Source organism: Phenylobacterium sp. (assembly GCF_030698145.1).
Taxonomy (GTDB): Bacteria; Pseudomonadota; Alphaproteobacteria; order Caulobacterales; family Caulobacteraceae; genus Phenylobacterium.
On record NZ_JAUYNW010000011.1, the window covers coordinates 1 to 54,237 of the forward strand.

59 protein-coding genes and 1 pseudogene (1 of these 60 only partly in view) are annotated in these 54,237 nt (G+C 68.0%); 13 read left to right on the forward strand and 47 right to left on the reverse strand.

The window, feature by feature from the left end; translation table 11 throughout:
- Positions 1–823 (forward strand): methylenetetrahydrofolate--tRNA-(uracil(54)-C(5))-methyltransferase (FADH(2)-oxidizing) TrmFO (trmFO, locus tag Q8Q77_RS00725; protein ID WP_305580155.1); only part of this gene is annotated, 823 nt, incomplete at its 5' end.
- A 4-nt stretch (positions 824–827) separates the two neighbouring features.
- Here trmFO and Q8Q77_RS00730 read toward each other — a convergent pair.
- Positions 828–1,391: a TetR/AcrR family transcriptional regulator C-terminal domain-containing protein gene (locus tag Q8Q77_RS00730; protein ID WP_305580157.1), complete on the reverse strand. Its 564-nt coding sequence runs from the start codon at positions 1,389–1,391 to the stop codon at positions 828–830.
- Positions 1,392–1,492: 101 nt separating this feature from the next.
- Here Q8Q77_RS00730 and Q8Q77_RS00735 point away from each other — a divergent pair, with 101 nt between their 5' ends.
- The gene (locus tag Q8Q77_RS00735) at positions 1,493–2,479 is read left to right on the forward strand and encodes an alpha/beta hydrolase (RefSeq protein ID WP_305580159.1); all 987 of its coding nucleotides are present in this window, start codon (positions 1,493–1,495) and stop codon (positions 2,477–2,479) included.
- 1 nt (position 2,480) lies between these two features.
- Here the strand turns inward: Q8Q77_RS00735 and Q8Q77_RS00740 are convergent, their stop codons facing one another.
- The 6 genes from Q8Q77_RS00740 to yajC all read right to left on the reverse strand — a co-directional run bounded on the left by Q8Q77_RS00740 (position 2,481) and on the right by yajC (position 7,217).
- Entirely contained in the window at positions 2,481–3,170 is a 690-nt protein-coding gene (locus Q8Q77_RS00740; protein ID WP_305580161.1) for a squalene/phytoene synthase family protein, read from the reverse strand.
- Between the two features lie 61 nt (positions 3,171–3,231).
- Positions 3,232–3,831 (reverse strand): urate hydroxylase PuuD, encoded by a 600-nt coding sequence (locus Q8Q77_RS00745; protein WP_305580163.1) that lies wholly within the window; start codon positions 3,829–3,831, stop codon positions 3,232–3,234.
- Between the two features lie 74 nt (positions 3,832–3,905).
- Positions 3,906–4,265 (reverse strand): Mth938-like domain-containing protein, encoded by a 360-nt coding sequence (locus Q8Q77_RS00750; RefSeq protein WP_305580165.1) that lies wholly within the window; start codon positions 4,263–4,265, stop codon positions 3,906–3,908.
- 1 nt (position 4,266) lies between these two features.
- Positions 4,267–5,247 (reverse strand): protein translocase subunit SecF, encoded by a 981-nt coding sequence (secF, locus tag Q8Q77_RS00755; protein WP_305580167.1) that lies wholly within the window; start codon positions 5,245–5,247, stop codon positions 4,267–4,269.
- Between the two features lie 5 nt (positions 5,248–5,252).
- Positions 5,253–6,854, reverse strand: coding sequence for a protein translocase subunit SecD (gene secD / locus Q8Q77_RS00760; protein WP_305580169.1), 1,602 nt, complete (start codon positions 6,852–6,854; stop codon positions 5,253–5,255).
- A 15-nt stretch (positions 6,855–6,869) separates the two neighbouring features.
- Positions 6,870–7,217 (reverse strand): preprotein translocase subunit YajC, encoded by a 348-nt coding sequence (yajC, locus tag Q8Q77_RS00765; RefSeq protein WP_305580171.1) that lies wholly within the window; start codon positions 7,215–7,217, stop codon positions 6,870–6,872.
- Between the two features lie 117 nt (positions 7,218–7,334).
- Here yajC and Q8Q77_RS00770 point away from each other — a divergent pair, with 117 nt between their 5' ends.
- Positions 7,335–8,174: an ATP-binding protein gene (locus Q8Q77_RS00770; RefSeq protein WP_305580173.1), complete on the forward strand. Its 840-nt coding sequence runs from the start codon at positions 7,335–7,337 to the stop codon at positions 8,172–8,174.
- Position 8,175: 1 nt separating this feature from the next.
- Here Q8Q77_RS00770 and Q8Q77_RS00775 read toward each other — a convergent pair whose 3' ends face one another.
- The 12 genes from Q8Q77_RS00775 to Q8Q77_RS00830 all read right to left on the reverse strand — a co-directional run bounded on the left by Q8Q77_RS00775 (position 8,176) and on the right by Q8Q77_RS00830 (position 19,354).
- Positions 8,176–9,825: a LysM peptidoglycan-binding domain-containing protein gene (locus Q8Q77_RS00775; protein ID WP_305580175.1), complete on the reverse strand. Its 1,650-nt coding sequence runs from the start codon at positions 9,823–9,825 to the stop codon at positions 8,176–8,178.
- Positions 9,826–10,029: 204 nt separating this feature from the next.
- On the reverse strand, positions 10,030–10,701 hold the full coding sequence (locus tag Q8Q77_RS00780; protein WP_305580177.1) for a protein-L-isoaspartate(D-aspartate) O-methyltransferase: 672 nt from the start codon (positions 10,699–10,701) through the stop codon (positions 10,030–10,032).
- A gap of 8 nt (positions 10,702–10,709) precedes the next feature.
- Positions 10,710–11,486: a 5'/3'-nucleotidase SurE gene (surE, locus tag Q8Q77_RS00785; protein ID WP_305580179.1), complete on the reverse strand. Its 777-nt coding sequence runs from the start codon at positions 11,484–11,486 to the stop codon at positions 10,710–10,712.
- Positions 11,486–12,763, reverse strand: a complete 1,278-nt coding sequence (gene serS, locus Q8Q77_RS00790) for a serine--tRNA ligase (RefSeq protein ID WP_305580181.1) — start codon at positions 12,761–12,763, stop codon at positions 11,486–11,488. Before serS ends, surE begins: the two co-directional genes overlap by 1 nt.
- A gap of 226 nt (positions 12,764–12,989) precedes the next feature.
- Positions 12,990–13,916: a twin-arginine translocase subunit TatC gene (gene tatC / locus Q8Q77_RS00795; protein WP_305580183.1), complete on the reverse strand. Its 927-nt coding sequence runs from the start codon at positions 13,914–13,916 to the stop codon at positions 12,990–12,992.
- Positions 13,913–14,422, reverse strand: coding sequence for a Sec-independent protein translocase protein TatB (tatB, locus tag Q8Q77_RS20670; RefSeq protein WP_371130383.1), 510 nt, complete (start codon positions 14,420–14,422; stop codon positions 13,913–13,915). The genes tatC and tatB overlap by 4 nt, the downstream gene beginning before the upstream one ends.
- Before the next feature lie 72 nt (positions 14,423–14,494).
- Complete coding sequence (gene tatA, locus Q8Q77_RS00805) at positions 14,495–14,698, reverse strand: twin-arginine translocase TatA/TatE family subunit (protein WP_305580185.1); 204 nt, start codon at positions 14,696–14,698, stop codon at positions 14,495–14,497.
- A gap of 92 nt (positions 14,699–14,790) precedes the next feature.
- On the reverse strand, positions 14,791–15,435 hold the full coding sequence (gene scpB / locus Q8Q77_RS00810) for an SMC-Scp complex subunit ScpB (protein ID WP_305580187.1): 645 nt from the start codon (positions 15,433–15,435) through the stop codon (positions 14,791–14,793).
- Positions 15,432–16,238, reverse strand: a complete 807-nt coding sequence (locus Q8Q77_RS00815; protein ID WP_305580189.1) for a ScpA family protein — start codon at positions 16,236–16,238, stop codon at positions 15,432–15,434. The genes scpB and Q8Q77_RS00815 overlap by 4 nt, the downstream gene beginning before the upstream one ends.
- Positions 16,235–17,260 carry a beta-N-acetylhexosaminidase gene (gene nagZ, locus Q8Q77_RS00820; RefSeq protein WP_305580355.1) on the reverse strand — a complete coding sequence of 342 codons (1,026 nt, stop codon included), beginning with the start codon at positions 17,258–17,260 and terminating at the stop codon, positions 16,235–16,237. Before nagZ ends, Q8Q77_RS00815 begins: the two co-directional genes overlap by 4 nt.
- A complete protein-coding gene (locus Q8Q77_RS00825) occupies positions 17,257–18,093 on the reverse strand; it encodes an SPOR domain-containing protein (RefSeq protein ID WP_305580191.1) in 837 nt (278 codons plus the stop codon). Before Q8Q77_RS00825 ends, nagZ begins: the two co-directional genes overlap by 4 nt.
- Before the next feature lie 94 nt (positions 18,094–18,187).
- Positions 18,188–19,354 carry a deoxyguanosinetriphosphate triphosphohydrolase gene (locus tag Q8Q77_RS00830; RefSeq protein WP_305580193.1) on the reverse strand — a complete coding sequence of 389 codons (1,167 nt, stop codon included), beginning with the start codon at positions 19,352–19,354 and terminating at the stop codon, positions 18,188–18,190.
- 78 nt (positions 19,355–19,432) lie between these two features.
- Here Q8Q77_RS00830 and erpA point away from each other — a divergent pair, with 78 nt between their 5' ends.
- A complete protein-coding gene (gene erpA, locus Q8Q77_RS00835) occupies positions 19,433–19,765 on the forward strand; it encodes an iron-sulfur cluster insertion protein ErpA (RefSeq protein ID WP_305580195.1) in 333 nt (110 codons plus the stop codon).
- Here the strand turns inward: erpA and Q8Q77_RS00840 are convergent, their stop codons facing one another.
- Positions 19,766–20,419 carry a hypothetical protein gene (locus Q8Q77_RS00840; RefSeq protein WP_305580197.1) on the reverse strand — a complete coding sequence of 218 codons (654 nt, stop codon included), beginning with the start codon at positions 20,417–20,419 and terminating at the stop codon, positions 19,766–19,768.
- Between the two features lie 665 nt (positions 20,420–21,084).
- On the opposite strand from Q8Q77_RS00840, the gene Q8Q77_RS00845 reads away from it, so the two are divergent.
- Together Q8Q77_RS00845 and Q8Q77_RS00850 are read left to right on the forward strand one after the other, a co-directional pair.
- Complete coding sequence (locus tag Q8Q77_RS00845) at positions 21,085–21,468, forward strand: helix-turn-helix domain-containing protein (RefSeq protein ID WP_305580199.1); 384 nt, start codon at positions 21,085–21,087, stop codon at positions 21,466–21,468.
- 92 nt (positions 21,469–21,560) lie between these two features.
- Positions 21,561–22,436, forward strand: a complete 876-nt coding sequence (locus tag Q8Q77_RS00850) for a CPBP family intramembrane glutamic endopeptidase (protein ID WP_305580201.1) — start codon at positions 21,561–21,563, stop codon at positions 22,434–22,436.
- A gap of 7 nt (positions 22,437–22,443) precedes the next feature.
- Here the strand turns inward: Q8Q77_RS00850 and Q8Q77_RS00855 are convergent, their stop codons facing one another.
- From Q8Q77_RS00855 to Q8Q77_RS00915, 13 genes are all read right to left on the reverse strand, one after another.
- Positions 22,444–22,947: a prepilin peptidase gene (locus Q8Q77_RS00855; protein ID WP_305580203.1), complete on the reverse strand. Its 504-nt coding sequence runs from the start codon at positions 22,945–22,947 to the stop codon at positions 22,444–22,446.
- The gene (locus Q8Q77_RS00860) at positions 22,934–23,812 is read right to left on the reverse strand and encodes a tetratricopeptide repeat protein (protein WP_305580205.1); all 879 of its coding nucleotides are present in this window, start codon (positions 23,810–23,812) and stop codon (positions 22,934–22,936) included. Before Q8Q77_RS00860 ends, Q8Q77_RS00855 begins: the two co-directional genes overlap by 14 nt.
- Before the next feature lie 2 nt (positions 23,813–23,814).
- Complete coding sequence (locus tag Q8Q77_RS00865; RefSeq protein WP_305580207.1) at positions 23,815–24,657, reverse strand: LytR C-terminal domain-containing protein; 843 nt, start codon at positions 24,655–24,657, stop codon at positions 23,815–23,817.
- Complete coding sequence (locus Q8Q77_RS00870; RefSeq protein ID WP_305580209.1) at positions 24,654–25,631, reverse strand: type II secretion system F family protein; 978 nt, start codon at positions 25,629–25,631, stop codon at positions 24,654–24,656. Before Q8Q77_RS00870 ends, Q8Q77_RS00865 begins: the two co-directional genes overlap by 4 nt.
- A gap of 10 nt (positions 25,632–25,641) precedes the next feature.
- Positions 25,642–26,637, reverse strand: a complete 996-nt coding sequence (locus Q8Q77_RS00875; RefSeq protein ID WP_305580211.1) for a type II secretion system F family protein — start codon at positions 26,635–26,637, stop codon at positions 25,642–25,644.
- A 3-nt stretch (positions 26,638–26,640) separates the two neighbouring features.
- A complete protein-coding gene (locus tag Q8Q77_RS00880; protein WP_305580213.1) occupies positions 26,641–27,987 on the reverse strand; it encodes a CpaF family protein in 1,347 nt (448 codons plus the stop codon).
- Positions 27,988–27,992: 5 nt separating this feature from the next.
- On the reverse strand, positions 27,993–29,144 hold the full coding sequence (locus Q8Q77_RS00885; protein ID WP_305580215.1) for a hypothetical protein: 1,152 nt from the start codon (positions 29,142–29,144) through the stop codon (positions 27,993–27,995).
- Between the two features lie 201 nt (positions 29,145–29,345).
- A complete protein-coding gene (locus tag Q8Q77_RS00890) occupies positions 29,346–29,636 on the reverse strand; it encodes a hypothetical protein (RefSeq protein ID WP_305580217.1) in 291 nt (96 codons plus the stop codon).
- Between the two features lie 10 nt (positions 29,637–29,646).
- Positions 29,647–31,116, reverse strand: coding sequence for a type II and III secretion system protein family protein (locus Q8Q77_RS00895; protein ID WP_305580219.1), 1,470 nt, complete (start codon positions 31,114–31,116; stop codon positions 29,647–29,649).
- Between the two features lie 69 nt (positions 31,117–31,185).
- Entirely contained in the window at positions 31,186–32,043 is an 858-nt protein-coding gene (gene cpaB / locus Q8Q77_RS00900) for a Flp pilus assembly protein CpaB (RefSeq protein ID WP_305580221.1), read from the reverse strand.
- Between the two features lie 147 nt (positions 32,044–32,190).
- Positions 32,191–32,361: a Flp family type IVb pilin gene (locus Q8Q77_RS00905; protein ID WP_305580223.1), complete on the reverse strand. Its 171-nt coding sequence runs from the start codon at positions 32,359–32,361 to the stop codon at positions 32,191–32,193.
- A gap of 419 nt (positions 32,362–32,780) precedes the next feature.
- Entirely contained in the window at positions 32,781–33,779 is a 999-nt protein-coding gene (locus Q8Q77_RS00910) for an ABC transporter permease (RefSeq protein WP_305580225.1), read from the reverse strand.
- Positions 33,776–34,738 (reverse strand): ABC transporter ATP-binding protein, encoded by a 963-nt coding sequence (locus tag Q8Q77_RS00915; protein ID WP_305580227.1) that lies wholly within the window; start codon positions 34,736–34,738, stop codon positions 33,776–33,778. Before Q8Q77_RS00915 ends, Q8Q77_RS00910 begins: the two co-directional genes overlap by 4 nt.
- A gap of 164 nt (positions 34,739–34,902) precedes the next feature.
- Between Q8Q77_RS00915 and Q8Q77_RS00920 the strand changes: the two genes are divergently transcribed.
- Positions 34,903–35,091, forward strand: coding sequence for a hypothetical protein (locus tag Q8Q77_RS00920; RefSeq protein WP_305580229.1), 189 nt, complete (start codon positions 34,903–34,905; stop codon positions 35,089–35,091).
- Between the two features lie 112 nt (positions 35,092–35,203).
- Here Q8Q77_RS00920 and Q8Q77_RS00925 read toward each other — a convergent pair whose 3' ends face one another.
- From Q8Q77_RS00925 to Q8Q77_RS20675, 6 genes and pseudogenes are all read right to left on the reverse strand, one after another.
- Positions 35,204–35,590 carry a TadE/TadG family type IV pilus assembly protein gene (locus Q8Q77_RS00925; RefSeq protein ID WP_305580231.1) on the reverse strand — a complete coding sequence of 129 codons (387 nt, stop codon included), beginning with the start codon at positions 35,588–35,590 and terminating at the stop codon, positions 35,204–35,206.
- Between the two features lie 2 nt (positions 35,591–35,592).
- Complete coding sequence (locus tag Q8Q77_RS00930) at positions 35,593–36,153, reverse strand: TadE/TadG family type IV pilus assembly protein (RefSeq protein ID WP_305580234.1); 561 nt, start codon at positions 36,151–36,153, stop codon at positions 35,593–35,595.
- Positions 36,150–37,496: a TadE/TadG family type IV pilus assembly protein gene (locus Q8Q77_RS00935; protein WP_305580236.1), complete on the reverse strand. Its 1,347-nt coding sequence runs from the start codon at positions 37,494–37,496 to the stop codon at positions 36,150–36,152. Before Q8Q77_RS00935 ends, Q8Q77_RS00930 begins: the two co-directional genes overlap by 4 nt.
- Before the next feature lie 305 nt (positions 37,497–37,801).
- On the reverse strand, positions 37,802–38,488 hold the full coding sequence (locus tag Q8Q77_RS00940) for a response regulator transcription factor (protein WP_305580238.1): 687 nt from the start codon (positions 38,486–38,488) through the stop codon (positions 37,802–37,804).
- Positions 38,485–40,389 carry an ATP-binding protein gene (locus tag Q8Q77_RS00945; protein WP_305580240.1) on the reverse strand — a complete coding sequence of 635 codons (1,905 nt, stop codon included), beginning with the start codon at positions 40,387–40,389 and terminating at the stop codon, positions 38,485–38,487. The genes Q8Q77_RS00940 and Q8Q77_RS00945 overlap by 4 nt, the downstream gene beginning before the upstream one ends.
- Positions 40,390–40,993: 604 nt before the next feature.
- Positions 40,994–41,095 (reverse strand): annotated as a pseudogene (locus Q8Q77_RS20675) (PEPxxWA-CTERM sorting domain-containing protein); the annotation flags it as partial.
- 865 nt (positions 41,096–41,960) lie between these two features.
- On the opposite strand from Q8Q77_RS20675, the gene xth reads away from it, so the two are divergent.
- The 4 genes from xth to Q8Q77_RS00970 are packed head-to-tail and all read left to right on the forward strand — an operon-like array spanning position 41,961 to position 44,832.
- Entirely contained in the window at positions 41,961–42,740 is a 780-nt protein-coding gene (xth, locus tag Q8Q77_RS00955) for an exodeoxyribonuclease III (protein WP_305580244.1), read from the forward strand.
- 7 nt (positions 42,741–42,747) lie between these two features.
- Entirely contained in the window at positions 42,748–43,344 is a 597-nt protein-coding gene (locus Q8Q77_RS00960) for a DUF4126 domain-containing protein (protein ID WP_305580246.1), read from the forward strand.
- A 53-nt stretch (positions 43,345–43,397) separates the two neighbouring features.
- Positions 43,398–44,090 (forward strand): hypothetical protein, encoded by a 693-nt coding sequence (locus tag Q8Q77_RS00965; protein WP_305580248.1) that lies wholly within the window; start codon positions 43,398–43,400, stop codon positions 44,088–44,090.
- Positions 44,091–44,139: 49 nt separating this feature from the next.
- Complete coding sequence (locus tag Q8Q77_RS00970) at positions 44,140–44,832, forward strand: NnrU family protein (RefSeq protein WP_305580250.1); 693 nt, start codon at positions 44,140–44,142, stop codon at positions 44,830–44,832.
- 140 nt (positions 44,833–44,972) lie between these two features.
- Here the strand turns inward: Q8Q77_RS00970 and Q8Q77_RS00975 are convergent, their stop codons facing one another.
- The 4 genes from Q8Q77_RS00975 to Q8Q77_RS00990 form a co-directional block, all read right to left on the reverse strand.
- Positions 44,973–45,656 carry an aspartate/glutamate racemase family protein gene (locus Q8Q77_RS00975; protein WP_305580252.1) on the reverse strand — a complete coding sequence of 228 codons (684 nt, stop codon included), beginning with the start codon at positions 45,654–45,656 and terminating at the stop codon, positions 44,973–44,975.
- 4 nt (positions 45,657–45,660) lie between these two features.
- Positions 45,661–47,397, reverse strand: a complete 1,737-nt coding sequence (ilvD, locus tag Q8Q77_RS00980; protein ID WP_305580254.1) for a dihydroxy-acid dehydratase — start codon at positions 47,395–47,397, stop codon at positions 45,661–45,663.
- Positions 47,398–47,555: 158 nt separating this feature from the next.
- On the reverse strand, positions 47,556–48,035 hold the full coding sequence (locus Q8Q77_RS00985) for a glutathione peroxidase (RefSeq protein WP_305580256.1): 480 nt from the start codon (positions 48,033–48,035) through the stop codon (positions 47,556–47,558).
- Between the two features lie 40 nt (positions 48,036–48,075).
- Positions 48,076–49,002 (reverse strand): Gfo/Idh/MocA family protein, encoded by a 927-nt coding sequence (locus tag Q8Q77_RS00990; RefSeq protein WP_305580258.1) that lies wholly within the window; start codon positions 49,000–49,002, stop codon positions 48,076–48,078.
- Positions 49,003–49,122: 120 nt separating this feature from the next.
- On the opposite strand from Q8Q77_RS00990, the gene Q8Q77_RS00995 reads away from it, so the two are divergent.
- Positions 49,123–50,124 (forward strand): NADP-dependent oxidoreductase, encoded by a 1,002-nt coding sequence (locus Q8Q77_RS00995; protein ID WP_305580260.1) that lies wholly within the window; start codon positions 49,123–49,125, stop codon positions 50,122–50,124.
- An 85-nt stretch (positions 50,125–50,209) separates the two neighbouring features.
- Positions 50,210–51,112 (forward strand): cobalamin biosynthesis protein CbiG, encoded by a 903-nt coding sequence (locus tag Q8Q77_RS01000; RefSeq protein ID WP_305580262.1) that lies wholly within the window; start codon positions 50,210–50,212, stop codon positions 51,110–51,112.
- Here Q8Q77_RS01000 and Q8Q77_RS01005 read toward each other — a convergent pair.
- The 4 genes from Q8Q77_RS01005 to Q8Q77_RS01020 all read right to left on the reverse strand — a co-directional run.
- A complete protein-coding gene (locus Q8Q77_RS01005; RefSeq protein ID WP_305580264.1) occupies positions 51,109–51,504 on the reverse strand; it encodes a VanZ family protein in 396 nt (131 codons plus the stop codon). The two genes, Q8Q77_RS01000 and Q8Q77_RS01005, sit on opposite strands and share 4 nt — an antisense overlap.
- A gap of 34 nt (positions 51,505–51,538) precedes the next feature.
- Positions 51,539–52,912, reverse strand: coding sequence for an MATE family efflux transporter (locus tag Q8Q77_RS01010; protein WP_371130384.1), 1,374 nt, complete (start codon positions 52,910–52,912; stop codon positions 51,539–51,541).
- A 115-nt stretch (positions 52,913–53,027) separates the two neighbouring features.
- Complete coding sequence (locus Q8Q77_RS01015) at positions 53,028–53,828, reverse strand: methyltransferase domain-containing protein (protein ID WP_305580266.1); 801 nt, start codon at positions 53,826–53,828, stop codon at positions 53,028–53,030.
- Positions 53,829–53,835: 7 nt separating this feature from the next.
- Positions 53,836–54,237, reverse strand: the final stretch of a protein-coding gene (locus Q8Q77_RS01020) for a class II 3-deoxy-7-phosphoheptulonate synthase (RefSeq protein ID WP_305580268.1). It continues 978 nt past the right edge of the window; 402 of the gene's 1,380 nt are visible here — the last part of the coding sequence; its start codon lies beyond the right edge, outside the window; the stop codon is at positions 53,836–53,838.

Genomic DNA, 54,237 nt, shown 5'->3' on the forward strand with positions numbered 1-54,237 from the left:
GGCGGCCTATATCAACTGCCCGATGGACAAGGCCCAGTACGAGGCCTTCATCGACGCCCTGCTGGCCGGCGAGAAGTCCGAGTTCAAGGACTGGGAGCACGTCCCCTATTTCGACGGCTGCCTGCCCATCGAGGTGATGGCCGAGCGCGGGCGCGAGACCCTGCGCCACGGGCCGATGAAGCCCGTGGGCCTGACCAACGACCACGACCCGCAGACCAAGGCCTACGCCATCGTCCAGCTCCGCCAGGACAATGCACTCGGCACCCTGTGGAACATGGTCGGCTTCCAGACCAAGCTGAAGCATGGCGCCCAGACCGACATCTTCCGCATGATCCCGGGCCTGGAGAAGGCGGTGTTCGCGCGGCTGGGCGGCCTACACCGCAACACCTTCCTGAACAGCCCCAAGCTGCTGGACGCTCAACTGCGCATGAGGTCCCAGCCGCGCCTGCGGTTCGCGGGCCAAGTGACCGGGGTCGAGGGCTATGTGGAGAGCGCCGCCGTCGGCCTGCTGGCCGGGCGTTTCGCCGCGGCCGAGCGCCTGGGCCGGCCCATCGAGGCGCCGCCGGCCACCACGGCCCTTGGCGCCTTGATCGGCCATATCACCGGCGGCCATATCGACGGCGGCAAGGGCAGCTTCCAGCCGATGAACATCAATTATGGCCTGCTGCCGCCCTTGGACGACGTCGTGGTCAAGCGGCGCGAGGACGGCAGCCGCATCGGCTCGAAAGAACGCGGCCGGGCCAAGAAGCTGGGTATGGGCGAACGGGCCCTGGCCGACCTGGACCGCTGGGTCGAGGGCGCTCCAGCCCTGGCGGCGGAGTAGGGAGTTAGGCGCGGGCGGCGTTCGCGGCCTGGGCCGCCAGCCGCGCGCGCAGGCCCTCCAGGATCATCGCCAGACCGAACTCGAACCCGGCCTCGCTGTCGGCGCCCCCGCCGCCCGTCTGCTCGTCCAGGGCCCAGCCCAGGGTGAAGCGCGACAGGGTGCGGAAGGCGAAGTGCGCCTCGGTGGTGGTGAAGCCGGCCCGCTCCAGGCGCTCCACCATGCCGGGGACCACGGCGATCGCCTGGGCGCCGGTGGGATGGCGGCCGGTCAGCAGCCGCGCCCCGTCGCGATGGGACAGGGCGGCCTTGCGGATCACCCGAGCGCCGGCGGCCAGCCATTCGTCCCAGTCCCGCGCCCGCAGCACGGCGGCGTCGGTCTGCAGCACCTCCCCGAACATGGCGTCCGACATATGGTCGAACAGGGCGTCCTTGTTCTTGACGTGCCAGTAGAGCGAAGGCCCGGCCACCCCCAGCTCCTGCGCCAGACGCCGCGTGGTGACGCCCTCCAAGCCCAGCTCATCCAGCAGCCGCAGCGCCGCCGCGACGATGGTCTTGCGATCCAGGCTCATGCTCTTCCTCGGCCGTTGACTCGCCCCTAGCAGCGCTAGAGTATGCCTAGCAATGCTAGAGAGCTCCGGTTTAGCGGAGACCAAACCGTGGGGAAACGGGAATGAACGCCAAGACCTTGACCGCCGTGGCCGCCCTGCTGGCCGCGACCGCCTTTGGAACCGCAGCAGCCGCCCAGGACGGAGAGCTTCGCTGTCCGGACAAGGACTGTCCCGGCGCGACGGTGATCGCCACCGGCTCGGTCGTGGATCCCAAGACCGGCCGCAAGTTCTTCCTGGACTATCCCAAGGACCTGAAGCCCGGCGAGAAGGTGGTGTTCGTGCTCAACCTGCACGGCGGCGGCAGCTACGGGAACTGGCAGCGGCACTACTTCCCGATCGTCGACCAGGTGGACAAGTACCGACTGGTGGTCGCCACCCCCAACGCCCCGCCACGGGTCTGGCAGCCTAGCGACGACGCACACCTGCAGAACGTGGTCGACATGGCCTACGACCGCTTCGGCGCGGCCAACATCAAGGCCTTCTGGCTGGCGGGCCACTCCCAGGGCGGCATGACCTCGCGCCGCATCGTCTGCTCCGACTATTTCGCGCCCAAGGTCACCGGCTTCGTCAGCCTGTCGGGCGGTCGGGTCGGCGGCCAGCCGGAACGCACTGGACGGGGCCCCGCCCCGCAGCGTGGCGCCACAGCGGCCGACGGCCCTTCGCCGGAGATGATGGCCGCCATGGCTCGGTCCATGGCCGCGCCGCTCGCCTGCGATTTCTCGCACATCTACACGACCGGCGAGCACGAGGTCGTCGCCCTGCCCCAGACCTCGGAATGGGCGACCAAGTACAGCTGCGCCGCTCGCGTGAAGCGGGCCGACATCGTCGACACCAAGGCGGGCTACGTCTACGACACCAGCCGCCAGGACCCGCCGACCAAGTCATGGGGCCGCCCGGCCGGCCCGGGCCGCACCGAGGCCTTCGTCTACCCCAACTGCAAGGATGGCCGCGTGGTCGCCGACCTGGTGCGCATCGACAAGGGCCACACCGAGGGACTGGAGCCCCATGTGGTCGAAGAGATCGTCAAGCTGATGGTCTCGGCCCGGTAGCTCAGACCCGTCCAGTCAGCACCGCCCAGAGGAGCCGCCCCCGCGCGGCCAGCTCCGAAGGGCGCTCGCCCTTGGCCCTGACACGGGCCAGGGTCGCATGGGCCACCGCCGGGAAGGCTGCGGGCGATAGGCCGCGCGCGCCGGCTAGGGCCTGATCCAGGGCGCCGCGTGCGCCCTCCCCGGTCATGCCCGCCGTGCCCATCAATCGGCCGATGGACCAGGCCCGACCGCCGCTGGCCGCCTTGGCCGGATCGGCGGCCGGATCGAGGATGCGCGCGGCCAGCACCGCGGCCGCGCCGCCGGTGTCGCCCGCCCATTCCAGGGCGTCGGCGAGGTTCATCGGCTCAGGCGACAGCTCGCGATAGCGGGCGTCGATCATCGCTTCTAGCGGCGCGCGCGGCAGGCCGTGGCGTCTGACGGCTTCGGCCAGGGCTTGGGCGGCGGGATGATGGCGCACCGGACGCCTCTCGAACACTTCGTCCAGCACCTCGCGCCACCAGGTCAGGCGGATCTCGCCCATCAGGGCGTTGGAGGCGACCTTGGGCGCGCGCGCCAGCTCATAATCGTAGGCGTAGAGGGCCACGACATCGGCCCGCGCCGCGGCATCGGTGATGAGCCGGCTGGAGAGCCAGCGGTCCGGGTCCATCCGCTGCACCAGGGCGTCGAGGTCTGAGGGGTCTTGATCCGGCATGGTTCAAAGCAAAAGGCCCGCCGGTCCGGCGGGCCTTCCGATCAATAGGTCTTAAGGCCCGTTAGTTGAAGATGGTCTGGCTCATGGTCATGGTGACCAGCATCGGCACCGACAGCAGGGTGTTCGTGCGGGAGAACAGCATGGCCGTGCGGCCAGCCTTGGCCTTGGCGTCCGCGTCGCCCTCGACGAGACCCAGCGCGATCTTCTGATTCGGCCAGATGAAGACCCAGACGTTGAAGAACATGATCGTGGCCAGCCACATGCCGGTCCCGATCAGGGTATGCTGCGCATTGCCACTCGTCGCGCCGAGCGCGAAGGCGTCGATGAGATAGCCCCGGTTGAAGGCGAGGATCACGCCCATCACCCACGTGGCTACCGCCGCCCAGCGAAACCAGAACAGCGCCTCGGGTGCGATGTATTTGGAGACGCCTGGCTTCAGCTCGGCTGGAATGGCCGGCATGACCCGAATCTGAACGAAGTTGAAATAGTACAGCAGCCCGATCCAGAGGATGCCGAAGAACGTATGCAGCCAGCGGAACACGGCCTGCAGGAAGACCGACGTATCGTACTGATTGTGCGAGAAATACCCGCCAATCATGACCAGGGCGAGCAGGAAGCTCACGATCATGGTGTTGCGGAAGTTTGAAAGCAGTCCGGCCATCGATGAGCCCCTCACGATTCCTACCCAGGGAGTCCGATATAGGGTGTTTCCACTGATGCGGGAAGGCGCGAGCCTCAGATCGCGATGAGGGCGGCGGCGAGCCTGCGGCCCTCGGCGGTGAGGACGTTGTAGAGCCGCGCGGCGGCGGGCGTATCCATGAATTCCAGCCCGATTCCGGCCTTCTGCAGGGTGTCTCGCACCGCCCTGGGAGGCAGGGCGTTGACCGCGCCGACCCCCAGCAGGACGAACTCCACCTCGGCCCGGCCCGCGGCCAGGACGTCAGCCAGGCTCTCGGGGGTGAGTTCGGCCAGCGAGCGCACCGGCCAGGCCGTGGGCTCGTCGCGCAGGATCAGCAGCGAGCCCTGGTGGCGGCCGCTGGAGAGACGGAACCCGCCGTCGCCGTAAGCGTCGATCTGGGGCGCGTCGCGGGCCATGTCAGGGCCGTTGGGGCGCGCCCGCCGCGGCGGGACGGACCTCGTCCTCCTCGCCACGCTTGACCCCCAGCAGCAGCAGCACGGGGGCGGCGATGTAGAAGGACGAATAGGTGCCCACCACGATGCCGAAGATCAGCGAGATCGAGAAGCCCAGCAGGGCGTCGCCGCCGAACACCGCCAGGCCGGTCAGGGCCATGATCCCGGTCACCCCGGTGATGGCGGTTCGCGACAGGGTCTCGTTGATCGACAGGTCGATCACGTCGCCCAGCGGCATCTTCTTGAACTTGCGCAGGTTCTCGCGGATGCGGTCGAGGATGACGACGGTGTCGTTCACCGAATAGCCGATGATGGTCAGGATCGAGGCCACCGCGGTCAGGGTGAACTCCATCTGGGTGAAGGCGAACAGGCCGAAGGTCAGCAGCACGTCGTGGATCAGGGCCGCGGCGGCGCCGATCCCGAAGGTCAGGCCGAACCGGAACCAGATGTAGGTCATCATCATCCCGATCCCGAGGACCAGGGCGAGCACGCCGTTGCGGAACAGTTCGCCGGAGACCTTGGGACCCACGACCTCGGTGCGCGGGAACTTGAGGGGGCCGAGCGCCTTGACCAGTTCGGCCTTGGCGCTGTCGACCGCCCTGGTGGCGTTGGCGGCCTCCTTGACTTCGAAACGGACCAGCACGTCGCTGGCCTTGCCGAACGCCTGGACCTGGATGTCGCCCAGTCCCTGGCCGGCGAGGGCGTCGCGGATCTTGCCCAGGTCGGCGGGCCGGCCGTCCGCCGTCGACAGCTCCAGCACGGTCCCGCCGCGGAAATCGACGCCGCAGTTCAGGCCGCCGCAGGGCGGTGTGCCCGGCCAGATCGTGAAGAACAGCGAGGCCGCCGCGGCGAGCGCCGTCAGGCCGCCGATGATCGGCGAGTATTTGACGAACTTGAAGTTCGTCTTGACCGGCAGGAGCTTGATGAGGGGCCAGTATTTCGACATGGGGCTCACGCGATCGGAAGAGCTTTGGGCCGCGCGACGCGGAACCAGACGCCAAGCAGGACCTGGGTCACCAGCACGGCGGAGAAGACCGAGGTGATCACCCCGATGGCGAGCGTCCAGGCGAAGCCCTTCACGGGTCCCGCGCCCAGCGAGAACATGATCATCGCCGCGCCCAGGTGGGTGATGTTTGCGTCAAACACGGTGACGATGGCGCGGCTGAAGCCGGCGTCGGCGGCCGAGACGGGCGAACGGCCGGCGCGGACCTCGTCACGCATGCGCTCATAGATCAGCACGTTGGCGTCGACGGCGACGGCGAGCGTCAGGATCAGGCCGGCGATGCCCGGCAGGGTCAGGGTGGCCTGGGTCATCGACATGGCCGCGACCAGCAGGAATCCGTTGACCACCAGGGCGATGATCGAGATGCCTCCGAACAGGAAGCCGTAGGCCAGCAGCATGAAGATCAGCACGGAGCCGAAGGCGATATAGGCCGAGATCTGGCCCGACCGGATGGCGTCGGCGCCGAGTTCGGCTCCGACCGTGCGCTGTTCTTCGACCTTCAGGGGGGCGGGAAGCGCGCCGGCGCGTAGCAGAACGGCCAGGTCATTGGCCGATTCCGGCGTGAAGCTGCCGCTGATCACGCCCTGACCGCCGGGGATGGGCTCGTTGATGTTCGGCGCGGAGATCACCTTGCCGTCGAGGATGATGGCGAAGCGCTTGCCGACGTTCTGGGCCGTGGCGTCGCCGAAACGGCGCGCACCCTGGCTGTTGAAGCGGAAGGAGACCACCGGCTGGCCCGACTGCTGGTCGAACTGCTGCTGGGCGTCGGTGAGCATCTCGCCGGTCACCAGGGCCCGTTTGCGCACCAGCAGGATGGTCGAATAGCCATCCTCGCTGGGCAGTAGCTCCGACCCCGGCGGAATTCGGCCAGCGGCGGCTTCCTCCAGGGTGACGCTGTCGTCGACCATCTGGAAGCTGAGCTTGGCTGTCTGGCCGATGATGGACTTCAGCCGCTCGGGATCGCTCTCGCCCGGCGCCTGGACGACGATGCGGTTGATCCCCTGACGGGAGATCGAGGGTTCGCGGGTGCCGAGTTCATCGATTCGCCGGCGGATGATCTCGATGGATTGCTCGACCGCCTTGGAGGCCTCGGCGTTGATCGCCTCCTGCACGAAGGCGATGCGGAGCAGGCCGTTGTCGGTGCGGACATTGACGTCACGCCCGCCGGGCGCGCCGGCCAGCGCCGCGCCCACCTTGGTCCGCAGGGCGTTCTGGGCGGGATTGAGCTGGGCCGGATCGATGATCCGCGCCGTGACCTCGCCGCCGACCACACCCAGGTCGGAGAACTGGATCTTCTCGTCGCGCAGGGTGGTGCGGACATCCTCGACCAGGTTGGTCAGCCGCTCGGCGCGCAGAGCGTCGGTGTCCACCTCGAGCATGAGATAGGACCCTCCCTGCAGGTCGAGACCGAGGTTCAGACGCGCCTTCGGCATGAAGGCCGGCAGGGCGTCCACGGTCTTCTGCGGCAGGGCGTTGGGCAGGGAGAAGAGGACGCCGAAAATCACCGCCAGGACGACGGCGATGATCTTCCAGCGCGAGAGAGCGATCATGTGCGGATAGAGCCTCTAGGCCTTGGAATCGTTGGCCGGGGCGGGTTCGCCGCGCACCCGCACCTCGGAGATCATGCCCTTGACCACCTTGATGGTGACGCCTTGGGCGATCTCGAGGCCGATTTCCTTGTCCTCGACGCGTACGACCTTGCCGATGACGCCGGAGTTCAGCACGACCGTGTCGTTACGCTTCAGGTTGGAGATCATCTGCTGATGTAGCTTCATCCGCTTTTGCTGCGGGCGGATCATCAGGAAATAGAACAGCAGGACCAGGCCGACCAGCGGCAGGAATTGGATCAGCATGTCCTGCGGGCCGCCTGCGGCGGCTCCGGCGGTCTGGGCAAAGGCGGGGGTGGCGAACATGGCGCTCCGAAGTCCGTATCCGGGCCCGCGTCGCGCGCCCTGTTTTCAAGTCGGCGGAAGCTATGCGCTGCGCCTACCTTTTGCAATGGAACGGCTTGGCGGCTAAGCAGCCAAGTCATGGATGACGCACTGAAACCGGTTCTCGAACGCATCGCAGACGCCCTGGAGCGCATCGCTCCCCCGGTCCGCGTACCGCCGGTCTTCGACCAGGCCCTGCTCTACCGCCACGATCCGGCGACCGGCGCCTTCCATCCGGCCCCCGATTACCCCCTCCCCCTGGAGGCGCTGGTGGGCGTCGAGCGGCAGAAGGAGCGGTTCTGCGAGAACCTGATCCGCTTCGCCGCGGGCCTGCCCAGCAACCACGCCCTGCTGTGGGGCGTGCGCGGCACCGGCAAGAGCTCGCTGGCCAAGGCGGCCTTCATGGACGTGGCGGGCAAGACCCCCGGCCTGAAGCTGGTCGAGGTCGACCGCGACCAGGTCACCGAGCTGCCGGCCCTGTTCGACACCCTACGCGACCGGCCCGAGCGGTTCGTGGTGCTGTGCGACGACCTTTCGTTCGAGGAGGGCGCGGCCGCGGCCAAGGCGCTCAAGTCGGCGCTGGAGGGCGGGGTCTCGGGGCCGCCGAAGAACGTGCTGTTCGTCGCCACCTCCAACCGCCGCCATCTGATGCCGCGGGGCCATGGCGAGGATCGCGGCCTGATCGCCACGGCCGAGGACGCCGAGGAGGAGGTCAGCGTCTCCGACCGCTTCGGCCTCTGGGTCGGGTTCCCGCCCATGGACCAGCCGACCTATCTTGCGGCGGTGACGACCTATGCGCAGCGCTTCGACCTGAAGGTCGCCGACCTGGATCGGCGCGCCCTGCAGTGGGCCCAGCTGCGCGGCGCGCGGTCGGGCCGTGTCGCCTGGCAGTTCATCCGCGACCTGGCGGGCGAACTGGGCAAGGACCTGCCGCTCTAGGCTATTTCGGCAGGACCAGCTTGGGATCGATCGGCCGGGCGCGGTCCTGCGGGGTGGGCGCGTAGCGGACCTCGAAGTGAAGCTGAGTCTCGGAGACCCCGCCGGTCGAGCCGATCATGCCGATCTGCTGACCCTGGATGATGTCCTGGGTCATCTTCACGTCGACCCGCGCCAGGTGGCCGTAGGCCGTGACCCAGCCGTCCGCATGCTTGATCAGCACCAGGTTGCCGAAGCCCGGCACCTGGTCGCCCGCATAGACCACGTCGCCGCCGGCCGCGGCGCGGACAGGCTCGCCCGACGAGGCGCGGATATTGACGCCGTCATTGCGCTGGCCCGTGCCCTTCGGCCCGAAGTCGGAGATCACCTCCCCGCGCACCGGCCAGTTGAAGCGGCCCTTGCCCAGGCTGGCGATCGTGCTGTCGGGGACCGGGCCGGAGCTGGGCACCAGGGGCGCCGGGGCCGGACGGCTCGCCGGCGGCGGCGGAGTCGGACGGCTGACCGGCGGAGCGGTCGTCACCGGCGGGGCGTAGGCGGGCGGCGGGGCCGGGCGGGCCGCTGGCGGCGGTGGCTGGGGCTGGGGCGTCACGACCTGGGGCGGCGGCGTGTAGGCGGGCGGCGGCGGCGCGGCCGGGCGTGGGGCCGGCGCCTCGGGCCGCGGAGGCGCGGCGACCTGTTCGCGGATCGGTCCGCGATCCTTGTAGCCGCTGGGCAGGGTGAGCTTGCGGCCCTCCCGCAGGGTCGCCCCGACCTTCATGTCGTTGGCGGCGGCGAGCGCCTTGGCGGTGACGCCGAAGCGTTTGGCCACCAGGGCCATGGTGTCGTCATCGCCCACCACATAGGCCTTGGCCGTGGTCTTGGGGCCCTTCAGCTTCTGGCCGGGCTGCAAGGCGTATGGCGATTTCAGCTTGTTGTCGTCGGCGAGCTGCTTGCGATCGGTCTCGAGCTGGCGGGCGATGGCGTCGAGATTGTCGCCCTTCTTGACCGTGTAGCTGACGGACGGGCCGGCGACCTCGACCACCTTGCCGGTGACGCGGCGCACGGTGACGGTCTCGCGCGTGGGTTGGGCCTCGGCGCGCTCCGACGGCGGACGGCGGGTCGGGGTCGCGGGCGTCGGGGCCCTGTCGACATAGGCTTGAGGAAGGACGATCCGGCGGCCGACGTTCAGGCGCGCATTCGGCCCGATGTCGTTGGCCTCGGCCAAGGCCTGGTTGGTCACGCCGAACCGACGGGCGATGGCGTAGAGGGTGTCCCCGGGGGCCACCACATAGGCCGTGGCGGTTGAGCCGGTCAGCGGCGTCTTCAGCACCTGACCCGGCCGGAGCGCATAGGGCGGGCCCATGCCGTTCGCGTCGGCCAGTTGCTGCAGTCTGACGCCAAGGGTTCGGGCGATCGAGGCGAGATTGTCGCCGCGCTTGACGGTGTAGGTCTGGTCACCCGAGGGCGTTTCCACCAGCCGCCCGTTGTCGGTCGGTCGCGACGGCGCCTGCGGCGGCGGAGCGGGCGGCGGCGGCAGTTCCCGGGCCGGGGCGACATAGGGCAGGTTCTGGCTCTGGACCGGCGCGGTCGGGCGCGCGGACGGCGTGTCGTCCTGGACGATCGGAGGCGATGGCGGGGGCGTCGCCGGCGACATGGCGGGCGGCGCGGTGCGCACGGGATAACTCGGCTGCGCGGCCTGAGGCAGGCTCTCGCACGCGCTGAGCGCGCTGCCCGCCAATAGAATCAAAGCCGTTCGCGAAAGGGAAAGCGTCATCGCCGCTCCGGGAGACAAGGGTCGGAATCAGTCGAGGCGTCTAGGGTTAATGATGGGTTACGACCGACGCCCAGGCCACCCCACAAAGTCGTCCGTTCGGGTCGCCTAGGGTTCCTTGGCCACGCCGTCGAGCAGCGGAACGAAGCGGACATCGGTCATGGTCTCGACCGTGAACCCGCCCTTCCCGTCGCCCGTGTAGCGATTCAAGCTTTGAACCGGCCCCCGGCCGATGGGCGCGACCAGCACGCCCGTGGGCTTCAACTGCGAGAGCAACGCCTTGGGCTCGCCCGGCGCCGCGGCTGTGACCAAAATACGGTCAAAAGGCGCCTGCTCGGGCCAACCCTGCCCGCCGTCGCCGAACCGGGTGATGACGTTGGTCAGCCCCAGGTGTTTGAACCGCGCCTCGGCCTCACCCATCAGGGTGCGGTACCGCTCCACGGTGTAGACCAGCCGCGCCAGCTTGGAGAGGATGGTGGTCTGGTAGCCGGAGCCGGTGCCGATCTCCAGCACCCGCGAGCGCGGCTCCAGCGCCAGGGCCTGGGTCATCAGGCCGACGATGAACGGCTGACTGATGGTCTGGCCGCAGGCGATCGGCAGGGCCGAGTCCTCGAAGGCGCGCTCCTTGAACAGGTCGGGCGTGAAGAGTTCGCGCGGGGTGGTCTCGATGGCGTTGAGCACGGCGGGGTCGCTGACCCCCTGCGAGCGCAGGGACATGACGAGGCGCGCGAGGGCCGCCTTCGCCCCATCCCCATCCTTGTCCGCGTCGTGCTTGGCCATGGGTCGCCTCAAGCCTTCGGCGGCGCGCCGCCCAGGACGCCCTTCAGGCGATGCACCGTTTCGGCGTGAGTCAGGTCGATGTGCAAGGGGGTCACGGAAATTCGACCTTCATAGATGGCCGCCAGGTCGGTGCCGGGAGCCGGCTTGGAGCGTTCCTGGCGGAAGCCCATCCAGTAATAGTCCCGATCGCGCAGGTCGGTTCGCTTCTCGGCGTGACGAACCGCCACATCCCGGAAGGTCTGACGCGTCACCTCAACCTCCACGATCTCCGCGATCGGCCGGGCCGGGAAATTGACGTTCATGATCACGCCGGCGGGCCAGCCGGTCTCGAACAGCTTGCGCACTATGCCGGGACCGAAGTGCTCGGCCGGGGCGAACAGGTCCTGGTCGTCCACCGGCCAGTTGGTGGCCGACAGCGCGATGGAGGGCACGCCCAGGGCCATGCCCTCGATGGCGCCGGCGACGGTGCCCGACAGGGTGACATCCTCGGCGAGGTTGGCGCCGCGATTGACCCCAGACAGCACCAGGTCAGGCTTCAAGCCGCCCATCAGCTCGTGGATCGCCAGCATGACGCAGTCGGTGGGCGTGCCGGTGGTGGCGAAGCGGCGCGGGTCCAGAGTGCGCACCCGGATCGGGTCGGAGAGGGTGAGCGCGCGGCTGGCGCCCGACTGCTCGTATTCCGGCGCGCAGATCCAGATGTCGTCGGTGAGCACGCGAGCAATCTTCTCCAACGCGACCAGGCCCTCGGCGTGGATCCCGTCGTCATTGGTGAGGAGGATGCGCATCAGGCCCCGCCGATGTGGGTCAGACCGGGCAGATAGGGATGCAGCGCCTGGGGAATGGCGATGCGGCCCTTCTCGTCCTGATAGTTCTCCATCACCGCGACCAAGGTGCGGCCGACGGCCAGGCCCGAACCGTTGAGGGTGTGGACGTAACGGGTGCCCTTCTCGCCGGCCTTCTTCGTCCGCGCGTCCATGCGCCGGGCTTGGAAGTCGCCGGTGTTGGAGCAGGAGCTGATCTCGCGGTAGCGGCCCTCCGAGGGGATCCAGACCTCCAGGTCGTAGGTCTTGCGCGCGCCGAAGCCCATGTCGCCGGTGCAGAGCATCATGGTCCGGTGCGGCAGCTCCAGCGCCTTCAGCACGGCCTCGGCGCAGCCCACCATCCGCTCGTGCTCGGCCTCGGACTCCTCGGGCGCGGTGATCGAGACCAGCTCGACCTTGTAGAACTGGTGCTGGCGGATCATCCCGCGGGTGTCGCGGCCCGAGGCCCCGGCCTCCGACCGAAAGCAGGCCGTCAGCGCCGTCAGGCGAAGCGGCAGCTCTTCCTCGGCGATGATCTGGCCCATGACCATACTGGTCAGCGGGACCTCGGCCGTCGGGATCAGCCAGCGGCCGTCGGTGGTCCGGAACAGATCGTCGGCGAACTTCGGCAGCTTGTCGGTGCCATAGGCCGCCGCGTCGTTCACAAGCAGCGGTGGCGAGACCTCCAGGTAGCCGTGCTCCTGGGTCTGCATGTCCAGCATGAACTGGCCAAGCGCGCGCTCTAGACGGGCGATCTGGCCCTTCAGCACCACGAAGCGCGCGCCGCTCATGCGGGCGGCCGCCTCGAAGTCGATCATCCCCAGGTTCTCGCCGAGATCGACGTGGTCCTTGGGGTTGGCGATGGCGAAGGGCTCGCCCCAGCGGCGCACCTCCACATTGTCGTGTTCGCTCTCGCCGGCGGGCACGTCGGGGAACGGTATGTTGGGGAGCTGGGCCAGCAGGTCCTGCAGGGCCTCCGAGGTGGCCTTCTCGACCTCGGCCTGCTCGACCAGCACGCCCTTCACCGCCTCGACCTCGCCCATCAGGCGCTGAGCCTCGGCCTCGTCCTTCTGGGCCTTGGCCTGGCCGATCAACTTCGAGGCGTTGTTGCGGACGGCCTGGGCCTCCTGCAGCGCCATCTGCGCGGCGCGCACCCTGGCGTCGAGCGCCACGGCCTCAGCGGCGGCCCCGGAACGGCCCTTCGCAGCCCAGGCTTTCTCGTAAAGCTCAGGGTTTTCGCGAATGGCTCGAATGTCGTGCATGGCTCTGCCGCTGGTGGGGGTTAGGCGGCTTTCTCTAGAGCGCGTTGGCTATGGGGCCAACCCCTAGCCGTCGTACCGTGACCAGATGCTCCCTCACTGGGGGAGCTGTCAGCAAAGCTGACTGAGGGGGACTTTGACTCGCTCTTGCGCGCTTCAACCACCTCCACCGCTTCGCGGTCCCCCTCCCCCAAATCGCGCTGCGCGCTGGGGGAGGAACTGGGCGGTGCTAGACCGGAACGATGTCGGTCCCCGTCTCGTCCTCGCGGCGGCGCGAGCGCTCGATCAGGCGCACGCACCAGATCGAGATTTCGTAGAGCAGGATGATCGGCAGGGCGAGCATGGTTTGGCTGATCGGGTCAGGCGGGGTGACCACCGCGGCGACCACGAAGACCGCGACGATGGCGTAGCGGCGGCCGGCCTTGAGCATGTCGGACGAGACGATGCCGGCCATGCCCAGCAGAGTCAGCACCACCGGGAGCTGGAAGCAGAGTCCGAAAGCCAGCAACAGGGTGGTGACCAGGCTGAGATAGTCCGAGACCTTGGGCAGGAGTTGCACCGAGACCTGGGCGTCGACGATCTGCTGGCTCAAGGAAAACCACAGAACGAACGGCAGGATGATGTAATAGACCAGCCCCGCCCCCATCAGGAACAGGGTGGGCGAGGCCAGCAGGAACGGCACGAAGGCCTTGCGCTCGCGCTTGTAGAGGCCCGGCGCCACGAAGCCGTAGACCTGCCAGGCCAGCACCGGGAAGGTCAGGACCACCGCCCCGAACCCGGCCAGCTTCAGCTTGGTGAAGAAGAACTCCAGCGGCGCCGTGAAGATCAGGTTGAGCTTGTCGCCCTCGGCGCTGGCCGGGACCTCGCGGGCGCCGATCAGGGCCAGGAACAGGTCCCGCGTGCCGGCGAAGAACTGGACGATGTCGAAGCCGCCGGCCTGCTGGGCATGGGCCACCTTCTCGGCGGCCAGCAGTTGCGAGGCGATGGCGAAGGGGTGCAGCAGGAACCGGTAGATCGGCTCGGAGAAGCCGAAACAGACCGCGAACCCGACGAGCAAGGCGCCGACGCAGATGATGAGGCGCGAGCGAAGCTCGACCAGATGATCGAGCAGCGGCGCCCGGGAGGCCTCGATGTCGTCGTCGTGGTCGTCGCTCACGCCTTGGCTCCGGCCTTGGCGGGCTTGCGGGGCGCGGCGTCCTTGGGCTTGGCCGCCTTGGGCTGAGCGGGGGCGGCCTTGGTCGTCTTAGGCTTGTCCGGCGTCTTGCGCGCCCTCGGCTTGGCTTCCTCGACGATCTGGGTTATCTCGACGCCGCCGGACGCGGGGCTCGAGGCCATGGCCGGCGAGAAGCTCACGTCGCCCCCCTGCAGGCTGTTGCCGATCTCATGGAAGACCTGGTCGACGTGGGCGTTGGACGCCTCGAAGGCGGCGGTCTCGGCGGTCTGGCCCTTGCGCATGGCCTCGACCTCCTTGCGCAGCTCGTCCAGCTCGGACTGGCGGGCCATCTCGTCGAAACTGGCGCGGAACTCGTTGGCCATGCCCCGCAGCTTGGCGGTGAACTGGCCCAGTTTGCGCAGCATGAGGGGCAGGTCCTTGGGCCCGACCACGATCAGGGCGACCGCGGCGATGACCAGGAGTTCCAAACCGCCGACTTCGGGAAGCATCAGACGTCGCCTAAACAAGTAAGCCCGCGCCGATCAAGACCGGCGCGGGCGAATTTCGCCGACCCCGTGGGGTCAGCCGCGGGCTTCGTCCTTCTCGGACTTCGGCAGGGGCTTGGAGGCGTCGGCCGTGGTCGGCTCATCCTTCAGCCCGTCGCGGAAGGCGCGGATGCCCTTGGCCGCGTCGCCCATGATGCCCGACAGCTTGCCGCGGCCGCCGAACAGCAGCGCGACCACCGCGATGACGATGACCCAGTGAATCCAACTCATTGCGCCCATGGCGACAAAACTCCTTCACGTCGGCGACGCCGCGCGTCCGCCCCTCGTTGCCCGAGAATATAGTCAGTCGCGGGGCAAAGCGCCAACGCGTCCTAACGCCCCTGCTCTTCCTCACCCAGGAAGTCTGTATGAAATTCGGGCGCCTCGCCGTCCTCAATGGGGTCTTCGTCGAGAATTCCCCCGCCCGGCGCGGGTACGGCGAAGTCCGGCGGCAGGTCCAGGCTGAGCAGACCGGCCGCGCGCATGTCGGCCGCGCCCGGCAGGTCCGACAGGGTCGCCAGGCCGTAGTGCTCGAGAAAGGCGTCGGTCGTGCCGTAGGTGACCGGGCGGCCCGGCGTGCGGCGACGGCCGCGCATCCGTACCAGGCCGAGCTCCAGCAGGACGTCCAGGGTGCCCCGGCTGGCCTGCACGCCCCGCACCGCCTCGATCTCGGCGCGGGTCACCGGCTGGTGGTAGGCGATGATAGCCAGGGTCTCCTGCGCGGCCTTTGACAAGCGGCGCGGCTCCTCGCGCTCCTCGGTCATCAGGAAAGCCAGGTCGGCGGCGGTCTGGAACCGCCAGCGGTCGGCCACGCAGGCCAGTTCGACCCCCCTACCCTCGTAGGTCTGGGCCAAGCCCGCGATGGCGGCCTCGATGTCCGCTCCCTGCGGCAGGCGCTTGGCCAGGTCGTCCAGGCTGAGCGGGCCGGCGGCGGCGAACAGAAGCGCCTCGACCTGGCGTTCGGTCGTCGTGGTCATGCCGCGGCCCGCTTGCGGGCGCGCATGTAGAGGTCGGCGAAGGCCTCCATCTGGCGGATGTCCATGGCGCCTTCCTTGACCAGCTCAAGGCCCGCCGAAAGCGTCGAGGCCGTGTAGGAGGCCTGGCTCGGTCCGTCGCCGGAGGGCTTGAGCGGCGCGACGCCCGAGAGCGGGGTCCATCGGTCGAGGTCGGGCAGCATGTGGCGCAGGCGCTCGCGGGCGTCTTCCAGCGGATAGGCCTGGGGCGCGCGCGGGGTGTAATGACGGCCCTGTTCCTTGCGACGCTGGTCGATATAGGCGCTCATCAGGCCGTAGAGATCGCCTTCCAACCGGGTCGAGGGGATCACCTTGATGGCCTGGGGATCGCCGCGGACGAAGACTTCCTGGCGCAGCTTGGGCCGGTCGCGGAGTTCCTCGGAGGCCTTGCGCATGGCGTCGAGCTTGGCCAGACGGAAGGCGAGCTGGGCCGCCATCTCTTCAGCCGGCGGCTCCTCCGCCTTGGGCCGTTCGGGCTTGGGCAGCAGCAGGCGCGACTTGAGGTAGGCCAGCCATGAGGCCATCACCAGATAGTCGGCCGCCAGCGAGAAGCGCACGCGGCGGGCCTGTTGGACGAAGATCAGGTACTGCTCGGCCAGCTTCAGGATCGAGAGCTGCATCAGGTCGACCTTCTGCGTGCGCGCCAGCGCCAGCAGCACGTGGAGCGGGCCTTCATAGCCGTCCAGGTCGATGATCAGGGCCTCGCCGTCCTCGGCCGCGGTGGTGGCGGCCTCGAAGTCGAGATTGGGCTGGAAGGTGTTGCTCATGCCGCCCACCGCCCCTCGAAGGCCGCGTCGAAGCGGGCCAGAGCCTCCTTGACGTCAAAGGGCTCCGGGGTCCGGGCGATCCGACCCATGGCGGCCTTGGCGCGGCGCAGAGCCTGGCCCGACAGCGCCCGTGTTCCGGCGACCACCTGCTTCATCTCGGCCATGTCGCCGTTGCAGTGCAGGACCACGTCGCAGCCCGCGGCGAGCGACGCCCGCGCGCGCTCGGCGAAGCTCCCGCCCAGGGCCTTCATGGAAAGGTCGTCGCTCATCACCAGGCCGTCGAAACCGATGGCCCCGCGGATCACCTCGCGCATGGCCTTCTTCGAGGTGGTGGCGGGTTTCTTCGGGTCGACGGCCGAATAGACCACGTGGGCGGTCATCGCCATCGGCATGTCCGAGAGCATCTTGAAGGGCGCGAAATCGCGAGCGTCGAGGTCCTCGTAGGACGCGTCGACCACCGGCAGGTCCAGATGGCTGTCGGCGGTGGCGCGGCCGTGGCCGGGGATGTGCTTGATCACCGGCAGCACGCCGCCGGCGATCAGGCCCTCGCAGGCCGCCCGGCCCAGCAGGGCGACGCCCTCCGGCGTGCGGGCATAGGCGCGGTCCCCGATGATCTCGTGGGCCCCGTCGACTGGCACGTCGAGCACCGGCACGCAGTCGACATTGATGCCGAGCGCGGCAAGATCGTACGCCAGCAGCCGCGCGCCCAGGCGGGTGATCTCCCGACGCAGCAAAGGATCGTTGGCCGACAGCTCGCCATAGGCGCGGCCCGGCGGATAGCGCCGCCAATGTGGCGGGCCCAGGCGCTGCACGCGCCCGCCCTCTTGGTCGATCAACACCGGGGCGTCGGGACGATCCACGGTGGCCCGCAGGTCATCGATCAGTCGGCGAACCTGGTCGGGCGTGTCGATGTTACGCGCGAAGAGGATGAACCCCCAGGGCGCGACGTCGCCGAAAAAGGCCTTCTCCTCCCGCGAGAGGGTCTTGCCGCCACAGCCGAGGATCGAGGCGCTGGTCACTATTTCACGAAGCAGTTCTTGCCCGCGGCCTTGAGTTGATTGCAGAAATCGGTCGCCGCCTGACGCGAGGCGAAGCCGGTGACGGTGGTCCGATAGAGGGTCGAGCCGTCCTTCTGAATCTGTTCGACACGCTTGCCCTTGCCGGCGGCGAGGCCCGGCGCGGTCTTGGCCGCGTCGTTCCAGCCCTTGTCGGCGAGCGCCTGGGACGAGAAGGCGCCGATCTGGACGGACGCGCCGCCGGAGGCCGACGCCTTGGGGGCCGGAGCCGGCGCCGCGGCGACAGGCTTGGGCGCAGGGGCCGCGGCCTTCGGGGCCGGAACCGCGGCCTTGGGGGCGACGGCGGGCGGCGGCGGGGCGATGGCGGGCTTCAGCGCCGGGCCGGGCTTCACCGCCGGAGCGGCTGGCATCGCGATCGCCGGCGCCTCGGTTGCGGGCAAGGTCGACGGCGGCTTGGGCGGCGGCGCCAGCGGCACATAGGCCGGCCGCGCCTGGGGTTGTTCCGGCGGCGCGGTGAAACTCGGGCTGGCCGGAGCGGCCTGGCCGTTCTCCGACTGATAGATCTGCAATCCGGCGGCGGGGTCCACGGGCTGGGCCTCGACGGGCGCCGCCGCCTTCAGGTCTCCGACCGGCGCGCCGACCGTCTGCGGCGGTTCGCCCGCCTCGCGTACGCCGGAGCGATAGAACAGCACGATGGCGATGACCAACAGGATCAGCACGATGGCGCTGATGATCAGCATTAGGGGCGCGGGCTTGGAGCCGCGCACCGGCTGGCGGGCGTCGAAACTCAACGGCGCGTCGGTCGGTGGGGCGTAGGCGCCGCGGTCGGGGTCGGACATCGAAGGCCTCGAATAGTCTCGGCCGGGTCGCGAATCGCGCCCGGTTTCGGGTCAGTCTACCGAAGGCGACCCGACTCCGAACCTTCGGGAACGGTTAGTTCCAGACGTCGAGGTGGAAAAGTCGGCGGTGCTCTTCGATGGCGAAGCGGTCGGTCATGCCGGCGATGTAGTCGCACACCACCCGGGCGCGGCCGGACTCGTCGCGGTTCTGCGACCGGGCGAACCATTCCGTCGGCAGGACGTCGGGCTCGGCCATGAACAACTGGAACATCTCGGCGAGAATACGGCGGGCCTGGCTACGAGTGCGGTTGACCTTCCAGTGGCGGTACATGCGGCTCATCAGGAATTCGCGCAGCCGCCCGAGGTCCTCCAGCATGTCGCGCGAGAAGGCCACAAGGGCGTGGTCCAGATTGCGCACCTCCTCTGCCGACCCAACCTTGGAGGCGCAGGCGCGACGATGAGTCTCGGCCATCACGTCCTCGACCATCGCCCCGATCATGCGGCGAACCGCCTCCAGGCGGGTGATGACCGGGTCGAGATCGGGGTACTCCTTGTACACGCCGGCCAGGATCGGGCCGATCAGCGGCACGTCCAGCAGCTCTTCCAGCCGGAACAGGCCCGCCTGCACGCCATCGTCCACATCGTGGTTGTTGTAGGCGATGTCGTCGGCGAGCGCGGCCACCTGGGCCTCGGCCGAAGCCCAGGTCCCAAGGCCAAGGTCGTACTCGGCGTCGAACTCGCTGATCGCCTTCCATGAGGGCCGGTCCAGCATGCCGGTCACGGGACCATTGTGCTTGATCACCCCTTCCAGGGTTTCCCAGGTGAGGTTGAGTCCCTCCCAACGGGGGTATCGGCGCTCCAGCTTGGTGACCACCCGGAAAGTCTGCACATTGTGGTCGAAGCCGCCGAAGGGCTCCATCCGCACCTGTAGCTCGTCCTCCCCTGCATGGCCGAAGGGCGGATGGCCCAGGTCGTGGGCAAGCGCGATGGTTTCGGCCAGGTCCGGTTCCAGCCCCAGCGCCGTGGCCAGGGAGCGAGCCACCTGGGCCACCTCAAGCGAGTGGGTCAGGCGGGTGCGGAAATGGTCGCCCTCGTGGGCCACGAAGACCTGCGTCTTTTCCTTCAGGCGGCGGAAGGCGGTGGCGTGGATGATGCGGTCGCGGTCGCGGGCGAAGGGGGTTCGCGTGCGGCTCTCCGGCTCGGCGACCTTGCGCCCCAGGGAGAGCGCGGCGTCTTCGGCGTAGGGAGCGCGGGCGACCATGTTGTCTCTGCGATTGACGGCCCCTTGGTGGAAGGCCTTGGCGAACTCATATAGGCAGGGCAAAGGTTTGCCAAAGTCATGACCACCAACGACCTGACCCTGTCCCCCGCCGCCGCCAGGCGGCTGCACGCCATCGGCGCCGCCGAGGGCAGGCCCATGATGCTGCGCGTCGCCGTCGAGGGCGGCGGCTGCTCGGGTTTCCAGTACCAGTTCGACCTGGTGGAACAGGCCCAGCCCGACGATCTGCGCATCGAGTGCGACGGCGCCGCGGCCCTGGTCGACGAGATGTCCCTGGTCCTGCTGAAGGGCTCGGAGATCGACTATGTCGACGAACTGGCGGGAGCGGAGTTCAAGGTCCGCAACCCCAACGCCAAGTCCAGCTGCGGCTGCGGCGTCAGCTTCTCGATCTAGCTAGTTGGCGGGCGTCGGAGCTTCGGTGAACGCCACGCCGGGCGGCTTCGAGAACAGCGACATGTCGGCCGGCAGGCCGGTGAGATATTGGTCGTAGCGGATCACCAGCCGGGTCACATCGCCCTTATAATAGGCCGCCGTATAGGGCCGGCCATCCCCCCGCATCAGGATCTCAATGCGGTCCTGGCCCACGCTGACCTGGTGGCGGGCCAGGCGCACGCCGTCCACCACCGCCTCCCCCTGCGGCTTCGGGGCGTAGGCATCGAGGAAGGCCTTCTCGCAACCCAGTTCCAGGGTCTGGAAGGCCGGCGGAGTGTCGCGCCACGAAAACAGCGGCGCGCGGATCTCCAGGACGGGACCGGGATCGATCGCATGCTGGCCGGTGTTCTTGGCCCGGTCGACGATCCAAATGTCAGGTTCGTTGACCACCATCATGCCCTGGACCCCGGTGACGGGATTGCGGGGCTCCTCAATCCGCGCGTGGCGCAGCGTCATGCGGTAGGAGGTCTTCTGCTGCGCGCCCATGGACTTCGGGTCGATCCCGGGGGTGACCCAACGCGTGACGATCTTGGCCATGCCGTCCGGCACGCAGGCCCATGCGGCCGACGGCGCGGCGGCCAGCAGGACAGCAGCGGCGGCCATCTGTCGAAACATCGCCATTCTCCGGCGCAGATGGGCCCGAGCGCCCATGATGCGCCCTCGAGCGTCCCGGTCCGTGAGGGAGCCGTCAATGCGAAACACCGTCTGCAAGTCGAATTGAGGCCGGGCGGCCTCGGCGGATGTCGGAGCCCGCAACCTCGTATTCGAAGCGGCTATTGGTCGCAGGACGGATCAGGCGTGCGCCGTGATTTCCCCCTCAACGGGTAAGCTGTGATCGTAGAATACTAACAACGCCTATTCTCCAATATGCCTGGAGTTGAAAACGACTCACGAGGTATACATTTCACGGTGTCAAGTTCTGGCCGATTCCTAATTCCTTCATATTCCGTCAATCTCGCGCCGTGGATATCCTAGCTATTGAATTGATCCGCGAAGTCGCGGGACGTCAGGAGCGAGGCTTTGACGGTGTCTACGGGGTCTAAGGCTGACGGTGGCGGCGGATTCGCAACCGACGCGGTTTGCAACCAAGGGCTCTATTTTTAGTTGATAGAATTGCGGATCTCGCCAAACGTGGGTGGTGAAGGTCCGCATTTCGCGCCGCAGACACGCTAACCCCCAATGGCGTGGCTGCACGAGGGGCGGCGAAGGACGCCGCCGGTCCGGGATCGGCGGCGTCTCCCTCCCCTCGCAATCAGTGTTCCTTCGGAGCGAAATGCCGCATGACCAGGCCCAGTGCAGCGAGTTGTCGAGAAAAGGCCAAGGTCGCCACAGCCAGGGCGGACGCGGCTCACGACTACGACACCATGCTGGTCTATGACGGGCTGGCTCGCGACTGGCTGAGCCTCGCCGCGCGATGCGAGCGCGAGGACGGCCCGGTCGGCGTCGACACCATCAACACTCACGTCGCCCTGCAATTGCGCCAGCGACGCTGCGAGATGGGCCTGAGCCGCGAGGACCTGGCCGACCGCTGTGGCGTTCCCGAAGACCGGATCGAGGAGTACGAGTCGGGCAGGACGGTCGTCTGGGCCGACTCGCTCTGGCGGCTCTCCAATGGCCTCAACCGGCCTGTCGACTTCTTCTATCCCAGCCGGATCGCTTCCTAGGCGCGAAGCCCCACGACCGCGCACCTTTGAATGGGCGGCCGACTCGTATCTGCTGGGGGCTGGCTCCAATCCAACCCACAGGCGCGTCCCCAATGACGGCGACATTTCTTGACTATGCCGCGCGTGGGAAGACCGCATGGTGGCGTTACCCTGTCGGCTTCGTCGTGGCCGTGCTGATCGCCATCGCCGTCGGCGTGGCGCTGTTGGTTCCCGCCCAGCTACTGGGTCTGGCGCCGAGCGACGTTACTGACGGTCTGCTCGACTCCTCACGTCCGGCGCCCTTTTTCCTGCTGAACGGCCTGATCTTCGGTTTCGTGCTGGTGGGCTTCGTCGTCGCCGCGCGCTGGTTTCATGGAAAGACGTTTGGCGACATCATCGGCCGCTGGAGCTGGCGCGGCTTCGGCGCCGGGCTCGGCATATGGACCTTGGTCGTGGCGGCGGCCGCGGCGATCGACTTCGCGATCGCGCCTTCCGGCTTCAGCCTCGCCGCGCCCCCCCAATGGCCCGTCATCGCCCTGGCGGCCCTGGCGGGGCTGGCGGTCCAGACCTTCGCCGAAGAGTTCGTGTTCCGCGGGTACCTGACCCAGGGCCTGCTCCTCGCGTTGAAGCGTCCTGAGGTCACCGCCCTGGTAAGCGGCCTGCTGTTCGGTGCGATGCACATACCCAATGGCGTGCCCCATGCGGTCAGCGCCACCATCACCGGGACCGCCTTCGCCTTCATCGCGATGAAGACGGGGGGCGTCGCCTTCACCAGTGGCATGCACCTGGCCAACAACCTGTTCGCCGCAGTGTTCGTGGTGTCGCGCGGGGACGCCTTCCGCGGCAGTCCCGGACTGGTCAGCCAGGACACGCCGCATCTCATGTGGTGGGACACCGGTGTCGGCGCCGTCGGCCTGGTCGCCGTGGCGTTCCTGGTCGCTCGATACCTCCAGCGCGGAGAGCCTGGCGGCGCCGAAAAAAGGTCTTAGCGTCGGCTCAGGAACCCAGGGGCAGAACGCCGGTTAGCCCACCCCAGACCGCGATGGCTCCGCCCACGGCGATGGCCACCCCATAGGGGATGCCCCGTCCGAAATCCCCCTGCCCGCGAAGCGTGAACATGGCCGCGGCGCGGCGCGGCCTCGAGGCCAGCGAGACGATCGCCATCGCTCCGCCGGTCAGGGCCGTGGCCAGGGCGAACAACGGCAGGTCGGCCAGTCCGACGAACAGCGCCACCGCCGCGAACAGCTTCACGTCGCCGGCGCCCATCACATTGACCAGATAAAGCCCATAGCCGACGGCGAACCCGATCGCCGCCGCGGCGAGCGAAGAGCCAAGGGTCGCGCCCCGATCCGTCACCGCCCAGACCGCGAATAGCAGGAGTGTGGACAACACCGCCGCGTTTGGAATCCGGCGCGCCCTAATGTCGCTGAGCGCGGCCCAGACCAGCAGGCCCGTCAGCAACGCCGCGACGCCATAGCGCAGGATTTCAGGGATCGACATTCGGCGCCGGCTTCTGCGCCGCCAGAGCGCGCACGACCTTCAGGTTCTCCGACGCCCGGCCATAGTACTCGCTCTTCAGGGTGAGGGCGCGTCCCAGGAGGTCCTCGGCCTTGGCGTAGTCGCCGCGCATTCCCGCGGCGAATCCGGCGTTGTTGAGCAGAGCCGCCTGATCGTCCGGCGTGCCGCCCGCGACCGCCCGGTCGTAGTCGCCGCGCAGGGCCAGCGCCAGGCGAAGATTGGTCCGCGCTTCGACGAGATCGGGGCGTTTCTGCAATGCCGCGACGAGGTCGGCGACCGCCTCGTCGCGTCGATTCTGCAGCAACCGCGAATAGCCGCGGTTGTTGTACACCAGGGCCGCGCCGCCCGACGCCGACAGGGCCTGTTCGTAGGCCGCACCCGCTTCGGCCCACTGGGTCCGGTTGTCGTACTCGCGCCCGAGCGCGTTCCAGGCGCGCCACGCCTTTGGATCCTCGGCCACTGCCCGCTGCAGGGTGATCATGGCTTCGGCGGACCTGCCGAGCAGCGACAAGGCCACGCCCTGCCCCTGCAAGGCCCGCGCCCGAACACCCACGTCGCCCTCGGCGGCGCGATAGCTAGCCAGGGCGGCGTTGTAGCGCCCCCGGGCGAGGTTGAGGTCGCCGCCCAACATCAGCAGACGCGCGTCCTTGACCCCGGCGAGCTGGGTTTCGTCCAGGTAGCGGCCGGCGTCGAGCAGGCGCTGCTCGTCGATCGCCCGCTGAATCTCGGCGACGGCCGCGTCGCTGACGGTGGGGGCGGGCTTGGCCGCGCGCGAGAGGATCCCCGCGTTCGACGCGCTCGCCGCCATGGTCAAGACCGCGACCGCGGTCAGCAGGAACGTGCGCATATCTAGTCTCCCCGAGCCGGACCGGCCGACTGAAGCCGTGGAAGCCACTTGGTCGCGTCCGCGCCCACCAGGACCCGGATGCCCTCGCAGGTTTCGGCGCAACTGATCATGTCCACCTGGCCCGGAAGGGTGCGGGCCAACGCGCGCGCCACCGTAAGGCTGCGCTCCGGATAGGTTATCGTGGTCCTGTCCTGAACCGGCGCCGCCCGCAACTGCGCCTTGGACACCGACCAACCCAGCCGAAGCAGGGCCTCGCGCAGGGGCTCGGCGCCGTTGGCGCGACCCGACGCGTCGGCAAGTTCAAGGGGCTGTCCGGCCAGGCCCGGCGACAGCCGGATCTCCGCGCCATGCGCGAACCCCAGCCGAACGACGGTCGGCTGGGTCGCCTGGGCCAGATGCACGGGCCGCTGTGGCGCGACGTCGAGCGTCTCGGCGAGCAAGGGGCGCGCGGCGGTGGCCTGCATCGCGACGGAATACGCCATGTTGCCGGCGACGATCGCGGAGTTGGGATCGACCGCCCTGGCCTGGGCGTAGTAGCGCGCGCTCAAGTCGAAGCGCCCCAGCTTGTCGTAGACCACTCCGAAGGCGTTGAGCACGCGGACATCGTCGGCCTTGCGGGCCCTGGCGCTCTGCAACAGGTCGAGCGCGCGCGCGTAGTCGCGCCGGGTGATGGCCGCCGTGGCGCTGGAATAGTAGCCGTCCTGCCGCGCCACGCTACGATCGACGGCGGGCTCGACGGGCTTGACGCCCACCCAATGGGACAGGCGCGGCAGGGCCGCGCACCCCGAGAGGCCGCCGAGCAGCGCCAGGGCGAGCGAAAGGGTCTGGAGGCGAGACTGGGTCATCGGTCGCCTATAGCTTGAGCGCGGGCCGCTTGCTGGCCCTTCAGCGCGGGCATGAGCGTCCGCGTCGTGTCGATCGCCGCTGGCAGCAACAAGGCCACGATGATCACGGGCATGAAGCAGGCGACGATGGGCAAGGTCATCAGAACCGGGATCCGCATGGCCTTCTCTTCGGCCTTCATATAGCGGCTCTCGCGCATTTCGACGGAATAGGTCCGCAGGCTCTGGGCGATGCTGACGCCCAGCACATCGGTCTGGATCAGCAGCGCGACGAAGGACTTCACGCTGTTGACGTTGACCCGGTCGGCCAGCGCGCGCAGCGCGTCGGCGCGGCTGCGCCCGGCTCCGAGCTCGTCGGAGAGCGCCTTGAACTCCTCGGCGATACGGGGATGGGACTCGCGCACCTCCTGCGCCACCCGGACAAAGGCGGCCTCCAGGCCAAGCCCGGCCTCGACGCAGACCACCAACAGATCGAGGGCATCGGGGAACTCGTGCTCCATCTGCTCGCGGCGCGTGGCGCCGCGGCGGTCGACGTACGACTTCGGCGCGATCAGGCCGATGGCGCAGAGGAACAGCGGGAAGACGACGGCGCCCAGTCCCGATAGGGGCCGACCCACCAACGGCAGGCCCACCACCAGCAGCATCGGCAGCCCGATGGCCAGGGAGAAGCGGCAGATCACATAGTAGATGGGGGCGGCCGGACTGTTGAAGCCTGCGAAGGCCAGCGCCCGGCGCAAGGCCTGGCTGTCCTTCGATCCCTTGGGCGCGGTCGCGGCCTGGACCCAGAGGAGGAAGCGGTTGCTCACTGTGTCGGTCCGGATCACCGACGAGGCGGCGGCGGCCGGCGCGGACGCGTCCTGACCCAGGCGGCGGCGAACGGTCAGGTACGCCCCGATGGCCCGCTGCAGGACGATCACCCCGCCGAACACCGCGGCGAAGGTGAGAATTTGAATGAAGATGTCGAAGGTCTGGGTCATGGGCGGCGCATCAATATTTGAAGTTGATGATGCGGTGGACGATCAGCCACCCGATCAAATAGATGACCCCGGTTATGAACACCACGGGCCAGAAGATCGGATCCGAGAACTTGTCCAGATAGACCCTGGGATGGACCAGGAGTTGAAACCCGACCATCCCGACGGGCAGGACGCTGAGCAGGACGGCCGAGGCGCGCCCCTCGCTGGCCAGGGACTTGACCCGCATGCCCAGCGTGTGGCGGCCACGCATGACGCGCGCGAGGCCTTCCAGGATCTCGGCCAGGTTGCCGCCGGTCTCGGACTGGATGCTGACGGCAACCGCGAAGAAGTGCCCATCGGGCGATCCCGTCCGCCGCGCGAAATTGGCCAGGGACTCCTTGAACTCGACGCCATAGGTGGTCTCGTCGACGATCAGGCCGAATTCAGAACCCACCGGGTCGCCCAACTCGTCGGCGGCCAGTTGCACGGCCGAAATCACGGGGTGACCGGCCCGCACGGCGCGATTGACGATGTCGAGGGCGAGCGGAAGCTGTTCCTCGATCTTCCTGATGCGGATGTTTCGCAGACGGCGAATCCATAGGAAAACGCCGAGCGCCGACAGGCCGCAGGCTCCGACCATCGAAAGCGCGCCGCTGACCAGCAGGCCTGACCCGCCGCCGGAACTGGCCAGGCTCAGCGCGAGCAGCCAGAGCGCGCCGGCGATCCCGCCGGCGATCGCCAGCAGGTGGATCGGAAGGATCGAGAGCCCGGCCTGTCTCAGATAGATCTCCACGCGGGCGTGAAGGTCGATCAGACGCGCACTGCGCATCCCAGGGGTGGCCGCCCGGCGCACGAGGGAGGAATAGACCTCGTCGCGGCTCATGCCCGCATCGAGCATGGTCAGGCGGCGGTTGACCCGCCGGGCGCGGTCGCCCGCGGAGAGGAAGACCCCGGCCAAGGTCTGGACCAGCACCACGACAGCGATGAAGGCCAGGACGTAGACCAGCGGGTTGGAGACCGAGGGCATGGGTCAGACCGACTTTCGTCCTGCCGAAAACACCATGTGCGGCATCTCGATGCCGCGCGCGGCCAGGGCGTCCAGGAACCGGGGCCGGACGCCGGTCGTCTCGAATTCGCCCGCGACGCCGCCACCGACGGCGCGGCCTTGGCGACGGAACTTGAAGATCTCCTGGGTGGAGAGCACGTCCTCCTCCATCCCGACGATCTCGGTGATCGAGACCACCCGACGGCCGCCGTCGTCCATGCGTTCGACCTGGACCACCACGTTGATCGCCGAGGCGATCTGCTGGCGGATCGAGCGCGGCGAGATCTCGAGGCCGGCCATGCCGATCATCTGCTCGAGCCGCGAAAGCGAGTCGCGCGGGCTGTTGGCGTGGACGGTGGTCATCGAACCATCGTGCCCGGTGTTCATGGCCTGCAGCATGTCAAAGGCCTCGCCGGCCCGGACTTCGCCGACGATGATGCGGTCGGGCCTCATCCGCAGGGCGTTGCGCACCAAGTCGCGCTGGGCGACCTCGCCCTTGCCCTCGATATTGGCCGGGCGGGTCTCGAGGCGTCCGACGTGCGGCTGTTGCAGCTGGAGTTCGGCCGAGTCCTCGATGGTCACAATCCGCTCGTAGTCGTCGATAAACGCCGACAGGGCGTTGAGCAGGGTGGTCTTGCCTGAGCCCGTGCCGCCGGAAATCAGCACGTTGCGGCGCGCCTTGACGATGGCCTGCAGCACCTCGGCCATCTCGCCGGTCAGGCTGCCCAGCTCGATGAGCCGCGCCATGTGGATCGGGATCTTTGCGAACTTGCGGATCGAGACCAGCGGCCCATCGACGGCCAGCGGTGGAATGATGGCGTTGACGCGGCTGCCGTCGGCCAGCCGCGCGTCGACCATCGGCTGGGACTCGTCCACCCGTCGCCCGACCGCTGCGACGATCTTATTGATGATGCGCACGAGGTGGCGGGTGTCCTGGAACTGGACGTCAGTGCGCTCGAGCCGCCCGTGCCGCTCCACATAGACCGTGCTGTGGGTGTTGATCAGAATGTCGCTGACCGACTCGTCCTTCAACAGCGGCTCTAGCGGCCCCAGGCCCAGCAGCTCATCCAAGACATCCTCGATGAGCTGGTCGGTCTGGTTGAGGCTCAGGACCCGCTTTTCGTCGGCCAGCAGGGCGCTCACCGCACCCCGGATCTCAAGCCGCAGGCTCTCGCGCGGGGTCTTGTCCAGCAGGCTGAGGTTCAACAGCTCGATCAGGCGCTGATGGATACGCACCTTCAACGCCGTGGCCCCTTCGATGGGGGTGACCCGCGGCGGCCCGGCGAGGCCATGGCCGGCTGTCGTGGCGGTGTCGGTGGGTTTCCAGAGCATGTCGCCTACCGCCTGCTGATGGCGGCCATGACGGCCGGTCGGGTGACGGCGACCTTGGCGGCGAGTTCGCCGATCACCTTTTCCAGCTTCGTGCCGCGTTTCACCGCGGCGAGCTCCAGCCCCTGATTGATCGCCGCGGTCATGGTCCGACGGTCTTCGGGGATGACGACGTCGAATTCGCGGCCCAGGGCCCGTTCGGCCGCCTTCATCGAAACCGAAGCGGTCTGGTCCGACGACAGGCTGTTGCAGACCAGGGTCAGCGGCCGGTCTTCCAGGCCCTGCGACGCCAGGATGCGAAGCTGGCGTTTGACCAGCTGCATGTGCGGAACCGACAGATGAGTGATCAACACGATCCGGTCGGCCTCGCGGAGGATCTGATTGGTCCAGACGGTCCAGACGGACGGCAGGTCCACCAGGGTCAGCGCAAAATCGCGCCGCAGGCCGGACAGCAACGCATCTATCTGGGCCGGAACGAGCGTCTCCAAAGCCACGATCTCGCGCGGCGCGGCCAGCAGGCGCGCGCCCGACCGGTGTCTCGCCAGGGCCGTTGCGAACGGCGTGTCGGACAGGTTCGCGCCCGAGCTGAGGCAGTCGGCGATGGTCACGGCGTCGGGCAGATCCATATAGACCGCCGCGGCCCCGAACTGCAGATCCAGGTCGGCCAGGCAGACCTCTCCTGCGCCGCGGGCGGCGATCAGGGTCGTCATCTGGACGCCGAGAGAGGTGGCGCCCACGCCGCCGCCGGCCTTGAGGAGCGCGACGACCTCCCCCCCCTTGCGTCCGGGCCCGGCGCTGGACGCGCCGCCAGTCAGCAGCCGCTCAAGGCTGAGCGCCAGCGCCGGCTCGCTGACCGGCGAAGTCAGCACATCGGCCGCGCCGGCCCGCATCAGGCGTCGTGTGGTCGTGACGTCGGCGTCGCGCAGGACGACGACGGTCTGAACGCCCGAGACCCCCGCGCCGAGCCGCTTGACCGCGGCGTCCACCTCCGCGCCGGAGGTGGCGGCGACCGGCACGATCAGGATGCTGAGGCCGGGGGCGATCCGGTCCGGCCAAGTCTCGCCGGCTGACTCGAAGGCGACGTGCGGGAACAGGGCGGCGACCGATACGAAGCGCTCCGCGCCACCGATGGCGCCCTCGACCACGCCGACACGCTGCACCTGACCACTCCCCTGGCGTCCCTCCACACCGGAGGTGAAACTTCTAAAAACCCTCGGCAGATCAACCATCTCGACGCATTCCCGGTGGAATTCCGCGATGACCTTGCAGGACAGTTCGCGCGACCTGCGGGAGAACCTGCAAGCTCTCGGCCAGACCGTGGCGCGACTGCAGAACCCGGATGTGGCCGCCGCGTCCCATGGCTACTTCCCGAGCGGGGCCGCCACGGCCGTGGCGCTGATGGTGGAGGCCGTCGCCGAGGGCGGCGTGACCTTGCCCGTCCGGTAGCGTTCCTGGGCCAGGCCGACGCGCGCGCCGTTCGAACCCGGCGCCGGATCGCCCCGGTACCTGGCGTCCGGATCGGCGATCTGGGCCACCACCGCCTGGCGCACCGCATAGCCGAAGTCGTCGCTGAGATGGACCTGACTCTGCACGCAACCGCCGAGCCCTGCGCCCAGCACCGCCGTAACCGCCAACAGCTTCACAACGCTCATCGTACGCTCCCTAATAGAGGACATGGCCGTGGGCTCCCTCGACGCCGCCCTTGGTCGGATCAGCCGACATCAGGGCGCGGTCTTCGGGGCGGACGCGCGCGCCGGCGCCTTGCTGCGAGCCGAAGAGGAACAGTTCAAAGTCGGAGGGCGGCACGAAGCTGTCGCCGGGCGCGGCGACCTGGCCGCGGCGCGGCGTCACCAGGTGCGGCGTAACCACGATCACCAGTTCGGTCTCCTCGCGCTTGTAGCCGTTTGAGCGGAACAGGGCGCCGAGGATCGGCATGTCGCTCACGAAGGGGAAGCCACGCATCTGGCTCTGGTAGTCTTCCTTGAGCAGGCCCGCGATCGTGAAGGACTCGCCATCGCGCAGCTCGACGGTGGTGCGCGCGCGGCGCACCTTGATGCCCGGGATCTTGATCGTGCCGAGGTCGATGGAGACAGTCGGATCGATGCTGGAGACCTCCGGATTGACCACCAGGTTAATCAGGCCGTCCTTCAGCAGGGTCGGTGTGAACGCCAGGGCCACGCCGAACTGCTTGAACTCCACCGTGATGGTCGCCGCCGCTCCATTGGTCCCGCTCTGTTGCGCGACCGGGATGGGGAACTCGCCGCCGGCCAGGAAGCTCGCCGTATCGCCCGACATGGCCACCAGGTTCGGTTCGGCCAGGGTTCTGACCAGGCCCTTGGTCTCCAGCGCGTCGAGCAGCACTTCGAGATTGCCGTTGTAGAGGGCGGCGACCGCCCCGAAGCTCTCGACCAGCAGACCACCGTTCAGGACGTTGGTGTCGCCGGTGAACACCGACACGTACGGGTCGTCGCCGGACCGGCTGGCGCCGCTGCGCGGGCCGAGGGCGGGGTCCCAGTTGCTGCGGTTGACGTTGAGTTTCAGCCCCTTGGCCGTCGAACGCTGCATCTCCACGAAACGCACGGACAGCATGACCTGCTGGGTGCCCTCCACGCCCAGCATGTTGACCACCTTGGTCGGGGCGTAAGACTCGGCCAGAGCCAGCACCTGTTGCAGAGCCGCGGGGCTGGTCACCGTGCCGGACACCACCAGCGACTGGTTGGCCGGATGGATGGCGATGTCGCGTTCATTGGGCAGGACGTCGTGCAGGCGGTTCTTGAAGCCTTCGATGTCGGCCGACACCACGACATTGGCCGCCGCGATCAGGCGCTTGCCGGGCCCATAGACGGTGAGCGCCGTGGAGCCGAGGGCCTTGCCGACCACGTAGATCGAGCGCGTCGAGAGCGGCAGGACGTCGGCGACCTCAGGGTTGGCGATCATCACGTCGCTGTAGGGGGCCGGCAGTTCTATGACCTGCGACTTCCCGGCCGCGACAACGACCTCGACGGTGGTCGGGGCGTCATAGCTGCTTACTGGGCTCATCTGGGCCAGGGCCGGCGCCGCGGCGCCAAGGGAGAGGAACGCCGCGATCGCCGCAACCTGCGCGAACCTCCCGGACTTTGCTGTTCTGTTCACCTTGGTCCCCCCAAGAGCGCCCCTGGGGGCGCGAAATCGACACTAGACGGCGCGCATTCCAACGGCCGTTCAGAACCCTCCGACCACCGCGTAGCCGGAGGTCACAACACCACGCGTGACCCGCACTTCAGGCTGTTTGGCCACGGGCTTCGCCGCCCCCGCCCCGCCTGACCGCCGCGCGGCCGGAGCCTTGCGGACGCCGAAGCCGAGGTCGGAGACCGTTGTCGCACGCCGGGTCAGCACGCCGTCGTCGGAGATCTGGCGCAGCGCGAGGGAGACCTGGCCAACCGCGAGGCCGAGCGAGATGGCCTGAGCCTGGTCGGGCGTCACCTCGACGGTAACGGCCTTGGCCACCAAGGGCTTGTCGGCATCCTGATCGCTGGTCTGGTCGACGCCCAGGACCAGCGCATTCTCCGCCAAGACCTGGGTGACAACGGTTTCCGCGTCACCCTTGCCCACGGGCCGGGTGACCATGACGTCAACGCGGTCGCCGGGCAGAATGAAGCCGCCCACGCCCGCAACGTCGTTGGATTTGACGCTGACCGCGCGCATGCCCGGTGTCAGGGCGCCGGAAAGATTGACCTTGCCGCCGGGACCGCTGAGCTTGGCGGTCAGAACCGGCTCATTGGGACCCATGGAGCGCAGGGTCGTGCGCGCCGCCGCGCTCTTGCCCGTGAGTTCGTCCACGGTCTTGAACGCCCCGGCGGGCACCGCGTCCTTAGGATAATTGACGGTCTTGAGCATGGCGGGCTTCAGCTCGACGCCACGCTCGATCTGTAGCGCGGCGACGACGACGGGCGTCATGCCGGAGGCGGCGCTATCGGGGCCGCCCGCGCGTTGCGATGTAAGGACACCGCGCACCATTAGAACGGCGATCAAGCCCAGGAGCAGAGCGACCGCGAGTGACGCAATCGTGCGTATAGGCATCGCTGACCTTCCTACAGAAGGATAAAGACGCTGCAGCCTAGCCTATTTCCCGAGCCGAACCGGCCTGGGTTACCGAGGCTTAGCGAACGCTTGACCAAGTCGACCCGCCGACCGGAGATGGCCGGGCGGCGGGTCTGCTGGATAGGCTTAGAACACGCCGTCGATGATCAACGTCGCGGCGTCGAGGGCGCCCGCGATGGCGTCACCGAGCAGCACGGCCGAGGCGGCGATGGCGCTGCCGATGATGGCCAGGATGAGGACGTATTCGGCCGCCGAAGCGCCCGACTCGTCCTGCAGGAAAGCAACGAACTTGGTCATGGGATTGCTCCACTCGCATTCACATAGGGCCGCGTCCCCCAAGGTCGCGGCAATGATCAGGTGAAGTGTTCGGAACCCCCCGACCGCTACACCCTGAGCAAATTAATCCACAAGGGGAACGACCTGTAAACCTAAATGAATGGTTAACACCAAGCTTTCGATGAGAATTCGTCGCAATGCTCACCTACCAGGCGCACTACTCAAGATCGAATTCGCAATGTTAGCGAATGTTAAGGAAACGATGCGACGCTTTGTCGCGACCATTCGCGGCAGGGTGGCGCCTCGCAACCGTTTTCGTCTCAGAAGGCCGCAACCTTGAAAACTGTTAGAATTCAAGCCTTGTCGCAAGCGTCTCCCCACCCTCGGTCATAAATGATAGCTCCGACGGCGCCCGCCACTCCTGGTAGTGCAGGCTCTATTCAGCGTCGGCTCGACGACTTAAGCGTTGGCCAGACAAACCAACGAAGACTTGATCCGATGGAGTTCAGGCTCAGCGCGCCGCAGGCCAGCCAGCCGGCGCCGAGCGTCGCGATCGCTAGAAGCGCCACGGCCAGGATCTCCACGCCGGCCGCGTAAGACTGCATCAACAGCATGAATGGCGTGAAGGGCGGCAGATAAACAAGCCAGGCCAGGCCATCGGCGCCGCCGCCGGCGCAGGCCAGGGCCGCGAAGAAGACGGCAAGTAAAATGACGAACATCGGCCGCGCCAGGTTCTGGGCGTCGGCGTTGTCGCGCGCCAGGGCGCCGACCCCCACCGTCACCAATCCATAGAAAGCGAAAGCCAACACATAAATACCCAGGGCCCTCGCCATTTGAATCGGCTGACCGAAACCCTGAAGCAGCGACGCCGCAAGGCCGTCGGCACTTGGCGCCAGGCCGGCGAATATTGATGACGATCCCAACCATGCGACCAGGATCACCAGGGAGACGCCGCCAACCCCGGCCATCTTTCCAAACACGATATCCCAGGGGCTCGCCGCGGCGAGCAGGCTCTCCAGCGCCCGGTTGGCCCGCTCGCGGACCACCGCCTGCAAGAGCATTCCCAGCGAGCCGGTCAGTGTCATCCAGAGCATCATCACCAGGACGAGACGCGAGACCGAGCTCGGGTCGAGGCGCGGCGACGGGCGATCCGGGGCCAGGCGGATCGGCGCCCCACCCTGCTCCAGGATGCGCAGCACCTTCGTCCGCTCCGCCGCGGCCAGCGGGAAGTCCTGGCTGAACCGCGCCTCGGCGACGCCATCCGCGCCGCGGGACAAGGTCAGGCTGGCCGCCCGCGTGGGCGCCGACGGCGCCGCGCCGGCCGCCAGCAGGGCGGCGACCATGCACAGCGGTCCGACCAGCAGGGCGACCCAGAAGCTCACCGTGGCCGTGTAGGTCCGGAACTCGCGCCCCGCGATCAGCCAGACCGGCGGGGTCATGCCGCGCGCCTATGGGCGACGTCCCCGGCCGGGGCGGCCAGGTCCCAGAAGGCGCCCTCCAAGTCGGTCTTGATCGGCTCGAAGGCGAAGATCGGCACCGCGCGTTCGGACAAGGCGCGCAGCAAGGCCGGGTGGGTGACGTCGCGGGGCAGGACGACCCGCCAGCGCGTGGCGTCGCCCATCCGGGCGGACATCGGCCGGGCTTCCCCGCCGACCGCGAGGGCTGCGGCGACGAGGCCGACCTCGTCGGCGGTGACGACAATGGCCCCATGGGGCGCAGCGGCCGCGGCGTCGGCCAGCGGGCCCTCGAACACTGTGCGCCCGCCTCCCAGCATGACCACGTGGTCGCAAAGGCTTTCGGCGGCCGACATCGAATGGGTGGAGAACAGGATGGCGCCGCCTCCGGCGCGGAATTCGGCGAACAGCGACAGGATCTCGCTCTGCGCCACCGGATCGAGACCCGAGAGCGGTTCGTCGAGGATCAGGAGGTCGGGCGCGTGGGCCAGGGCGCAAAGGATCTGCACGCGCTGGGCGTTGCCCTTCGACAGTTCGCCGATCCTGGCGCGCCGGCGATCCCCCAGGCCGATCCGCTCCAGCAGGCGATCGGCCGCCGACAGGGCCTCGCGCTTGGTCAGGCCCTTCAGCCGGGCGTGGAAGGCGATGGCCTCTCTCGCCCGCTCGCGCGGAAACAATCCCCGCTCCTCGGGCAGGAACCCGACCCGGCGCCGCGCCTTGGGGCCCGCGGGTTCACCAAACAGGTCGATGCGTCCGACGTCCGGCGTCAGCAGGCCCAACACGCAGCGCAGCGTGGTGCTTTTGCCCGCGCCGTTGACGCCGATGAAGCCTGTGATGCTCCCGGCCCGCACGGACATCGAGACACAATCGACGCCGCCACCGCCCGCGAACCGCTTGGCGAGGCGCTCGACACGCAGGACGTCCAGTGTTTCCGAAGCGCTCACGCATCCATTACGCCGCGTTGGAGTTTAGCTTTTGCTAACGCTGGTTAAGAACCGCGCATCTGCCGAAACAGTCGTGCGTAGCCTATCGTCGCACCCTCATATTGCTGGTTGGCGGGACCGGTTAGTTGGGGTTTATTTCGCCCGTACACCGCCGGAGCGCCAAAGTGTCCCGAATCAAGCGCCTAGCGCCCTATTTCCTGGTCGGCCCGATCAGCGGACCGCTGCTGGCCGGCGTGGTGATCAACTATCAGGGCGGGCGCCCGGTGCTGGGTTCGCTCTACATGATCGTGTTGGCGCAATATGTGCTCCTGCTCCCGGCGATGACGGCGAAGCTGAGCCTGGCGCTCGTCTAGGTAGCGGTGACCGCCTGAAGTGGATACCGGTTCAGGCGCCCGTCAAGCTCTAACACTTTGAATTAGAGCCTTTTTGATCCTTTCGAGTGATTCCATTCGAAAGGAAAAGGCTCTAGCCCGCATAGACCGGATAGCAGGCGGACGCCGACAACGGGATCGTTGTCGAGGTCAGGCCTGTCGTGAAATCATAGTCCACCGAGCCGACCACCCGGCTTCCGCAGGCCTCCGTCGTCAGCGCGAAGGTCAGGCCGTCCGCCGGGCCGCGATAGCGCGCCTCCGCATAGGCCTGAAGCGTCCCGGCATCGGTGCAGACCGTGGTCTTGACCGAGGCGCAGCGGGCGGCGTCCTCCACCGCGAAGTTCAGGGTGGAGTAGACGTACATCATCAGGCCGACATTGATGGTCCCGATGGTCAGCAGGATCAGCAGCGGCAGGACCAGGACGAACTCGGCGGCCGATGCGGCCCGCTCGTCTCGCAAGATGGCCTTTAACGCCCTCATGATCAGCTCAATCGCATCCATGCGGTACGGGTGATCGGGGTTTCCAGCAGGCTCACCACGCTGACGGCGGGAAACACCGGCGTGTAGTCGAACGACACGGTCACCTGGATGTAGTCCGCCGGCTCGGTGGTGCTGCCGCCGATCACCGAAGCGCAGGTGAAAGGCGTCGGCTTGGTGGGCGGTGAACCGATCGTCCCCTCCGTACCCACCGGCAGAAGATCACCCGAACCGTTCACGCAGTAATAGTTCTCGACGGGTGAGCCCGCGACGACGGTGACATAGGAGCCCAGGGACGTGGACTGAGCGGCCGTGGTGATCGTTCCCGCCAAGTCGCCGCAGTTCTCCACCGCCGGCAGCTTGGAGCCTTCGTCGCAGGATGACCAGGCCGCCTGGACCGCCGCCTGGGCGGCGATCTCAAGCTGCATCTTCTGGAAGATATAGACGCCCACATCCACCGCGCTCAGCAGCGGGAAGATCAGCAGGCTGAGCCACAGCACGAACTCCGACGCGGCCGCGCCGTGGGTGTCGCGGAGGAATGTGGGCCTGGACCGACGCGCCGTCATTGGACCAGCGCCTGGCGGCTGTTGGTGCCCGGGATGGTCGGCAGGACCAGGCCCGCCTCCAGACAGTCGCTGGTGGCGTTGTTGAATACGGCGCCGGTTCCGCTGGCCAGGATCGTCCTGGCCACCACGCCCAGGCAGCTCAGGCCGCCCGAGTGCAGGTTGATGGCGCCGCGGATATCGAAGTCAGCATTGGGAAAGTAGATGAGGCCCTGGATATTCAAGGTCGGGTCGTTGCCGTGATACGTGTAGTTGAGCAGGTTCTTACTCCCGTTCAGGCGTTTGTCCTGCATCATGGCCACGCCGGAGAAATCACCGCTCGTCGGCGCGGCGATGTCCAGGGTCCCACTCCCTGTGAGATAGTGCTCGTAAGTGGTCGACCCGGTGTTCGTGGGCTCAAAGGCCGTGAAGATGATCGTCAGGCTTGCGCCGGGGGCGGTGCTCAACGTGAACCCGTTGAGGTTTAGCGAGCCGTTGTAGATCGCCAGGATGCTGTTGGCGGAATTCACGGTGACGTTGCCCGTGAGCGTGGTGTTTCCGCACTTCTTCACGGCTGAGCTGAAACTCGTTCCGGCAGCCAGGGTAGCGCCCAGATAAACCCCTCCGCACGTATCGTTCGGGATCGGCGGATTGGCGTTCAGGGCCTCGTAGGGGTCGGCCAGGGGCGCCACGCCGGGCACCTCGGTGTCGCCGCAGCTCGAACTGCCGACCGCGTAGCCGTAGTCGACACCGGTGTCCGACTGCGAGCCGTTGCAGACCGCGTTGCCGTTCGAGTGGATGTCGCAGCCGTCCAGGTCGAGGAACGGGCCGCCGTTGATCCGCACAGCGTTCCCTCCCCCCAGGCCGATCAGGCAGAAGCCCGTCGCCGGGCCGCGCGGCCGCGCGATCGCCACGGCCCGGACGAGTTGGGCGGCGGAGCCGTCGCCCGTGACGGAGTCACCGTCGAAGCCGACGATGCGGACCAGGCCGATCCGCGCCATGCGGGTGATGGTCACGCTGTAGCAATTGGTGTCGCCGTTGGGACAGGTCGCGGTGTTGCTGGCGGTCACGGTCGTGTCGGCCTCGCCGTTCACGAACCCGAACTCGGACGCCACCGACGCGGCCTCCGCATCATAATAGGGCGTCATCGCCGTCACGCAGGAGGCCTCGGAGGCGTCGCACCCGTTGGTCGCCGCGGCCAAGGCCGCGGAATCCGCCGCGTTCTGCATCGAGCGCTGCGCGAAGAACCAGCCGGAGGCCTCGGTCGCCAGGCCCAGGACGGCGATCATCGGAATGAGCATCAGGGTGAGCATCGGGCTGACCGCGCCACGCCGGTCGACCATCAGTCGCGTCAGCGGGCGGAACATTCGCCCGATCATCCGCCCCGTCCCTGCCCGTTCCCTGTTCATGACAGCCCGCCCGTCCCGCAGCCGACGCCGCAAGAATGGCGCCAAGCCAACACGAAAGTCTAGCACAGCTTACAGTTACGCTTTCAACTATTCGCAATCTCGATTCCGAAACAACCGCAGACAAATCACGAGCGATAATTTCTTAACGCAAAACTTAACAGGCAGCACACGACTGAACCTATCAGCGTATTCAGGGCATGATCCGCCACTGGAACCTAGCGTCGAGAGCCGATTTCACGGCACGCGTTGCAATCAGGCGGCGATTAGTCGAGGCAGAGCCTGTAACCCAGCCCGGCTTCAGCGATCAGGAACCGCGGCGCGGCGCCTTCCGGCTCGATTTTCCGCCGAACCTGCCAGGCCAGGACGCGTACATTCATGAAGTCTGCGTCGCTGCCGCGGCCCCAGATCGCCTCGATGATCCGCTCATGGGACACGATCGCGCCCTCAGCCTCCATCAGCAGTTGGAGGAGCTCCGTCTCCTTCTTGGAGAGGCGGATGGACTCTCCGTCGACGATCGCGCGGCGGGTGGCCGGGTCGATCTGAAGGCCGGCGGCCCGCGGCTGCTGGCTGGTCGGACATACTCGCGGCGGCCGCAGCGCCACGCGGATTCGCGCCAGCAATTCGCCCATGTCGAACGGCTTGGCGAGATAGTCGCTGGCTCCAAGGTCCAGGGCCGCGATCTTCTCTTTCTCGGACCCCCGTGCGGAGATCACCAGGACCGGCGCGCGGGAGATGGCGCGCGCCTGGTCGATCACCTCTTTCCCGTCCATGTCGGGCAGGCCGAGGTCCAGCAGCACGACCCCGAACTCATGCAGGATCATCTGCTCCAGGGCCTCCATGCCGGTCTTGGCGGTGAACACCTGGTAGCCGGCCTGGATCAGCGTCGAGCGCAGCATGCGCAGCAGCTGTTCTTCATCCTCGACGATCAGGATCTTCGCGTCGCTGCTCATTCGCCGGCCCCCGCCAAAGGCAGACTGATCGACACCACCAGGCCGCTTTCGCCATCGTCGCGATTGCGCGCCTCGACCGAACCACCCAACATTTTCACAAGACTCCGAGTGATGTAGAGGCCCAGGCCAAGACCCGGGGCCTTGGCGGCGTGGCTGCGGAAGAAGCGATCGAACATGCGCCCCTGGCTGGAGACCGGCACGCCGGGCCCCTGATCTGTGACCTCGAACACCATGTGGTGGCCGGCGCGGCGGCTGCGGACATCCACCAGAGATCCCTCTGCGCTGAACTTGATTGCGTTCTCGAGCACGTTGCCGAAGACCTGCGCCAGGAGCGCGCCGTCGGCCCGCACGGGGGCGGGATCGATCTTCACATGCAGGAAGCGACGCGAACCGCCGGCCTCGCCGAAGGTCTCCCAGACATCGTAGATCAGCGGCTCCACGCTGAGGTCGGTGAGCGTCACGTCGATCGAACCGGACTCCAGCCGCGCCACGCTCAGGAAGTTTTCCACATAGCGGTTCAGCCGGTTCGCCTGCTCCTTGATGATCAGCAGGAATTCACGCCGCGCGCCCCGATCGTGCTGTTCCGGCAGATTGAGGACACTTGTCACCGAGCCGAGGATTCCGGCGAGCGGCGAGCGGAAGTGGTGCGACACCGCGTCGAGCAGGATGGTCCGCAGGTGTTCCGTCCTGGCGACGAACTCCATTTCCGACTTCTCGACATTAAGCCGGGCGCGAACGAGCGCCGAGGCGCCCAGGTCGATCAGCGAGACCGCGACATCGTCGCCGATGCGCGCGCCGCCGCGGCCCTGCGGGAAGGCCCATTGGACATAACCGACATCACGGCCGTCGGCGGTGAGCGTCCGCGCCCGCCACTTGCTTCCCTGAGCCGGAAGGGGGGCGTTCGGGCTGGGAGGCGTCGGTCCGCCCGCCGTCCTCAGCACCACGGTCCTGGTCTCGTCGCTCAGGTGGACCATGCCGCCGTCGGCGATCTTGACCAGGCTGTCGAACAGGACCCGGCGGATCGCGCTCTCGTCGGCGCCCGCCGTCAGGTCTCGGCTTGCGGCGACCAGGGTCTCCAGCGACCGCCGCTGATGCGCCAGGCCGTCGGCGAGTCTGCCCACGCCCCAGCCGAAGGCGGCGAACGCGACCAGATGGAAGGCTATCTCGATGGGATCGGGCCTCAAGGCCGCGGCCTCCACGACCGGGAAGGCCAGCGCCGCGAGGATCGCCTGGATTCCCGCCGCCAGGCCGAGGCGCGCGCCGAGCACGCTGGCCACGACCAGCACCGATCCGAGCAAGACCAGGAGCGCGGCGGTGGCTCCGAAGGCGCCGCCCATGACCTGGACCGCGGCCCAGCCCGCGCCGAGCACCACGAAGGTGATCGCCGTCCGCCGGATCTCCTCGACGATCGGCTGGCGACTGGTCCTGGTCGCCTCCCGTTCGGCGCGATGGAAGAACGCCCCCAGGGCCGGGCCCGAGGCGTGGGCCGAAAGCGGTTGTCCCGCGGCCAGCAAGGCCTGGGCCGCATCGCCTCGCCGGCGGGAATAGTCAGTATAGGCGCCGGTGAAGATCACCACGCTACCAAAGAGCAGGAGCAACAGGCCCTGTTCGGACAAGAGGCCCGACGGGAGCAGGACGCCCCCCATGAGCAGCTTGAAGGCGACCAGCGCGCCCGCCCCGGCGAGCAGGCCATAGGTCAGACCGAACACGACGGCGATGACGAGAACCGCCGCCATCATGATCGCGCCGACGCGGCTGAGCTGCAGGTCCGTGAGCAGGGCCAACGAGATCGTGGTCGCCGAGGCCATGACGATCAGCGTGATCACGAAGCGCGCGATAGGGCTCTCGCGCGGCTGCGTCTTGGCATCGGCGCCGAACGGCTGCTGGGGCGAATCGGTCATCGGCCAATCCTTGCCACCGCGGAAACGCAAGACTCGCCCGGATTCCTTGATGAGTCCGTAAGCTCGTCGCCGCGCGGCGACTGCGCCGACCGGGTCGGCTAAGGCTGACATGTCGCCCTACCCAACCGCGGGCCGCAAGCCCCCAGACGCATGGCGCGGTCGCCGGCCGGATGATCGGAGCCTCGCAGCGTCACCGCCGCGAACAACCAACCGTCACTGGCACAGGCATTACGCATCGGCCGAAGACCCCGTCGCCCCAATATCCTTTAACAAGAGTATGAAATCGCTAGAATAGTAGCAATTAACGCCTGTTAAGGTTTTCACAACTCACGCGACTTGAGAGCGTATTGGCGGGTCACTTGATAGTGTTTTTCAATATCTCAGACCTATCCGTTTTGGGAATTCGCGCCATCGATCACGCCAAAGATAGTATCGGCTGCGATGAGAGCTTCATCTAACTGAGGCTTGGACGGGTGACGACACCGGAATCCCCCCGACGATTTCCGCCAAAAAGGCGCCGTGGGCGCTGAACCGGGCGTCCAGACATGAAGACGCCGCCGGTTGGGGGACCGGCGGCGCTTCGATAGTTTGACGATCGCTTAGGTTAGGCGACAGCCATCTTGCGGCGGCTGGAGCGCGCCATCGAACCGACGGCGCCGAAGCCGATGATCATCATCGCCCAGGTGGCCGGCTCAGGAACTTCCGAACCCCGGACGCCCCAGAACGCGAGGTGCGAGACGTCGTGCTCGATGCCCTTCTTGTTCACGAGGCCGGTGGTGGCCCAGTCGAAGGACGTCGAGGCGGTGTCCAGCTTGTAGAGCATGAAGCCGTCGGCGGCCTTCACGGCGAAGTACTGCACGAGGAACGGGGCCAGGTAGGTCCCGGCGTGTTCTTCGTCCAGCAGCGAGGCGTCGACTTCACCCGCCAGCAGCGAGCTGAGGTCCAGCAGCGGAACGGGCGCGGGCGCCTGGCCGTTGTAGGCGACGTCGATCGCTTCGGCGTCGTTGGTGTTGCCGTCGAACAGGCAGCTCGTGGATTCCAGCGAGCAGGGATCGGTCAGCAGGGTCACGGTATCGGCGGAGGCGGTCGTCGCCCCGCCGAAAATCATAGCCGTCGCGAATGCGGCGGAAACCAGAAGCTTATTCATCGGTACAGTCCCCAAGTTATAACGCCGCCGAGCTGGCGAACCGGATTGGCACAGCGCCCCACAGCGCGCCCCCATCTCGACGTTCCGGGAGCAAGTATCGTACCACTCCCAATTGAACAACCTGACTCAACCAGCGGTACCTCAGTCAATACCCAGAAACTTAATTTTCCTTAATATCTGAGTATTGTTGCGGCAATTTGAGAATTTTCTGCTCACGTCCGGACGGATTCAAGCCACCTAGTCGGGTGTTCGACACGGGCGCCATCGAGCCGACGTGGGGACCGAGCGCGGTCGTTGCGCTCCCCTCGAACCAAACCTGGCGCGCTGGCGAACATCGGCTTGCGCGTGTCGCCGCCAGGATGGATTCAGGAAGCAGCCAGTTTGTGAGTCTCGTTGGGACGGCGCCGGTTCAAGAGGGATCGCTTTGAAAATCGCCACCTGGAACGTCAATTCGGTGAACGCTCGCCTGGAGACGGTGCTGCGCTGGTTCGAGGAGGCCGCGCCGGACGTCGCCTGCCTGCAGGAGATCAAGTGCGTCGACGAAAAGTTCCCGGCCGAGGCCTTCGAGCGGCTGGGCTACAATGTCGCCGTCCATGGCCAGAAGTCCTACAACGGCGTGGCGATGCTCTCGAAGACGCCGCTGGAGGACGTCCGCAAGGGCCTGCCAGGCGAGGATGAGGACGAGCAGGCCCGCTATCTCGAGGCGGTGGTTTCCGGCCCGACCCCGGTGCGGGTGGCCTCGATCTACCTGCCCAACGGCAACCCCATCGACACCGACAAGTTCGGCTACAAGCTGCGCTGGATGGCGCGGCTGAACGCCCATGCCCAGGCGTTGCTGAACTACGAGGAGCCCCTGGCCCTGGTCGGCGACTACAATGTCATCCCTGAACCCCGCGACGCGGCCCATCCCAACAACTGGCTGGGCGACGCCCTCTTCCAGCCGGAGAGCCGCGGCGCGTTCCGGGCGCTGAAGAACCTCGGCCTGACCGAGGCCTTCATGGCCATCGACGGGTCGCCCGAGGCTTATACCTTCTGGGACTACCAGGCCGGCGCCTGGCAGCGGAACAACGGCATCCGCATCGACCACGCCCTACTCTCTCCCCAGGCCGCGGACCTGCTGCGAGCCTGCGTGATCCATCGTGACGTGCGCGGCTGGGACAAGCCCTCCGACCACGTGCCGGTGGTGATCGAACTCGACCTGTAGGCGGCCCATGGGCGCGATCGAACTGATAGGCGTCGCGGCCAGCCTCAGCCTCCTGGCGGGCTGGCGGCTCTATGCCTGCGTGGCCGCCGTCGGGATCGCCATGCGGATCGGCCTGCTGGACCTGCCCGACAAGATCGCCGCCCTGGACGTGCTGGCCAATCCCTGGGTGATAGGGACCGCGGTCCTGGGCGCGGTCGCCGAGCTGTTCGCCGACAAGGTCATGTGGCTCGACACCCTCTGGGACGGCGTCCACACCGTGATCCGGCCGCTGGGCGGGGCGCTGCTGGCCCTGGCGGTGGTCGACGCCTCCGATCCGGCCTGGCAGGTGGCGGTCTTCCTGCTGGGCGGCGGCGCGGCCCTGCTCAGTCACGGCGCCAAGGCCGGCGCCCGCGCGGCGGTCAACGCCAGCCCCGAACCGTTCAGCAACATCGCCGTCAGCACCGCCGAGGACGTGGCCAGTTTCAGCGGCCTGTGGCTGGTCCTGACCCAGCCGGGCGCGGCCATCGGCGTCGCCATGGTCATGGCGGTCCTGGTCGTGGTCCTGCTGATCGTCAGCTGGCGGATACTGGCCGCCCTGCGCCGCTGGAGGGCGCCTCGCATTTGAGGGCGTCATGTCGACGACTTCTCGCCGCGCTCGAACGCAGCTAGCCTGCCCGCATGGATGAACTCGCCCGGCTCTTGCTGCTGCTGGCGCTCGCGGGCGTGGCCGTGACGCTGCTGGGCTCGGCGGCCATCTGGTACATGGACGAGGCCCGTCGGGTACGGCGCGCCCTGCGCAATGTCCTGAAGGCGCCGCCCGAGGCCGTGGTCGTCGCCCGCGGCCGCGGCAAGGGGGCCGGGTTCAGCTTCTCCTCAGGCCTGGCGGCCGTGGCCTGGGACAGCGGCGCCTGGTGCCTGGTCTACCGGATCTACGAGCTGGTCGGGCTCGAGATCATCGTCGACGGGGAGGTCGTGGCCCGCGCCTTCCGAGGGGAACCCCGCAAGGCCCTGGACCACCTGCCGTCCGAGGCCGCCCGCGTCACCCTGCGGCTGGTGTTCGACGACCCCAACCATCCCGACTTCGCCCTGGACCTGTGGCTGGCGGGCGACGAGCTCAGGCGCAAGCCCTCCACCGCGGCGGAGGCGATCCAGGAAGCCAACCGCTGGCTGGCCCGCGCTGAGGCCATCCTTCGCCGCCCCAACGCGCCGCGCGCGCCAGAGCCGGTGGTGGCCGCGCAGCCTCAGCCTCAGCCTCAGCCTCAACCCGCCGCGCCACCCTGGGAGCCCGAGCCGCACGCCTTCGATGACGACGAACCGGCGCTCGACGCGGACGACGAAGAGCCCTTCGACGACGATCCCGAGCGCCGTTGACGGGTCACCGTCTCAAGCGCAGGTTCGCTTGACCTGAGAGGGCCCACCCATGACCAGCCTGCTCGCCGCCGCGGCGTTCTTCGTCCTGCTGCACCTGTTGGTCTCCGGCACCCGCCTGCGCGACACGATCACTGGGACCGTGGGACCTGGACCCTATACGGGGCTCTTCGCCCTGGCCTCGGTGGCGGGACTGACCTGGCTGGGCTTCGCCTTCGTCGCGGCGCGCGGCGATCCCGCCAACGCCGCCTACTGGCAAGTCACGCCGGCCACCCGCCAAATCCAGCTCGTGCTGCAACTCCTGGCCATGCTGCTCGTCGTTCCCGGCCTGACCACGCCCAATCCCACCAGTGTCCGCCAAGAGGGCGCGCTGGAGCGGCCCGACGTGGTCAAGGGCATGCTGCGCATCACCCGCCACCCGTTCCTCTGGGGCGTGGCCGTCTGGGCCGCGGGCCATCTGCTGGTCAATGGCGACCGGGCGAGCCTGGTGCTGTTCGGGGCCATGCTGGTCCTGGCCCTGTTCGGGACCTCCAGCATCGACGCCAAGCGCAAGCGGGCCCTGGGCGACACGTGGGACGCCTTCGCCGCCCAGACCTCCAACGTCCCGTTCGCCGCCATCCTGGCCGGCAAGCAATCCCTGAAGCTGGGCGAAATCGGCTGGTGGCGCATCCTGCTGGCTGTCGCTATCTGGGCGGCCCTGGCCTGGGGGCATCCCTACATGTTCGGCGTCGCGGCCCTGCCGTAGAGCCGCATGGCCTGGCTCGGCTCTCCTCCGCTCATCCCGGCGAAGGCCGGGACCCAGAGTCATCTGGAGCGCTTGGTGGGCTTCACCTGGGTCCCGGCCTTCGCCGGGATGAGCGGGATTGGATTGGTCGCGGCGCTTCCCTAGCCCAGCATGAACTCCACGCCGGCCTCGACGTGAGCCAGGGTCGAGTCCACGACCGGCAGCTCGATATCGTCCTGCGACAACAGCAGGCCAACCTCGGTGCAGCCGAAGATGACGCTGTCGGCGCCGGTCGCTTTGGCGATCATGGTCAGGGCCTGGCGTTTCGAGCCCGCGTCGACGACGCCCTGGCAGAGCTCGTCATAGATGATGGCGTGCAGGCGGTCCCGGTCGGCCTGGCCGGGAACCAACGCCTCGACGCCGTGGCCGCGCAGGCGGTCCTTGTAGAAGTCCTGCTCCATGGTGAAGCGGGTGGCCAGCAGCAGGGGCCGCGAACAGCCCCTGGCCCTGACCGCAAAGGCGGTGGCGTCGCCGATATGGATCAGCGGAACCTGGACCCGCGCCTCGATGGCCGCCGCCACCTTGTGCATGGTGTTGGTGCACAGCAGGATCGCCGCCGCCCCCGCGCCTTCCAGCCGCGCGGCGGCCTCGCCCAGGGCCGCGCCGGCGCCGTCCCAGTCGCCGGCGGCCTGCATCTGGGCGATGGGCGCGAAGTCCACCGACCACAGCACCAGTTGCGCCGAGTGCAGGCCGCCCAGCCGCGCGCGCACCTGCTGGTTCAGCGCCTGGTAGTAGGTCGTCGTCGACTCCGCGCTCATCCCGCCCAGGAGGCCGAGCGTGCGCATGGTCCTAGAGGTCCGCGTAGACGTGGGTCTCGGCCGCCGCGCCCGGATGGGTCAACGCGCCCAGATGGGCGGGACCGACGACCTGGGCGTACTTCCAGAGCGCGCCGGACTGGTAGTTGGTCACCCGCGGCTTCCAATCCTTGGCGCGGCGCTCCAGCTCGATGGGGTCGACCTCCAGATCCAGCGTCCCGGCGTCGGCGTCGATGGCGATGATGTCGCCGTCCTTCACCAGGCCGATCGGGCCGCCCATCTGGGCTTCGGGCCCGACGTGGCCGACGCAGAGGCCGCGCGTGCCGCCGGAGAAGCGCCCGTCGGTGACCAGGGCCACCTTGTCGCCGCGCCCCTGGCCGGAGATCGCCGCCGTGGTGGACAGCATCTCGCGCATGCCCGGACCGCCCCGGGCGCCCTCATAACGAATGACCAGGACGTCGCCGTCCTTGTAGTCGCCGGCCTCGACCGCGTCGAAACAGGCCTGCTCGCCGTCGAACACCCGAGCGGGGCCCCGATGGCTGCGGTGGGAGGTCATGCCGGCCACCTTGACGATGGCGCCGTCGGGGGCGAGCGACCCCCACAGCCCGACCACGCCGCCGGTGGGCGAGAGCGGGTTGGCGACCGGGCGGATCACCACCTGGTCCTCGCGCCATTTCACGTCCTTGAGGTTCTCGGCGATGGTCTTGCCGGTCACCGTCATGCAGTCGCCGTGGATGTAGCCGCCTTCCAGCAGGGTCTTCAGCAGCATGGGCATACCCCCCGCCTCGCCCATGTCCTTCGCCACGAACTGCCCGCCGGGCTTGAGATCGGCGATATAGGGGGTGCGCTGGGCGATCTCGGCGAAGTCGCGCAGGGTGAACTCGATGCCGCACTCATGGGCCATGGCCGGCAGGTGCAGGCCGCCATTGGTCGAGCCACCGGTGGCCGCGACCACGACGGCGGCGTTCTCGAACGACTTGCGGGTGACGATGTCGCGGGGGCGCAGCTGGGTCTCGATCAGACGCATCACCGTCTCACCAGAGGCCACGGCGTATTCGTCGCGGCTCAGATAAGGCGCGGGCAGCGAGGCCGACAGCGGCAGGGCCAGGCCGATGGCCTCCGACACGCAGGCCATGGTGTTGGCGGTGAACTGGCCGCCGCAGGCGCCGTCCGACGGACAGGCGTGCTGTTCCAGACTGCAGAGGTCCTCCAGGCTCAGGCGGCCGGCGGAGTGCATGCCGACACCCTCGAACACGTCGACCACGGTGACGTCCTTGCCCTGCCAGGAGCCCGGCAGGATCGAGCCGCCATAGAGGAACACGCTGGGCACGTTGAGGCGCAGCATCGCCATCATCATGCCGGGCAGGCTCTTGTCGCAGCCGGCCAGGCCGACCAGGGCGTCATAGCCGTGGCCGCGCATGGTCAGCTCGACGGAGTCGGCGATCAAGTCTCGGCTGACCAGGGACGAGCGCATGCCCTCGTGGCCCATGGCGATGCCGTCGGTCACGGTGATGGTGCAGAACTCGCGCGGCGTGCCGCCGGCGTTCTTGACGCCGACGCTGACCGCATGCGCCTGGCGCATCAGAGCGGTGTTGCAGGGGGCGGCTTCATTCCAGCAGGAGGCTACGCCCACGAACGGCTGGGCGATCTCACGGGTACCCAGGCCCATGGCGTAATAATAGGACCGATGTGGCGCCCGCGCGGGCCCCTCGGTCACGTGACGGCTGGGCAGGTTTGACTTGTCCCAAGTCCCGTCCGGCTTCCTGGTCATGACGACGCCTCCAACGAAGAGGCGTCTTCCCTAACGGTGGAGACCAGCGGCGCCAAGGCCCGCGCGACAATCCTCGTCGATTGAGCGAGGGCTGCGAGGTAGATATGACCCTTCGAATGGCCAAAACTACCGCCGAAGGGGCAGATTATTGTGTTCGCCTATAGCGCCTGGTCGATCGCGCCGGTGATCTCGTTGTCCAGAGGCTCGGTGCGCGGGCCGAAGGCGCGGATCAGCTTGCCGTCCTTGCCGACCAGCAGCTTGTGGAAGTTCCACACCGGCTCGGCCGGTTCGCCCAGGGTGTCCTTGGCCCACTTGTAGAAGGGGTGGGCGTCGTCGCCCTTCACGTCGGTCTTCGAGGTCATGGGAAAGTCGACCGCGAAGTTGGTCATGCAAAAATCGGCGATCTCGGCGTCCGTGCCAGGCTCCTGGCCGGCGAACTGGTTGCTGGGCACGCCCAACACCACCAGGCCCTTGTCCTTGTAGTCCGAATAGAGCTTCTCCAGCCCTTCGTACTGCGGGGTCAGGCCGCACTTGGAAGCGGTGTTGACCACCAGTACGACCTTGTCCTTGAACGTGGTCAGGGGCAGCGGCGCGCCGTCGATGGAATTGAACGAGAAGTCGTAGGCGTCTTGGGCCATGGCGCGGCGCTCCCTGGAGGTTTTCACCAGCCTATCGCGCTTACCTGGCGTCCTCCAACGCCTGTTCGACGGCCAGCGCCAGATCGAGCGCCCGGGCCGCCTCCTCCGCCGTCACGATGGGCCGCGGGGCCTCCCCGCGCACGGCGGCCAGGAAGCCCTCGACGCTGGTGGCGAGCGTGTCCTTCACCGCCGGAGTGTCGGCATAGTCGGGATTCAGCGGGAAGCCGGTGGTGTTGCGGAAGGCCCGGGTGACGAAGTCGATCTCCACCTCTCCCGAAGGATAGACCAGCTTCATGGTCCGCTTGCGCGCCAGCTCCATGCGCGAGGAGTCGAAAATGGCGGTGAAGCCGTCGTCGAAACTGACCTCTGCGCGGGCCCGGTCCCAGCCGCCGGAAAAGTCGATCTTGCCGTCGCCCTCTACCGCCATGGGCTGGGCCGTCGACAGCGACAGGGCCAGGTCCAGGTCGTGGATCATCAGGTCCAGCACCACCGAGACGTCCAGGCTGCGCTCGGACGGCGTGCCGTGGCGCACCGACTCCAGCCGCAGGGGCTGCTCGGGGATGTCGAACAGGCCCATGGCCTGGAACACCACCCGCTCCTGGTGGCCGCAGGCGATGACCAGCTTCCGCTTGGCGGCTTCGGCGATGATCTTGTCGGCGTCGGCCAGGCTGATCGCCAGCGGCTTTTCCACATAGATCGGCTTGCCGGCCGCCAGCGCCGCGAGCGCGCCCTCGGCGTGGACGCTGGCCGGCGAGGCGATGGTGACCACGTCCACGGCCTCCAGGAACTCGTCGATCTTGTAGAAGGCCCGTCCGCCCAGGGGCACGGCCAGGGCCGCGGCCCGATCCGGATGGTGGGTGTCCAGCACCGCCGACAGCACCGCTCCCGGAGCGCCCGCATACTTGCGTGCATGGTGGCCGCCGAACACGCCAGCGCCGATGACGCCGCCTCGCAGGGGTTCAGCCATGGGACTCGCTCCGAAAATCGCTCGCTGCGCGCCTAACACGCCGTTGTGGGTCGACGCCACACGGCGCTTTGTCTTAAACATCCGTTTGAACGCCGCTTACGGTGTAAGGAGACGCCCCCCATGACGACCTCGCGTGAGATCCGCCTGAAGAGCCGCCCTGTTGGCCTGCCCACCGCCGACAACTTCGAACTGGCCACGGTCACCCTGCCCGATCCGGGACCCGGCGAGGTCCAGGTGCGCAACACCTGGATGACGGTCGATCCCTACATGCGCGGCCGCATGAACGACGCCAAGAGCTATACCCCGCCCTTCGCCCTGGGCGAGGCCATGCAGGGCGGGGCGACCGGCGAGGTGATCGCCTCCAACGATCCCGCCTTCAAGCCGGGCGACGTGGTGCAGAGCTTCTTTGGCTGGCGCGAGGCCTTCAACGCCCCGGCCGCCGCGGTCCAGAAGCTCGACACCTTCGGCCTGCCGGTCCAGGCCTTCCTGGGCGTCGCGGGCATGCCCGGCATGACCGCCTATGCCGGCCTGCTGCGGGTCGCGGCGATGAAGGAGGGCGACGTGGTGTTCGTCTCGGCGGCCTCGGGCGCCGTGGGCTCGGTGGTCTGCCAGATCGCCAAGCTCAAGGGCCACAAGGTGATCGGTTCGGCCGGCGGGCCGGAGAAGACCGCCTTCCTGCGTGATGAACTCGGGGTCGATGTGGCCATCGACTACAAGGCCGAACCCATCGTCGCGGCCCTGGAACGCGCCGCGCCGGAAGGCATCGACGTCTATTTCGAGAATGTCGGCGGCGACCATCTGGTGGCGGCGCTCAACTCCGCCAACCTCAAGGCCCGCTTCGCCATGTGCGGCATGATCTCGATGTACAACGAGGCCACGCCGCCGCCCGGCCCCGCCAACATCTTCCTGACGGTGGGCAAGCAGATCCGCATGGAGGGCTTCATCGTCTCCAGCCACTACGACATGCAGCCGGCCTTCCATAAGGAGCTCGCCGACTGGCACGCCGCCGGCAAGATCAAGTGGCGCGAAACCATCATGGAGGGGATCGAGAAGGCGCCCGACGCCTTCCTGGCGCTCTTCTCGGGTGACAACTTCGGCAAGATGCTGGTGAAGCTCTCCTAGTTTCCCAGGCTACGGCCGCTTCCGGCGTTGGCCCGCCGGAAGCGAGCCGCTACAAGCCGCGGGTACCCTCTCGCGGAGCTTTCCGGTGTCTCGTCTCTTCAGCGCCTATGTGATCGTCGACTGGAGCGCGGCCGCCAAGCCGTCGACCGGGCCGGATTCCGTCTGGATCGGGGTGATGAAGCGCGATGTGCGCTTCCGCCTGGCCTATGAGAGCCACAACCCGGCCACCCGCGCCGAGGCCGAGAAGAAGCTGGCCGAGATCCTCGACGACCTGAAGAAGCGCGGCGAGCGGGCCCTGGTGGGCTTCGACTTCCCGCTGGGCTTTCCGCGCGGCCTGGCCGCGGGCCTCAACCTGCCGGGCGAGGCGCCCTGGCGCGCCGTCTGGGATCAACTCGCCAAGATGGTCACGGACAAGCCCAACAACGTGAACAATCGCTTCGGCGTTGGTTCGGAGATCAACCGCCGACTGACCGGCGGACCCTTCCCGTTCTGGGGCTGTCCGCCCAAGGACGCCCTGACCACCCTTCAACCCAAACGCACCAAGGCGCATGGACCCGGCGACCTGCCCGAGTTCCGCCACGCCGACCTTGCCGCCAAGGGCGCTTCGCCGATCTGGAAGCTCTATTACAACGGCTCGGTGGGCGGCCAGGCGATCCTTGGCATCCCGGCGGTCCGGCGCATGAAGCTCGCCCGTGGCGACGGTCTTCGGGCCTGGCCGTTCGAGACGGGATTCAAGACCCTGACCGAGGCCGACCTGGCCGGCGTCGAGGTGGTGGTGACCGAGGTCTATCCGTCGATCTTCAAGGCCCAACCGGTGCTCGGCGAGGTCAAGGACCAGACCCAGGTGCGGGTGACCGCCGAACACTTCGCCAAGCTGGACGAGGCGGGCAAGCTGGGCGCGATCTTCGGACCCTCCAAGACCGCCGCGGCCGACGTCGTGCTCGACGCCGAGCGTGAAGAGGGCTGGATTCTGGGCGTTCCGGCCTAGGCGATCTCCGCCGCCTTGGCCGCCGACGCGCGGCGCTCCTCGTAAGGGGCGCTGCGCAGGGATTGAAGCCACATGGGCCCCCAGACGGCGAAGGCTCCGGCCGCGTCGGCCGCCAGGTCGCCGAGGCTGACGCCGCGCCCGACCACCATCTGCGCGATCTCGATCGAGCCCCCCATCAACGTGGCGGCGAGCGCGATCTCCAGGCGGCGGTTCTTGCGGAAGGCGGCCATCATCAGGGCGGTCAGGCCGTAGAAGGCGATGAAATGCGCCGCCTTGTCGGCGGGCACGAAGGCCTTCTCCACGCCCTGGAACGGGCCGACCATGCCGACGACGCAGACCAGGCCTGCGGCGATCAGGAGGAACCGGGCGGCGTTCTGCGTGGACGGGACCATGGCCCAGTCCTGACAGATCGCGATGAATCGATCGTCAAAGCGGCCGGCGGCTGAGCTGCCAAAACCGGGCGCTGAGTAGCCCGGCCGACAGGAACGAGGCGCCGACCACGCCCCAGACGATCCCGTTGAGGCCCAGGCCCATGGGGATGGCCAGCCACCAGGCCAGCGGCATCATCACGAACACATAGCTGGTCAGGTGGGTGAAGGTGGGCAGCCAGACGTCGCCCCGCGCCCGCAGCGCCTGGGCGATCACCACCTGCAGGGCGTCCACCAGGAAGAACAGGCACGACAGCACCAGCGCGGCCGAGGCCATGGCGATCACGCGCGGATCGGAGGTGTAAGCCTGGCTGATGAGCCCGGCGGCGGGCCAGATCACCAGCGAGATCAACGCGCCGAAGACCGCGGTCATCGCAAAGCCGATAAGGCCGCCGCGCACGACGCCCGCCCGGTCGCGCGCGCCATAGGCGCGTCCGACCATCACCGCCGTCCCGGTCGACAGCCCCAGCGGGACCATGAAGACCAGGGCCGCCACGTTCAGCACCACGGCCCAGGCGGCCACCGTCAGCCCGCCCATCCAGCCGGCGAAGATGTTCATTGAAGCGAAGGCAGCGACTTCGAAGAAGTTGGAGGCGCCAGCGCCATAGCCGATGCGGCGCTGCTCGTGCTCGGCGGCGCGATCGCGCTGCGGCTTGTCGAACACGCCGAGCGCGCGGCTCTCCTTCATCATCAGGATGAAGACCAGCATGGCGATGGCCAGGAAGGTCCGCGCCCCGGTGGTCGCCCAGGCGCCGCCCACCGCGCCCATGGCGGGCAGGCCGAAGGTCCCCGGGACCAGCAGCAGCAGCAGGCCAAGGTTCACCGCGTTGGCGATCCACATCATCACCGCGCCTGGGCCCGGCCGGCCCAGGCCCTCCAGCCAGAAGCTGGCGGCGACGCTGAAGGCGTAGCCCGGCAGGGAGAGCGCGAAGATCAGCATGGCGCGGCTGGAGCCGTCGGCCAGGTCGGTCTCGAGCCCGATGGCGTGCAGGAAGGTCGGGCCGACCAGGAAGGTCACGACCATCGAGACCATGCCGATCCAAAAACTGTAGGCCAGGCCACGGCGCAGGACCGCGCCGGTGATCTCCCGCCGGCCCTCGCCAGTCGCCCGCGAGGTCATCACCTGGACGCCGGTGAGCAGGCCCACGGCCATGGTCACCACCACGCTGGTCGGGGCCCAGGCCAGGGCATGATAGCCTAGCTCCGTCGCCGAGAAGCGGCCGACGACGATGGCGTCCGACAGGCCCATCACCATGATGCCCAGGCGCGACAGCACCACCGGCCAGGAGAGCTTCCATAGCTCGGCCGTTTCCTTGCGGACGACATCTTGTTCGCGCCCTTCCGGAAGGGTCGCGTGGGCCGGATCGGCCATTTCAGCGCCTGTTTTCAAAGAAGCGCGGAAAGTGGCCGTTCATCGGGACGGCGGCAAGCGAAGCTTGGACGACGGCGCCGCTTTTCCAGGCGCCGGTGGCCCCGATGGCACAGGATCAGCGGCGGCGGGCCGTGTGGATCGCCGTGACCATGTTGCGCTCCACCTTGCCTGCGAATTCCCGCTCGGCGATTTCCATCAGGGCGTCCAGCAGCCGCTCGCGCGCCTCCGGCGGCCGGGCGTTGATCTCGGAATAGGTGGCGTAGAGGGCGCGGACGCCCGGAGGGCCCAGTGTCAGGGTCCAGGACAGGGACTGGTAGGCGATGTCTTCGAAGACGCCCGCCGCCTCCAGCTCCGCCGCTCGCCGCACGTGGTCCTCACCGAAACTCAGTTCCCGCACCGCGCCAGCCGCGGGGCTGCGGCTCTCGCCCAACAGGCCGACCGTGGCCTCGTGAAAGGCGTCGTGGCGACGTTCGTCGCCGAAGACGTTCCAGACCATGGCCCACCAGCCGCCAGGCCTCAGCAGCCGCGCGACCTGGGCGAGGCCGGCCTCGGCCTCGACCCAGTGGAACGAGGTCGCCGCCAGGCCGAGGTCGAATCTGGCGCTCGGAAGCGGCGTTTCTTCAAAGGGTTCGGCGAGAACCTGAAGGTCCTCAGTCGGCAGGCTCGCCCGCAGGAAGGCTGCCAGTCTCGGATCGGGCTCGATGGCGGCAAGCGGCGCCGCGCCGATATGCAACAGGCGTCCGGTGGCGATCCCCGTCCCAGCGCCCACCTCGAAGGTCGGCGTGCCAGGCCTCAGTCCGCAGCGTTCGCGCAAGATGTCGTAGACGAATTCCGGATAGCCCGGCCGGGCGGCATGGTAGCCGGCCGGATCGCCGCCGAAGACCGAGCGGCCCAGGCGGCGATCCAGCTGGGTCATCGACGGTTCAGACCGCCGCGCGCAGGGCCGCGTCGATCCGCTCTTCCTTCAGCTTCTCGGCCACCAGGAAGGCCAGCTCCAGGGCCTGCTCGCCGTTCAGCCGCGGGTCGCAGTGGGTGTGGTAGCGGTCGGCCAGGTCGCCCTCGGTGAGCGCGCGGGCGCCGCCCAGGCACTCGGTGACGTTCTGGCCGGTCATCTCCAGATGGACCCCGCCGGGGTGAACGCCGTGGGCCTTGCAGACCTCCACGAAGCTCTTCACCTCCGACAGGATGCGGTCGAAGGGTCGCGTCTTGTAGCCGTTGTTGGCGGTGAGCGTGTTGCCGTGCATCGGGTCGATGGCCCAGACCACCGTGCGGCCGGAACGCTTGGTGGCGTCCAGCAGACGCGGCAGGCGCGCCTCGATCTTGTC

Excerpts from the sequence above, each read along its gene's own strand:
- Q8Q77_RS00730 (WP_305580157.1), bottom strand. The coding sequence starts at position 1,391 with ATGAGCCTGGATCGCAAGACCATCGTCGCGGCGGCGCTGCGGCTGCTG.
- Q8Q77_RS00735 (WP_305580159.1), top strand. The coding sequence starts at position 1,493 with ATGAACGCCAAGACCTTGACCGCCGTGGCCGCCCTGCTGGCCGCGACC.
- Q8Q77_RS00740 (WP_305580161.1), bottom strand. The coding sequence starts at position 3,170 with ATGCCGGATCAAGACCCCTCAGACCTCGACGCCCTGGTGCAGCGGATG.
- Q8Q77_RS00745 (WP_305580163.1), bottom strand. The coding sequence starts at position 3,831 with ATGGCCGGACTGCTTTCAAACTTCCGCAACACCATGATCGTGAGCTTC.
- Q8Q77_RS00750 (WP_305580165.1), bottom strand. The coding sequence starts at position 4,265 with ATGGCCCGCGACGCGCCCCAGATCGACGCTTACGGCGACGGCGGGTTC.
- secF (WP_305580167.1), bottom strand. The coding sequence starts at position 5,247 with ATGTCGAAATACTGGCCCCTCATCAAGCTCCTGCCGGTCAAGACGAAC.
- secD (WP_305580169.1), bottom strand. The coding sequence starts at position 6,854 with ATGATCGCTCTCTCGCGCTGGAAGATCATCGCCGTCGTCCTGGCGGTG.
- yajC (WP_305580171.1), bottom strand. The coding sequence starts at position 7,217 with ATGTTCGCCACCCCCGCCTTTGCCCAGACCGCCGGAGCCGCCGCAGGC.
- Q8Q77_RS00770 (WP_305580173.1), top strand. The coding sequence starts at position 7,335 with ATGGATGACGCACTGAAACCGGTTCTCGAACGCATCGCAGACGCCCTG.
- Q8Q77_RS00780 (WP_305580177.1), bottom strand. The coding sequence starts at position 10,701 with ATGGCCAAGCACGACGCGGACAAGGATGGGGATGGGGCGAAGGCGGCC.
- surE (WP_305580179.1), bottom strand. The coding sequence starts at position 11,486 with ATGCGCATCCTCCTCACCAATGACGACGGGATCCACGCCGAGGGCCTG.
- serS (WP_305580181.1), bottom strand. The coding sequence starts at position 12,763 with ATGCACGACATTCGAGCCATTCGCGAAAACCCTGAGCTTTACGAGAAA.
- tatB (WP_371130383.1), bottom strand. The coding sequence starts at position 14,422 with ATGCTTCCCGAAGTCGGCGGTTTGGAACTCCTGGTCATCGCCGCGGTC.
- tatA (WP_305580185.1), bottom strand. The coding sequence starts at position 14,698 with ATGGGCGCAATGAGTTGGATTCACTGGGTCATCGTCATCGCGGTGGTC.
- scpB (WP_305580187.1), bottom strand. The coding sequence starts at position 15,435 with ATGACCACGACGACCGAACGCCAGGTCGAGGCGCTTCTGTTCGCCGCC.
- Q8Q77_RS00815 (WP_305580189.1), bottom strand. The coding sequence starts at position 16,238 with ATGAGCAACACCTTCCAGCCCAATCTCGACTTCGAGGCCGCCACCACC.
- Q8Q77_RS00825 (WP_305580191.1), bottom strand. The coding sequence starts at position 18,093 with ATGTCCGACCCCGACCGCGGCGCCTACGCCCCACCGACCGACGCGCCG.
- Q8Q77_RS00830 (WP_305580193.1), bottom strand. The coding sequence starts at position 19,354 with ATGGTCGCCCGCGCTCCCTACGCCGAAGACGCCGCGCTCTCCCTGGGG.
- erpA (WP_305580195.1), top strand. The coding sequence starts at position 19,433 with ATGACCACCAACGACCTGACCCTGTCCCCCGCCGCCGCCAGGCGGCTG.
- Q8Q77_RS00840 (WP_305580197.1), bottom strand. The coding sequence starts at position 20,419 with ATGTTTCGACAGATGGCCGCCGCTGCTGTCCTGCTGGCCGCCGCGCCG.
- Q8Q77_RS00845 (WP_305580199.1), top strand. The coding sequence starts at position 21,085 with ATGACCAGGCCCAGTGCAGCGAGTTGTCGAGAAAAGGCCAAGGTCGCC.
- Q8Q77_RS00850 (WP_305580201.1), top strand. The coding sequence starts at position 21,561 with ATGACGGCGACATTTCTTGACTATGCCGCGCGTGGGAAGACCGCATGG.
- Q8Q77_RS00855 (WP_305580203.1), bottom strand. The coding sequence starts at position 22,947 with ATGTCGATCCCTGAAATCCTGCGCTATGGCGTCGCGGCGTTGCTGACG.
- Q8Q77_RS00860 (WP_305580205.1), bottom strand. The coding sequence starts at position 23,812 with ATGCGCACGTTCCTGCTGACCGCGGTCGCGGTCTTGACCATGGCGGCG.
- Q8Q77_RS00865 (WP_305580207.1), bottom strand. The coding sequence starts at position 24,657 with ATGACCCAGTCTCGCCTCCAGACCCTTTCGCTCGCCCTGGCGCTGCTC.
- Q8Q77_RS00870 (WP_305580209.1), bottom strand. The coding sequence starts at position 25,631 with ATGACCCAGACCTTCGACATCTTCATTCAAATTCTCACCTTCGCCGCG.
- Q8Q77_RS00875 (WP_305580211.1), bottom strand. The coding sequence starts at position 26,637 with ATGCCCTCGGTCTCCAACCCGCTGGTCTACGTCCTGGCCTTCATCGCT.
- Q8Q77_RS00880 (WP_305580213.1), bottom strand. The coding sequence starts at position 27,987 with ATGCTCTGGAAACCCACCGACACCGCCACGACAGCCGGCCATGGCCTC.
- Q8Q77_RS00890 (WP_305580217.1), bottom strand. The coding sequence starts at position 29,636 with ATGAGCGTTGTGAAGCTGTTGGCGGTTACGGCGGTGCTGGGCGCAGGG.
- cpaB (WP_305580221.1), bottom strand. The coding sequence starts at position 32,043 with ATGCCTATACGCACGATTGCGTCACTCGCGGTCGCTCTGCTCCTGGGC.
- Q8Q77_RS00905 (WP_305580223.1), bottom strand. The coding sequence starts at position 32,361 with ATGACCAAGTTCGTTGCTTTCCTGCAGGACGAGTCGGGCGCTTCGGCG.
- Q8Q77_RS00910 (WP_305580225.1), bottom strand. The coding sequence starts at position 33,779 with ATGACCCCGCCGGTCTGGCTGATCGCGGGGCGCGAGTTCCGGACCTAC.
- Q8Q77_RS00925 (WP_305580231.1), bottom strand. The coding sequence starts at position 35,590 with ATGAGGGCGTTAAAGGCCATCTTGCGAGACGAGCGGGCCGCATCGGCC.
- Q8Q77_RS00930 (WP_305580234.1), bottom strand. The coding sequence starts at position 36,153 with ATGACGGCGCGTCGGTCCAGGCCCACATTCCTCCGCGACACCCACGGC.
- Q8Q77_RS00935 (WP_305580236.1), bottom strand. The coding sequence starts at position 37,496 with ATGTTCCGCCCGCTGACGCGACTGATGGTCGACCGGCGTGGCGCGGTC.
- Q8Q77_RS00940 (WP_305580238.1), bottom strand. The coding sequence starts at position 38,488 with ATGAGCAGCGACGCGAAGATCCTGATCGTCGAGGATGAAGAACAGCTG.
- Q8Q77_RS00945 (WP_305580240.1), bottom strand. The coding sequence starts at position 40,389 with ATGACCGATTCGCCCCAGCAGCCGTTCGGCGCCGATGCCAAGACGCAG.
- Q8Q77_RS00960 (WP_305580246.1), top strand. The coding sequence starts at position 42,748 with ATGGGCGCGATCGAACTGATAGGCGTCGCGGCCAGCCTCAGCCTCCTG.
- Q8Q77_RS00965 (WP_305580248.1), top strand. The coding sequence starts at position 43,398 with ATGGATGAACTCGCCCGGCTCTTGCTGCTGCTGGCGCTCGCGGGCGTG.
- Q8Q77_RS00970 (WP_305580250.1), top strand. The coding sequence starts at position 44,140 with ATGACCAGCCTGCTCGCCGCCGCGGCGTTCTTCGTCCTGCTGCACCTG.
- Q8Q77_RS00975 (WP_305580252.1), bottom strand. The coding sequence starts at position 45,656 with ATGCGCACGCTCGGCCTCCTGGGCGGGATGAGCGCGGAGTCGACGACG.
- ilvD (WP_305580254.1), bottom strand. The coding sequence starts at position 47,397 with ATGACCAGGAAGCCGGACGGGACTTGGGACAAGTCAAACCTGCCCAGC.
- Q8Q77_RS00985 (WP_305580256.1), bottom strand. The coding sequence starts at position 48,035 with ATGGCCCAAGACGCCTACGACTTCTCGTTCAATTCCATCGACGGCGCG.
- Q8Q77_RS00990 (WP_305580258.1), bottom strand. The coding sequence starts at position 49,002 with ATGGCTGAACCCCTGCGAGGCGGCGTCATCGGCGCTGGCGTGTTCGGC.
- Q8Q77_RS00995 (WP_305580260.1), top strand. The coding sequence starts at position 49,123 with ATGACGACCTCGCGTGAGATCCGCCTGAAGAGCCGCCCTGTTGGCCTG.
- Q8Q77_RS01005 (WP_305580264.1), bottom strand. The coding sequence starts at position 51,504 with ATGGTCCCGTCCACGCAGAACGCCGCCCGGTTCCTCCTGATCGCCGCA.
- Q8Q77_RS01010 (WP_371130384.1), bottom strand. The coding sequence starts at position 52,912 with ATGGCCGATCCGGCCCACGCGACCCTTCCGGAAGGGCGCGAACAAGAT.
- Q8Q77_RS01015 (WP_305580266.1), bottom strand. The coding sequence starts at position 53,828 with ATGACCCAGCTGGATCGCCGCCTGGGCCGCTCGGTCTTCGGCGGCGAT.